Raw genomic sequence first — 57,671 nt, 5'->3', positions numbered from 1 at the left:
CTCGAATTCTGCTTCGGCCTTGCCCCGTTTCTGCTGTTGCTCGACTTCGCGTCACGCTTCATGGCCCAGCAGACACCAGCCCAGATAGTAAAGCCATACTATCTGCTGCCGCTGTCACGCTATGACTGCATCGACACGTTTGTCGCCACATCCATACTGACCCGCTACAATTTCACCTGGTTTGTCATCCTGGTGCCCTTCACGCTCATGTCGCTCGTCTTCAGCTACGGCGTGTGGATGTCGCTGGCGTTTCTGCTGGTGTGGTGGTTGCTCATAGCCGCCAACAGCCAGTGGTATCTCATCGTCAAGACCCTCACCACCGACACGCTGTGGTGGTGGCTCATGCCCGTGGGTGTCTATGGCACCATGGCGCTGCCCATCCTGCTCAAGTGGGGCAAGCTCAAGGGATGGGAAAACTTCTTTGACCTCTACGCCACCATCGGCACGCTGATGGAGCGTGGCAACATACTTATATATATAGGTGTGATCATCCTGCTGGTGATGCTCACGCTCATCAACCGCCATCTGCAGTACACCCATGTACGCAGCGAACTGTTGAGGAAGGAAACGGTGAAGACCCACAACGTGTCGCAGATGAAGTATCTCGACAGGTATGGAGAAATAGGCATGTACGCCAAGATGGAACTGCGGCTGCTGATGCGCAACAAGAACCCACGCAAGGGTCTGATAACGGCGTTCTTCATGGTGGCGGTATTCAGCATGGTCATCGTCTTTACCGACATCTACGACGGCGACTACTACTCATCGTTCTGGTGCATCTACTGCTATCTGCTCTTTGGCACCATGACGGTGATGCAGGTCATGAGCTACGAGGGCAACTACATCGACTGTCTGCTCACCCACAAGGAGAACATACTGATGCTCCTTCGCACCAAATACTACATCTACAGCACCCTGTTGCTATGGCCTTTCCTGCTGATGCTGCCACAGGTGATAGCTGGCAAATGGAGTCTGCTGATGCTGATAGCCTACGGCGTGTTCACCGCAGGCTTCCAGTACTTCACCATCTTCCAGCTGACGATATACAACAAGCAGACCATGCCTCTCAACACCAAGTTTACGGGCAAGGCGGGCATCAACGGCAACTATGTGCAGATGCTGGTAAGTTTTGGAGTCTATCTGGGACCGATGCTCATCATCTGCCTGCTCAGACTGGTATGCAGCAACACGGTGTCGTATATCATCATGATGCTTATAGGACTGGTCTTCATCGCTCTGCACAAGATATGGCTGCGCAATATCTACAACCGGTGGATGAAGCGACGCTATGCCAACATGGCGGCACTGAGGGCGTCGCGATAGTCATCGACGAGGCAACTCGGCCATGAGTGTCTGGATGTAAGGGCGCTGCCAGTCGTCGGCGTGATAGCGGCAGCCGCCACAGCAGAGGATGTCGACATCGGCGACCACACGCCCTTCGCGCCGGTCTTCACGGGTGCTGCCCAGCTGCTGCTCTATCTCCTTGGTAGCGGCATGCAGCGTGGCGTAGTCCTGGTCTGTCTCCATCCACGCCAGGCAGTTGGCAAACGGCGCCGCCTCTATGCCTATAGCTGGAGTGACGAGCTGCCGCGTGAAGCGGATGGACGGAAAGCGGGCGGCAAGCGCAGCCTGGAGTCGGGGCATATTGACGGGCGCATCTACGTTGCACCCGAGCGCCAATATCACGATGGGTGAAGGGTCGGTGGTCATACTTATAGGGTTTGTTGCTGCAAAAGTAACTAAAATAATCGAAGATATCGGGGGCGTGAGCCCCTTTTTTTGTTGCACAGCCATCGGCATCGGCAGCGTGAGCGCCAACAAGCTCATGGAAGGGCTCGATAAGTACCTTGCAAAGCACGAAACGGAGAAATCGAAGCACGAAACAATAAAATCGAAGCCTGAAACCGTGATTTCACGCTTTGCAATATTGTTATGGATGCTCTTCGTGGGTTTGAGAGCGGCTGAAAAGATGGTTGGAACGACTGCATCGGTGGTGAAAACACCCTCATCGGCGGTTGGAACGACTGCTTCGGTGGTGAAAACATCCCCATCAGTGGTAAAAATACCCCCATCGGTGGTGAAAACGCTCCCGACGGTGGTGAAAACGCTCCCATCGGTGGCGACGAGAGCAGAAGCGGTGCGCTACTTTTTTGCGAATTATTTGGCACTGACTGCCGATAATCCATCTTTTATCGTTAATTTTGCAGAAACATATATCAGTAGCATGAGAAAAATCTGTATTTTCCTATATGCCCTCCTGCTCTGTCTGTCGTCATACGGACAGGCCCACAGGAACACGCTATACCAACAATATATCAACCAGTATAAGGACCTGGCGATACAGCAGATGCTGCGCTACCGCATCCCGGCGAGCATCACGCTGGCTCAGGGACTGCTGGAGAGCGGCGCTGGACGAAGCGACCTGGCCATCAAGGGCAACAACCACTTCGGTATCAAGTGTCACGACTGGACCGGTGCCACCACCTATCATGACGACGACTTGAGACAGGAGTGCTTCCGCGCTTACAACACGGTGCTGGAGAGCTACGAGGACCACAGCCGTTTTCTCTCTACCAAGCCCCGCTACCGCAAGCTCTTCTCGCTGAGTCAGACCGACTACCGCGGATGGGCACACGGACTCAAGGCTGCCGGATATGCCACCAACCCGCAGTATGCCTACAAGCTCATCAACATCATCGAACTCTACGGGCTCGACCAGTATGACCGTGCCAAGACCTACGACCGCTACATAGCCCGACACTCGGGTACGGAGCGCATCACTCCCGACAATCCTACGCTGCACCCCATCTACTATTTCAACAAGAACTACTACATCTACGCCCGTGAGGGAGAGACGTTCAAGATGCTGAGCAAGGAGATTGGCATCAGTGCGCGCAAGCTGGCCAAGTACAACGAGCGCGACAAACGCGAAACGCTGCACAAGGGCGACATCATCTATCTGAAGAAGAAGCAGAAGCGCGCGCCCAAGGAGTTCAAGCACCGTCCCCATGTGGTCAAGGCCGGCGACAGCATGTATCTCATAGCTCAGAAATACGGCATGCGCCTGGAGAGCCTGTACAAGAAGAACGGCCTCGGCCCCGACTACCAGATACGCGTGGGCGACACGCTGAGGGTAAGATAGCAGAAACGAATAAAGCGTGGCTCGGGCCACGCTTTATTCGTATATATCGTCGGGGGTTGTCATCGCGGTGCGCGGTCAGAGGGTCAGCCTCAACCCGTCGTAGGCAAAGGCGAAGCCCTCGGGCAACCGGGCGTTGGCCTCGTCATGGAACCCTAACTGGTGGGTCATGTGGGTGAAGTAGGTATGGCTGGCGCCGACGCTGCGGGCAAAGGCTATGGCATCGTCGACCAGCATGTGGCTGTGGTGGGGTTTCTCCCAGCGCAGGGCGTTGACCACGAGGGTCTCGACGCCGCTGAGCAGCTGTCGGTCTTCGTCGGAGATGGTCTTCATGTCGGTGATATAGGCCAGGGAGCCAAACCGGTAGGCCATGATGGGCATCTTGCCGTGCATCACCCGCAGGGGCAGCACGTCGATGTCGCCCACGCGGAAGGGCTTGTGAGGCTCGAGCGTATGTACGTTGAGCCGGGGCACTCCGGGGTAAAGATGCTCGGTGAAGCAGTAAGGCATGGCGCGATGGATGCCACCGACGGTGGTCTCGTCGGCATAGATATTGATGTCGCCAAAGGTGGAAAAAGGACGCAAGTCGTCGAGTCCGCCCACATGGTCGTAATGGACATGGGTGAGGAGCACCGCCGTGAGCGGGCGGAAGTCGAAGGGCATAAGCTGCTGGCGTATGTCGGGGCCACAGTCTATCAGTATGCGCGTATCGCCATGCTCGAGCAGCGCCGCACTGCGCAGCCGATGGTCGTGAGGGTCATGGCTGCGGCACACAGCACAGCTACAACCCAGCGAGGGCACACCACCCGAGGTGCCTGTGCCCAAGAAAGTGAACGTAAGAGGCTCGTTCATGGATGTATACGGGGTTATTTCACATTGACTTCGGGGTGGATGTCAATGCCAAAGCGGTCTTTGACATCGCGCTGGATGGTCTGGTAGAGCGCCACGACCTCGGCGCCGGTGGCACCGCCATGGTTGACGAGCACCAGAGCCTGGCGTGCGTGCACACCCACATGACCTACGGTGCGTCCACGCCATCCGCACTGGTCTATCATCCATCCCGCAGGTATCTTGACATGGTCAGCATCGATGCGATAATGAGGCATATCAGGATAGAGTGCAAGAAGTTGCTCGAAATGGTGCTGGGAAACGATGGGGTTCATAAAGAAACTGCCGGCATTGCCCTCAACTTTGGGGTCGGGCAGCTTGGCATGGCGTATATCGATTATGGCCTGGCGCAGCTCGTGGGCTGTGGGCACGTCTATGCCCCGCTCGGTAAGCGTAGCCCTGATGTTGCCATAGTCGAGACGCGGTGAGAAGCGGCGCGAGAGGCGATAGACGACAGAGGTGATGAGGTAGCGGTCGCGCCACTCGTGCTTGAAGCGGCTCTGGCGATACCCATACTCGCAGTCGGCGGCAAGGATTTCGACCACGTTGCCCGTGGCTATCTCTACAGCCTTGACGCGCACGATGATGTCTTGGGCCTCGGCTCCGTAGGCTCCGATGTTCTGCACGGCAGAGGCTCCCACCTCGCCGGGGATAAGCGACAGGTTTTCGGCGCCGTGCCATCCGTGGTCTACGGCATAGGCCACCACATCGTCGAAGGTGGTTCCTGCCCAGCACTCTATGTCTACGGTCTCTCCATCGGGGTCTTCGGCAACCACCTGCACATCAAACCTCGCCTCGGGGGTAATGACCGTGGCGGGATAGTCGGCAGTGAGCAGCAGATTGCTACCCTCGCCGATAATCAGCAGTGGATAGTCGGTGGTGGAGAGTTGGCGGCAGATGGTCTGGGCCTCATCTACGCTGGCATATTCGAGGTAGCGACGACAGCGCGCATCGATACCAAAGGTATTGTGCGCCAAGAGTGAATGGTCTCTGATATCCTTCATCGGTATAGGGGGTATAAGAAGATTAATAACTGAAACTTGACAGACGCCAACGGCCCTGACGGCGGTTGAAGGTCATCTCCATCTCTAGCCCATTGGAAATGCCACGCACGACAAATATCTTGTGTCTGCTCTCGGTGTAATGCTGGCCGTAGAGAATGTTATAGATAGTGCCGTGGGGGAAGAATGTAGGCTTGAAGGCGTCCCACTGCTCGGGGAGCATGGTGCCGGTAATGGTGGCAAAGTCGTCATCAGGGTCGGGGGCGGTAAAGGTAACCTCGTCTTCAAGGCTGCGAGTCTGGAAGAGGGAGTCTGTGGCAAAATGGTTGTAGAAGGCCAGGAAGCTGGCGTTGTATCCGCGGCGCGCCGAGTGGTGGACTATCTTCGTAAGTTTCCACAGGCCGTTGATGCGGTCAAAGACATACTGCTTGACCTGCTCGTCGGCGAGATGAATCTTCTCGACCACAACATGGTGGATGGTGGTATCCTTGACCAAGTTCATCTGGCTGCGCGAATCGAAAATCAGGGTGTAATACTCCTGGTGCATAAAGAAGTGGTCGATCTTCCACTGGCGCGCAGAGATATTGTGGAGAAACTCTTCCTCGGCATACACGGGCAGGGGGAAGACAATACGCTTGCGCTGGAGCTTCTTGTTTCCGGCAAAGTTGAAGAAGAAATCGTCGAAGAGTTCGTCGGCGGCCTTGGGCATAGGCTGCTCCTCTATCATGGTCACCAACGTGTCTTCGGGCACAGTGTCTATGGTATCAGACACAGCCACACTGTCAACAGCTTCAGGCTTCTTGTCTGTACATGCCGTAGTGGAAAAAGCGATTGCCAGAACGACAATCACCAACATCATCAGTAAGGAACACTTTCTCATGTTCAAAATCTCTTTTATAATAATCGTAAAACCATACGGGACAATAAGTACACTATCTCTGGTCCCGGGCTCTCAAATCGCTGCAAAAGTACAACTTTATTTCGATATATTTTTTATTTTCCACCAAAAATATTACCTTTGCAACGAATTTATAATATATTAATGTAATTATGATAACCGACAAGATAGAAGAACTGCTGAAGGAGGTGGAAAACCTGAGCGCAAAGAGCGCCGAGGAGGTTGAGCAGCTAAGGTTGAAATACCTGAGCAAGAAAGGCGCCATCACCGCCCTTATGGCAGAATTCAGAGATGTCCCCGCCGACCAGAAAAAGACGGTGGGTATGAAAATCAACGAACTGAAGCAGACCGTACAAGGCAAGATAAACGAACTGAAAGAGCAGATTGAGAACACCGAGGACAGCTGTTGCCATGTAGACCTCACCTGTACTCCCTACCCCATCGCCCTTGGCGCGCGCCACCCGCTGACTATCGTCAAGAACGAAATCATCGACATCTTCTCGCGTATGGGCTTCACCCTCGCCGACGGTCCCGAGATGGACGACGACAAGCACGTGTTTACCATGCTCAACTTTGCCGCCGACCACCCCGCCCGCGACATGCAGGACACTTTCTTCCTGGAGCAGCATCCTGACGACGTGACCAAGAACATCCTGCTGCGTAGCCACACCTCTGGCGACCAGTCGCACTATATGGAGTGTCACGAACCTCCAATCCGCATCATCTGCCCCGGTAGAGTGTATCGCAACGAGGCTATCTCTGCCCGCGCCCACTGCTTCTTCCATCAGGTCGAAGGTCTGTATGTCGACAAGAATGTCAGCTTCACCGACCTCAAGCAGGTGTTGCTCACCTTCGCCCGCGAAATGTTCGGCGCCGACACCAAGATTCGTCTCCGTCCCAGCTACTTCCCCTTCACTGAGCCCAGTGCAGAGATGGACATCAGTTGTCACATCTGCGGCGGCAAGGGATGTAGCTTCTGCAAGCACACAGGATGGGTCGAGATTTTGGGATGTGGCATGGTCGACCCCAATGTCCTCGAGGCGTGCGGCATAGACAGCAAGGTCTACACCGGCTACGCATTCGGCATGGGCGTAGAGCGCATCACCAACCTCAAATACCGTGTGAGCGACCTGCGCATGTTCTCCGAAAACGACAGCCGTTTCCTCGAAGAGTTCACATCGGCACACTCATAACGCCGAGAGAAACAATAGATTCAACAAACCGCCAGACTGAAGAGCAGAGATACGCTACAGTCTGGCGGTTTTGGTTTTGGGCTACTTCGCATGCACCTCGGCTCACGCCTGCGAAGCCATGAAGAATAGATAGTCTGAAAGGCGGTTGATGTAGATTATCACGGTGGGGTGCAGAGGTATGACGGCATTGACGGCACATAGCCTGCGCTCCACTGTGCGTACCTTCGCGCGAACAAACTGCATCAATGCTTCTATGGGCGAGTGTCCCGGAAGCACAAAACGGAAACAACCCTCTGTGGGAGTCTCGTTCATGTAACGCTCCATATCGTCGATGTCGGCCTGGAGGATGCCTACCTGCGTAGCACCCGAACTCGCCACATGCTTCATCACTGCCATCAGCATCATCTGGATATGCTCTATCTTGATACGCATACTCTCGGGCAACTCAGGCTTAGCTTTGAGCATTCCCAGGAGAGCCATGAGTTCGTCTATCTCGCCGTTGGCCTCGATGCGGCAGTCGGTCTTGTTCACACGCTGGTGGTCTAACAGGTCGGTCTGACCCTTGTCACCACGTCGAGTGGTTATCTTGTTCATAGTCTAAAGGTTTATCGTTTACGGATGATGACATATATGATTACCGGAGCTCCGATGAGCGGTGTCACGGCATTGAGGGGCAACATGCCTGCCTCTCCGGGCACAAAGCAGAGCAGATGACAAGCCATGGTGATCACCGCCCCAGTGAGCATGGTTATGGGCAGCAGCCTACGCATATCGTCGGTAACCGTCAGGAGCCTCGCGATATGCGGCACAGCCAGTCCTATAAACGCGATAGGACCACAATAGGCAGTCACCACAGCCGTGAGCAGACCGGTGAGCAGCAGGGCATAGTTGCGGGCACGCCGCGTGTTGAGCCCGAGATTGCGGGCATAGTTGTCGCCAAGCGAGAGGAGGTTGAGGGGCTTCACCATGAGCAGACTGAGCACGAGTGCCGCCAGCGTGATGGTGACATAGAGCGGCAGAAGCAACGGGGTGACGCCATCCAGACTGCCCATGCCCCACAACATGAACGAGCGTATGCCCTGTTCGGTGGCGCTGTAGTTGAGCAGAGTGACGACCGACGAGGACAGATAGCCCACCATGATACCGATGACGAGCAACATCACGCCGTCGCGCACCAAGGTAGAGCTGAACAGGATAATCGCCATCACAGCCATGGATCCGGCAAAGGCGGCAGCGAGTATCGCCACATTGCCCGTGACTCCGAGCGTACCCAGAGTCACACTGCCTCCAGCCAGAAGCATCACCAGCGCCACGCCCAGTCCGGCACCACCATTGATACCGAACACGTCGGGGCCAGCCAATGGGTTGCGGAAGACGGTCTGCATCATCAGTCCGGCAGTGGCCAGACAGGCACCGCTCAGCATGGCAGTGACCATCTGGGGCAGACGCGACTCAAGGATAATGAACCTCCAGCTCTCGCTCACGGCTGCCTTGTCGCCCACGAGTACATGCCACACCGCCGAGCAGGGTATAGACACGCTGCCCGTCATCAGTCCGGCCATGAAGAGACATGCCATAGCCGCTGCCAGTCCTATGTAGATAGTCTTAGTCAATGCGCTTATAGTATCTTAGCCCGCCCTTTCCCGCTCCGGGATGGACTATCTGTATATAGTCGCGCAGCAGGTAATCGGGACGGAAGGGAATTTCCTCAAAATAATTGACGCTGTCGGTATTACAGCCATAGACCTCGCCGTGGCGGAAGGCGTCGAGGATTTTGTAACCCGCATACTCGCCCGCCAAATCACGCAGCGTGATGGGCTTGCCCGAATAGACAAACATCCAGGCATCGGCATGGGCGCCGCGCTCTACCACCTGCTCGGGAGCGAGCGTGAGCGAACCGCTGTGGTCATCGCCCATCCAGGGATAGCGTCCGTGGGCGTCGGCGATGAGCGTGCCCACCGTACTCCGACCACCAGGACAATACCACACGCTGCCCGTCTTGCGCTCTATAAGTAGAGAACGGCCCTCGGGGAGTTTTATTGCCTCACGACGCAAACTATTATACGTGCTGTCAACGACATGGAAGAGCGAGTCGGCCTGCTCTTCGCAACCGAAGAGGATGCCATAGAGCCTCATCCATTCAGCACGGGCCAGCGGCGAAGGCTCCATATAGTCGGCGGCTTCGATGATGGTCACGCCGGTCTTCTCCAACCGGCCGTAGCCACCGCTATGCTCAAAGGGAGATACGATGATGGCGTCGGCGCCTATCTCTGCGATACGCTCCACATCGGGGTTCATCGAGTTGCCACAGTCGACAGTCTTGCCAGCGGCCAGTCTCTTCCTCACTTCATCCACTCCGATATAGCGGCTGTCGCACACGCCGGCGATGGCCGCGGTCTTGCCCAACCATGCCAGCAACTGGCAATGTGCCGTGGTGGTCACCACCGCCTTACCCAGCGGGCGGGATATGTCATAGCTCCGCAGCACGCTTCCCTTGACCCACGGGTTGGCTATCTCCACATGGGTGTGGTCGCTATAGCGTACCACGGTGAGCAGAGTGGCGTAGTCAAACCTCACCGTGTCGCCCTTCTCGAGAGTCACAACACGATTGTTGCCGCCTTGACACGACGTCAGGACGGCAACAATACCTATTATATATATTATAGAGCGCAAAGGGTTCATCGCGACAGTTTTAGTTGTCGAATATGGTCTTCACACCTACATTGAAGAACACAGCACAAGGACCTACGCCAGTGTCATAACTGTACATATAGCTTCCGTTCTTGCTGTATCGCTTCACATAACCATTGCTGTAATAATCGGCATAACCATTCTCACCCTGGTTGTAAGAGAGAACAAAGATTTCGCCTGTAGCAGGGTCTACATCGATGCCGGCAGGAGAGAAGACGCCCTCAGAGAGGTTGAGCGGAGTGGTAGTGCCCTGATAGGGATTACTGTTGAGGTCGCAGACACTATATTTGGCCACGGCGTAGGGATTGCTGATGATATACAGCTTGCCGTTGAGCATGCTGGCATAGTAGGCATCGGTCACCTTGGTAGCCTTGTTTCCGGCGAGATACTTTATGGCGCTTTCGCCCTTCTCTACTGAGTTGGGATACTCACCCTCATAGTACACCCAGTCGAGGATATAGACATTGCCGTTGTTGATGAATACCTTCTGGGGATTGTTGATGCCCTCTACATTGCGGGTCTCCACTTCGCCGGTACCGAGGTTGATGATAGAGATATTGCCGTGACCCTTGGCATAGTCAGAGTTGGCCACGACGATGCTGCTGGCATAACCAGCCAGACCCTCGGGAAAAGAGCCAACCTTGTACTTGGCTGTGAGCTTGAAATTGACAGTATCGACAGCAGCCACATAACCGCCATAGGTGGTGAAGAAGATGTGGCCGTTGCCAGCGATGATGTGGCGGGGCGACTTGCCTTCAGCTGCACCCAGCAGTTCGGTAGTCTTGATCTGCTTGATACGCTGCATGGTCTTCTTGTTGATTACCTCTACAGTATTCGAGCCATCGACTACTACATACATTTTGTCGCCATACACCAGTCCGTCATTGGGGGTTGAGCCGAGGCTCTGTCCTCCGTTGTTGGCAGCAAACACCTTCTGCATCGCAACATTAGAGGCATAGTTGATGCCTGTGAGCGAACCGTCAATAGATGAGTACATATTGCCGGAGTTGACGATAAAGGCACCGTCAGATACTACCTCGTAGTGAAAGGATGGGCCGTTGTCGTCGTTACATGATGTGAAGAACAGCGGAGCGCTTACGAGGAGCGCCACCATAGCTAAGAAACTTTTTTTCATTGTCATTGTTGTTTATAATTGTTGTTATAATTCCATTTTGACACTCATGCGCCAGTGGGTACGGGGCATGGGGTAATGCGCCACTATCTCATACTGATGGCCCAGGATGTTTTCGACATCGGCGCGCAGCTGCAGGCGTGTCTTGCCGACCATCATATTGCGATAGGCGGTAAGTCCCACGTCGGCATAACCACCGATATGTGTACCCTCATAGTGGTTGGGCGTAGCCCATCGGCCGCTGGCGGCCTGACCGTGCAGGGAGAGCGAGATCCAGGGGTTCTCCCATCCCACCGAGGCGCTGCCCTGATTGAGGGGCTGGTAGGGAACCTGCTTGCCATAGTGTGGCGACGACGCATCGGTGCGGTTGGCCACACGCTGATAGGTGTACGACGCCGACAGGTCTATGCGGTGACCGGCAGAGGGAGTCCACTCTACTCTCGCTTCGCCATCGACGCCCATACCACGGGCTTTGGCCATATTGATGGTGCGCCAGATAAACATATTGTAGGGCACCGCCACTATCTTGTCGCTGATGCGGTTGAGATAGGCGTCGGCTGCCACCTGGGCGACGAGCCTGGGACTCCAGGCGTGGCGCCATGTAAGTCCTATGTTGTACTGCCGCGTGTTTTCCGGCCTGATGTCGGGGCTGCCGTAATGGTGGAAATAGCACTCATTGAACGTGGGCACGCGGAAGATATCTTTCATCGACGCGCGCAGATAGAGTTCCTCGTCTTCCATCAGCCGATACGAGAGCGAGAGCGAAGGCGACCACCGCCGCATGTCGCTCTGGGCATCGCCGCGATGAGCTCCGTTGAGACAAAGTGTCCACAACACGCGAGCCAGAGCCGTAAAGCGCTGGCGCTGAAACTTCACCGCCGCCGTCTGCCATAGTGTATGGCGATAGGGTCTGCGGTCGGTGGCCAGACTGCTGCTCAGGTTGTTGTAGCAGTAGTCAGCCGCATAGTTTATCTCCACATCTCTGCAGGGAGCATAGAGCATGGATGCCGAGCCATAATACTCATGCTGCTGGTAGGTAGCATCATCACGGCGGTCGGGCAAGAGTGTATCGCGATACGCCGATGAAGCCCAGTTGGCCTTGGCTGTCAGCCGGAGCGACAGCCGCTGTGATGCCTGGTACAGCCAGCGTGTCTGGGCAAACCAGTTGCGGTCGTGCAACTGCTGTCCGCACACATTGGTGTAATATTGCACGATGCCGGGCAGCTGGCGGTCGTTGTCATAGTAGTATATCTTGGCCCAGAGACTGCTGCGGTCGTTGGGCGTCCAGAGTCCGCTTACCTCGGCATGACCGCTGCACATGCGGCTGTTGGAGCGCCGCTCTATGGTGGTCACATTGCCGTTGCGCAGACGGAAGGGATAGTCGTTGTCGGCATAGACATAGTCGCCCACAGCACTGAGTGCCACGCTGCGCCCCATGCGTTGGGTATAGCGTACAAAGGGGTTGGCATAGCCCCACGAGCCCAGCCTCATCTGTGCCGTGAGATGGGGCTTGAGGTCGGCGGGCAGCCGCGTGAGACTCTGGATGGCAAGCACGGCAGGCGTGGTGGCTTGGCGCGCGGTGACAAAGATATCATCGCCATCGCCTATGGTGAGACTCAGGCTCTGCACATTGTCTATCGAGTAGCGCGACACGTCTATCTCGCCGCTCTGTATCTCGCTGAGCATCACGCCGTCATAGCTTACACCGGTATGCTGAGCTCCATATCCACGCACCGACACGGTCTTCATGCCGCCTGCACCGCCATAGTCGCGCAGCGTGACACCAGCCAGACGGTTCAGGGCGTCGGCGACATCGGTGACACCAAGGCGCAGATAGTCGGCACTGCCAATGACGCGCACGGGAGCCGAGTTGTCTATGCGACGCTGCTGGCCGTCGACCACCACGTCGGGAAGCCGATGCACACGCGCCGTATCCTTCGGCTGGGCATACACCGAGGTGGCTCCTGTCATCAGAAGCACCGTCAGGATTAAAGCCAAGTTGCGTTTCACTGTCATTGTCATTACTGTCGGCATGTCGCCTGTCCTCGCAGACCATACACCTTATTATATATATAGCAACGGCAGGTATTCTGACTCACACCTCTGTCATCGCAGTGATGACCACTGGCAAACCGTCTTCCCGAAAAAATGTCAGTGACGTGATGGTTTGCCCGCCTCGCCTGTCGAGGCCGCAGGTGTTCACAGCAGCGGGACTGTTCGGGAGTTGCACCCGATTCCCTTTTTAATCAATCTATGAACCAATTGCTTGTGCAAAGTTACTGCAAGTCATAGACAATACAAAGGAAAACCGTAGTTTTTTTTCATTTTCCATTGTCCACACCCCGACAGCCTCTGCCCAAGCCATTGTTGTCCAGCCTTTCACAGCATACGCCGCCAGTGCGTCAATTGCCGTCACCGCCCGCATGGTCACAGTCGCAGAGACGCATATTGGCCATATTCTCCACATAGGAAACGGCTTTATTGATGTCTATCATTATCGCCTCGAGCTCTATATGGATTTCCACAACGCTGATGAAGAACAGCTGCAGGTCGGCATCGTCGGTCTGCGACTCGCAGCATGTCAGGAAGTCTTCGTCCGATAGGGTTAGGCTAAAGCCTTGGTCTGTATAGGGCAGCAGGGTGAGCATTGCCTTGCAGGTCTCGCGGCGTATGGCGGCAATGGCACCAAGCGGACTCATGGCACTCGTGGCCTCACCGGCAGCGCCAGCCAACGGGCTGCCAGGACACAGCGCCTGCATTGCTTTGCTGGCATCCATAGGACTAAGCTCGCTATCTGCAAGACTTGCCACATACTTGTTGTACGACATACACAGATTGGCATAGGCATTGACGAGGTTTTTCACTTCATCTTCATCAACCTGGCCCGACGCAAGGGACTCTTGCTGGTGCTGGCGGGCCAGACTGTAGAGGCGCCCAAATGCCGGGGATGCACCAGAGAATACATCCACCCACACCAGCGGGCAGTAATACTGGAGATAACGCTGGACAGCCGACGGCTGCCTCCACGAATACTCGACTCCTTCGACCTCTCTCACCTCATCGGGAGGCCAGGCTCCGGCAGACTTTATCTATGCTGGGCAGATGGGCAAAGGTGAGTCTGTCCTTGATGTCATCAAACTGCCGTTGATCCTGCTCGCGCCACCAGTGAGATTGCGGGGCGCCATCCAGCACTTGATGTCATGTTGTTCGAGCAGATGGCAGACGGCTTGGGCTGCGTCAGACTGAGCCGACGAATAGCTGATGAATATATCGTGGGTCATAGCGGCAAAAATTATGGTTGATAGTTATGGTTCTACAAAAGTAAAACATTTTCAGTAGAAACAGGCTTGAACGGAGAGAAATATTACAACGCGGGTGAAAATAATTGGAATGACGGCAACCGCTGTTACAGCAAGAGGGGTGGCAATGACGGTGGCTGCCAGTCTTTTTTTCAGCAAATCACTTGGTGCATACGCGCATAATCACTACCTTTGCATAGACAATAGACAACGGCAAGAATGATGAAAAGTAGAATTGCGATAATCGGCATAGCCCTGGCAACGATGGCCATCATGGCCTGCTCGGGCAACAGTGACAACGGCACCAAGGGAGCCAAGTTGGGCGCCTCTACCGACGAGCTCAAACTCAGCGGCGACAAGACCGTATATGGTCTGGCGTGCGACGGATGCACCGACTCGGTGGTGCTGCTTCTGCCCAACGACGGCAGCGACCCCATACGTTTCAACGTGATAGAGGCCACACGCCGCGGCAAGATTATGGGACAGCTCAAGGTGGGCGACTGGATAGGCGTGGTCACCAATAAGGAAGACTCTACCGTGGCAGACATGGTGATAGACCTGGACCAGCTCAAGGGAATATGGTGCTACATCGTCATGCCCAAGCTGAAGGACTATGAGCAGATGAGCCCTCGCCTGCAGAAGCGTATCATGAGAGATATGCCCGATTCCATCAAGAAGACTTACCTTATACCACGTGAATACGGGTTCTGGATGAAGCGCCAGTGGTCGTGCATGAGCGTGGGATATGTGCGCGAACAGACTTCGCTCGAAGAGGAGAGCCCCGTGGTCTATCCGCCATTGGGTTACTTCACCGCATGGCACATCTGGAACGGCTATCTGGTCATCACCGCCGGCACGCCGAAGATGGGCAAGGACAACAAACTGGAGGTGACAGACCTGGTCAATGACACCTGCACCATAGACTACTTCAAGGGCGACTCGCTGGTGCTGACCAGCGGCGGAGTGACGCGCAGCTACTATCGCAAGAACAACATTGAGGACATCAACAAGAAGGCCAAGGCGATAGCCAGCATGCAGGCCAAGAAGGCGCTGAAGGAGGCGACCACAGCACAATAGACTGGGCACAGGGAGGCCATCTCCCCTACCCCCGCAGCCTCATCGCAATCAGAGCACTACCCACCGGGTGGTGCTCTGATTGTTTATGGCGCGGCAGAGACCGTCACGACGCATAAGGAGCACGCAGACTGCGGCGTAGAGGGCGCGGTTGCCGGCTCGTAACGGAAGGTACGTGGGCTCGTGACTTACGATACGTAAGCACGTGCCGTAAATCACGAGCCCACGTAACATAAGATACGAGCCAGCCGATGCCACTGCCACGCCGCCAGCGCGGGTAGCGAGAAGAGGCAGAGACGCTCCAGCCACAAATGACAATCGCCGCAAGCAATATGAAGAATGCTTGCGGCGATTGGGATAGTGTGGCTGGCGCGCTGTTATTTATCACCCATGTCGTGATGGATGAAGCGCTGCTCGGCCAGCTGCTCATACTTGGTGCCGGGCTTGCCATAGTTGGCATAGGGATAGATGCTTATGCCGCCACGGGGAGTGAAGAGACCTGTCACCTCGATATACTTGGGCTCCATCAGGCGGATGAGGTCTTTCATGATGACATTGACACAGTCCTCATGGAAGTCGCCGTGATTGCGGAAGCTGAAGAGATAGAGCTTAAGGCTCTTGCTCTCTACCATCTTGATATCCGGGATATACGAGATGCGTATCTCTGCAAAGTCGGGCTGCCCTGTAATGGGGCAGAGTGATGTGAACTCGGGGCAGTTGAACCTTACCCAATAATCATTGCCCGGATGCTTGTTGACAAAGGTCTCCAACACCTCTGGGGCATAGTCATCGGCATACTTGGTAGCCGATCCCAGCTGTTTCAGTCCGTCTTTAGTTCTGTCCATTAGAAATTGAAAATTTTTAATACGTTATAGTCTACACCCTCGTCATAGACATCCTCGCCCTCATAGGCCTTGACCCAGCGCACTACACGGATGGTAAGAGGCAGCACCACAACCTCGTAGGCAGTCTTGAGCACCACCTGCATAAGCATCAGCACGGGTATCTCGCTCAAGGGTATCACGCCCCAGAACGCCAGCGGGAAAAAGATGAGGGAGTCGGCACTCTCGCCAGCCACCGTGCTCAGGATGGCGCGCAGCGAGAACCGATGGCCGTTGGAACTAATCTTCATGCGGCTCATCACATAGGCGTTGGCAAAAGAGCCCACGATGAAGGCGGCAAACGAGGCCGCTGCCACGCGCGGAGCCAAGCCGAAGATGGCATGGAAGCCCTGGTCATTGGTCCAGTAGGGTGCGCCGGGTATCCAGTCGCACAGGGCACCCACCAGGGTGAAGAAGAAGTTCATGGCGAAGCCTATCCAGATGAGGAGGCGAACCTTGCGGTAGCCCCACACCTCGCATACGCAGTCGTTGATGATATAACTGATTGGGAACACAAGCAGTCCACCGGTAACGCTGAACTCTCCCATCGCTATCTGCTTTGTCGCAAACACGTTTGACGCAATCAGGCAAACGCAGAAGAGTATGCCGAAAAGCATAAAGAGCATACTCACACTCTGTCTTTTATTATTCATATTCTTGTTTTGATAAAGGGGGTTGAGCAAGTACCCCTGTCTGTTACGGAGTGCAAAGTTACGAATAAAAGATTGGACTGTCAAGATTTCGGCCTACTTTTTTCATTCGCTATAGCAAACTCTGATAGAAGTCTTCGTACTGGCGCGCCACCTTAATATAATCATGGTGGCGGTGGATATAGTCTACGCTCTGCTCTCTGAGCCGGACAACCTCGTGGGGATGGGTGACGAGATATTCGAGCTGTTCGACCACACTCTCGTAAGTGGGCTGGACATTGACGATGGGTCGCAGCTGGGTCTCGCCCAGTATCTCGTAGTGTTCGGGTTCGCCTCCGCCCACGCACACCACGCCGTGGGCCATCGCCTCAAGGGGATTCATCGACGGCGTGTAGCTGTAGAGCTGGTCGAGCAGCACATCCTGGTCGTGCAGAAGGCGCACATACTCGTCGAAAGGCAGGCTCTCGGCCACGGTCAGCGTCATCTCCTCGGGGTGACGGGCAGCCACGTCCTGCGCAGCACGCAGCATGATGTCGGTGCCCTTATAGACCGAGCGACTGCGGTTGATGCCGATAAAGACCTTGAGCCTGTCGTGGGGTTGCAGAGCGGGCTGAGCGTCGCAGCGTATGGGGTAAGGGATGAAGGAGAGTTTATGGGGGAAGTGGGGATGATAGCATACCCAGTCTTCGTAGAGACCGGCGACGATGCCGTCGCAGTCTGCGGCTATCATCTGGTTGAGCCGTCCCTTGGCGGTGTCTATCCAGTCGTCGATATGCACCTGTGCCTCGGGGTCTGTACGCACCTGGTCGCCGAAGTTGAAGTCACTATAACGCAGCGGCTTGCGGGTAATGCACTCGTGGACCCAATAGTAATCCATGCCAAAGGCACCGAGGACCACCCTACGGTTATGGCGGCGCAGATAGCGATAGACGGGCAGGATGCGCTCGGCCTTGAGCTCAAGGAACATGGGGTTGATAAGCTGCACCACATCATAGCCCCGCAGCCGTGGCAACAAGGTGCAGAGTCGCATAAGGTAACAGAGGCCTCCCCACCAGCCCGGACGACGCACGAGGGAGAGGTCGCGGGGATAGTCTTTCCAGAAGTCGCCGTTGGACAAGACGGTGACCTGATGGCCCAACTGGCGCAGGCCGCAAGCCAGGGTCCAGTGTACATTGCTGTATTCGCCGATGAGGAGTATGCGCATAATCGTTATCTTACTATATGTAACAGCAGGCTGCGTCCCATCTTGGACTGGACGAGCCGGCGGAACATCCAATACTTGCGGGTGTAACGCTTGTCGGGCAGCGGATAGAGTCCCTGCTGCTCGAGCGTGGCAATGGCGTCGTCGAGGCGCTGGCGGCTGTGGGTAAGCTGGATGGTATTGTAGAGGTAGTCCATCGTGAGCTGGGCGACGCGACGGGCGAGAGCCTGGCGGTCGGTCTCGGGCATGGTGGCAGCCATCTGCTGCAGGCGCAGGATGACAGCCAGCGAGTCGGAGAGCCGCTTGTCGATGTGGTTGGCGGCATCGGCGTGCATGATGGAACCTCGGCGCTGACGGTAGTAGTATGCCTTGGCGTCGGTATAAAACAGGCGCTCGGCACGGAGGATGAGCTGGGGCGTAAATTCCTCGTCTTCGTGCAGGATGCCGGCTGTGAAGCGCAGAGAGCCCAACAGCTCGCGGCTGAAGATATAGCCACAGGCTGTGCCGTGGAGGTTGTGACCCTGCATATACTCGCTGCCCGACATGGGACCTTCATAAGAATAAGGTGTAGCTACCGAGGAGCGGGTGGAGAAGTCGAACAAGACCATGTCGGGGTTATGATAACGCACGAGGTCGAGGCAATGCTCGTAGGGAATACGCAGAAGATAGTCGTCGCCATCGACAAACTGGATGTAGCGGCCGGTAGCCACTCTGATACCCATATTGCGGGCGCAGGCAAGGCCGCTGTTGGGCTGGCGCAGATAGATAATCTGGTCTTTTACGTCATCGATATCGGTGATGGCGGGCAGCTTGGAGCCGTCGTCGATGACGATGACTTCGCGCTCGCCAGGCTGGAAAGCCAAGGAGAAGATGGCGGTGACGCACTCGCGCAACATATCGGCGGGCAGGTCGTAGCAGGTGATGACAAAGGTCATCAGTGGCGTAGCCGGAGCAGTTGGTGTAGTCGGCATAAGAATCTGAATCCTAATAATCTGTTAATCAATAACTTGGGAGTATGCCAGTAAGGCAGCCGGGGCAGCAAAGGCACACGCCCGGTGGCGTGGTAAACATCGAGGGCGACATTGACCACATGGGCATAATAGTCGGCGTTGCTCACCAGGGGCAGCACATAGCAATGGGCAGCAAGCAGCAGGGAGAGGTCGGCACCGGTGGCGGTGCGGGTGATGCCCTGCGGATTGTCGTAGTAACGATAGAGGCCCGTGGTGACGGTGGCTATCGCGCGGCAATGGGGCAGCAGGCGCGGCAGAAGCCAGGCGTCTTCAAACGTAAGTCCTTCGGGGAAGAGGCAATGGTCGAAGAGGCTGCGGCTGAACACCTTGTTCCAGGCGTATGTATGGGTATAGGCACGGGCGTCAAGCCAGTAACGGCGCCAGTCGGTATAGACGGCATCGGACAACGCAAGCTGGTGGCAGCGCGGCGAGCCATAGTGTATCTCTACGGGATATTCGACGAGGTCGTAGTCGGGATGGGCGGCGAGCAGGGCAAGCAGCGGGGGCAGCGTATGGGGCTGGAGCACATCGTCGCTGTCGACAAAGGTGACGTAGGGCGCATGGCTGCGGGCGATGCCGGAGTTGCGGGCGGCACTGAGACCGCGATTGGGTTGGTGGACGACGCTGATGCGGTCGCTACGCTCTGCCCACCGGTCGCACAGGTCACCACAGGAGTCGGGCGAACCATCGTCGACGAGGATGAGTTCGCAACCGTCAGCCTGGCTGAGCACGCTCTCGACACAGCGGTCAAGGGTGGCAGCGGTCTTGTAGACGGGGATGATGACTGTGAGGACAAGGGGTGTCATGGGCGTATGTATGTGAGCTGTATATATCGTCGTGTGTCGGCGGTGATGCGGCAACGGTGGTCGGGGCGTTCGCCCACAAGCCACACCACACGGTCGCGGGCATCGGTAACGACCAGCTGGCGCCGCTTCTCGATGAGATTGCGCTTGCGGTCGGTGAGGTAGTCGCTTACGAGCTTGCTCCCGCGCATGCCAAGGGGCGTGAAGCGGTCGCCCTGGCGCACTCGGCGCAGGGTGAGGGGCAGTTCGACGGCAGTGGCATCGAGCATCACGCTCAGCGGGTCACGGGAAATGGGCATATCGGGGGTATAGGGAGCCAGCTCCACCTTCAGCCGCTCGCCCGAAGAGATGAGGTATGTACCTGCCTCGGGCATTACCACGGGCTGGGGAGCCTGGGGTTCAAGCGGGGCGATGACCAGGGCGTCGCGAGAGGTCACCACAATGTGTGTAGACGACTGCCACTCCATGCCGGGACGGCCGTCGATGGCTGCCGCCATATCCTCGACCTGCACGGGGGTAAAGCCGAGCGGTGCCAGGCGATGCCAGAGCACATACTCGGCAGACGCCTCGCTGCGCAACATGGCAAAGGACAGAGTGTCGCCCTGATAACGGTCGTGGATGACAGGGGAATTGGCCATGCGGACAGCCTCGGTGAGGCGGAGCGAGGTCTGGTAGATGCTGTCGACAACCGAGGGGTTGATGGTCTGCAACAGGGGGATGACATCGAGTCTCACCTTGTTGCGCTTGACGTCGTTGACGAGATTGGTGCTGTCGGTGACATATCCCTCACCCTGCTCGCTGAGCCACTCTTCGATGTCGCGGCGGCTCACGGAAAGCAGCGGACGCACCACATGACCATTGCGGGGAGCGATGCCGGTGAGTCCGTCGATGCCGGTACCCCGGATGAGATTGAGGAGCACGGTCTCGACGCTGTCTTCGCGATGATGGGCCACACACACGGTGGCGGCACCGATGGAGAGGCGCAACTGCTCGAAATAACCATAACGCAAATCGCGTGCAGCCATCTCTATGCTCACCTTATGGAGGTCGGCATAGGCACGGGTGTCAAAGTGGGCAAGATGAAGAGGGATGGCGTGACGGCGACAGAGGTCGATGCAGAACTGCTCATCGCGATTGGACTCGTCGCCACGGAGGTGGAAGTTGCAGTGAGCCGCCTCAACCTGATAACCCAGCCGTCGGAGCACCAGCAGCAGACAAACGCTGTCGGCGCCACCCGAGAGGGCTATCAGATGTGTGTCGCCCGGAGACAGGAGGTCATGGACGGCGATGAATTGGCTTACTTCTTTATTCAACATAGAGTACCAGTCCCTTCAGGTATTCACCCTCGGGGTGATAGATATTGATGGGATGGTCGGCAGGCTGGTGCAACTGATGCAGGATGCGCACCTTGCGGCCGGCTTGGGCGGCTGCCGTGAAGACAGCGTTGCGGAAATTATCTTTGGTAACGACCTGCGAACAGCTGAAGGTGAACAGGATGCCACCTGGCTTGATGCGTTCGAAGCCCTTAACGTTAAGTCGGGTGTAGCCTTTCAATGCATTATGGAGCGCAGCACGATGTTTGGCAAAGGCAGGAGGGTCAAGAATGATGAGATCGTACTTCTTGTCGTTTGCATCGAGATACTTGAAGGCGTCATCGCAGAATGCCTCGTGACGGGCGTCACCAGGGAAGTTGAGGGCGACATTGCGGTTGGTAAGCTCGATGGCCTTGGCGCTGCTGTCGACCGAGTGGACGGCTTGCGCACCGCCTCGCATGGCATAGACAGAGAAGCCTCCAGTGTAGCAGAACATATTGAGAACCGTGCGGCCACGGGCATACTGCTCGAGAAGAGAACGGTTTTCGCGCTGGTCGACAAAGAAACCGGTCTTCTGGCCCTTGAGCCAATCGACATGGAAGCGAAGGCCGTTCTCGACAGCGGTATTGTCGTCGCTGCCACCATACATAAATCCGTTCTCCTGACGCAGGTCGGCCTTGAAGGGCAGCGTGGTCTCGCTCTTGTAATAGACATTCTCGATGCGGTGGCCCATCACACGGACCAAGGCGTCGCACACAGCCAGGCGGCTCACGTGCATACCCACACTGTGGGCCTGCATCACGGCGGTGGCACCATAACAGTCGATGACGAGACCAGGCAGATTGTCGCCCTCACCGTGTACGAGTCGGTAGGTATTGTTGCGCTCGTTGTCGGCTATGCCTATGGCTATACGCATCTGCAGCGCCGAAGCCAAGCGGCTCTCCCAGAACTCGGCGTCAATCTCGACCTGACGGAAGGACAGCACTCTGACGGCGATGGAACCTATCTGATAGTGGCCACAGGCGAGGAAATCGCCCGATGAAGAAAAGACGTTGACGATGTCGCCCTCGCCTATCCCCTCGTCCATGCGCATGATAGCGCCCGAGAATATCCAGGGATGGAAACGGCGCAGGCTTTCTTCCTTGCCTCGCTTGAGTATGACAGATGGGTATTGTGGCATTATGCTTCTGTATTTATGGGTTTGCGTTCTTGTTTCGGAGCGGGATCTTCGACGGTCACCAGCTCATAGTCGCCGGTCTCGGCGAGACGGCAGATTTCCTCGTAGAGGCGGATGCAGGTCCAAGCGTCGGTGGCGGCATAGAGACACTGGCGGTTGGTAAGCGCGTCGGCCTCCCAGTTGGTGAGCCGCTGGCGCTTGCTAATCTTCTCGTGGAAGAGGTTGGCATAGAGCTTCTGCAGCGACTGGTCCTGGATGCCCAGGCGGCCTACCTCGTTCTGCAAATCGACAAACATACCTGGCTTGAAGTCGGCGCGGTGGTGCAGAGACAGCAAGTCGTTGCTCAGCGACAGTCCCACCATGGGCACCGTGGTATTCTCCAACAGACGAATGATAGCTGGCGTCACGCCGATGCGGTTGAGACGAAACAGGAAACAGGTGTCGTGGGTCGAAACCTGAAGCAGCGCCACCTTGTAGGTCTTTCCCTTGCGGAAGGCGGGGCGTGTCTCGGTGTCAATGCCCAATATGGGCTGCGTCAACAGATAATCGACGGCGCGCTCGGCCTCACCCGCTGTGAGGATGGTGATAATGCGCCCTGGAAACTCGACCACGGGAAGAGCCGTAATCAGAGTTTTGTCAAACTTGGTATAAATTGTTTTCTTCATTCTTGGTTTGTCTGTCAGTTATGTAAGACTCTGCCGCCACCCTGACAAGGGAAGACAAGGCGTTCCTCATCTGCGGCACTCTCATGGATAAAGGGATGCCCACGGCAAAAGTCGCCGCAAAGTTACTCATAAATTATGAGAAACAGGGAGGAAGCGACTATTTTTTTATAAATAAAGCCACGGCCGAGGGCGACAGCGAGGGCAAGAAGGGGGATAACCCGCCTGCAACGCGGCACAATGGGGGCGCTGACGAAGAGGAAAACAAGGGGAAAGGAAAGCCAAATGAGTGGGCCAGAAGTCAACAATGGAAGCGAAATGGGACAATTAAATTCCACCAAAGAACAAAAAAAAGCAGCAATCATGAGCTAATTGGTTTTTTTTGTATAATTTTGCACCTTGAAATATAGTGATATTAAAAATATTATCGATAATATGAAGAAGAAAATTCAGTTCAGTCTCGTGTATAGAGATATGTGGCAGAGCTCTGGTAAGTTCCAGCCACGCAAGGACCAGTTGGAGCGCATCGCTCCGGTAATCATTGAGATGGGTTGCTTCAGTCGCGTGGAGACCAACGGTGGTGCCTTTGAGCAGGTGAACCTTCTGGCCGGTGAGAATCCTAACGACGCCGTGCGCGCATTCTGCAAACCTTTCAATGAGGTGGGCATCCAGACCCACATGCTTGACCGCGGTCTCAACGCGCTGCGCATGTATCCCGTGCCCGACGATGTACGAGCTCTGATGTACAAGGTTAAGGCCAAGCAGGGTACCAACATCACCCGTATCTTTGACGGTCTGAACGATGTTCGCAATATCAAGCCCTCTATCAAGTGGGCCAAGGAGGGCGGCATGATTCCCCAGTGCGCTCTGTGTATAACTACATCTCCCGTACATACTCTTGAATATTACAACAATATCGCCGACGAGCTGATAGAGGCTGGCGCCGAGGAAATCTGTTTGAAGGACATGGCCGGTATCGGTCAGCCCGCATTCCTGGGCAAGCTCACCAAGATGATTAAGGACAAGCATCCCGAAATCATCATCCAGTATCACGGCCACTCTGGTCCTGGCCTGTCTATGGCCAGCATCCTTGAGGTCTGCAACAACGGTGCCGACATCATCGACGTAGCCATCGAGCCGCTGTCATGGGGTAAGGTGCATCCAGACGTAATCTCTGTCATCAGCATGCTCAAGAACGAGGGCTTCGAGGTACCCGAAATCAACATGAGTGCCTACATGAAGGCTCGCGCTCTTACCCAGGAGTTTATCGACGAGTGGCTCGGCTACTTCATCAACCCCGGTAACAAGATTATGTCTTCGCTCCTGCTCGGCTGCGGTCTGCCCGGCGGTATGATGGGTTCTATGATGGCCGACCTTGGCGGTATGCGCACTACTATCAACAACGTACGCAAGAAGAAGGGTGAGGACGAGCTGTCTATGGACGATCTGCTCATCAAGCTCTTCGATGAGGTTGAGTATGTATGGCCTCGCGTGGGCTATCCTCCACTGGTTACTCCTTTCAGCCAGTATGTCAAGAACATCGCGCTGATGAACCTGCTGACTATCGAGCAGGGCAAGGGCCGCTTTGTGATGATGGACGAGGCTATGTGGGGTATGATTCTCGGCAAGAGTGGCAAGATTCCTGGCACCATCGCTCCCGAGCTGGTAGAGTTGGCTCAGAAGCAGGGCCGCGAGTTTACCGATGTCGACGCCCACACACTGCTCACCGACGCCCTCGATGACTTCCGCAAGGAGATGGACGAGAACGGTTGGGAGTATGGTCAGGACGATGAGGAGCTGTTCGAGCTGGCTATGCACCCCGAGCAGTATCGCAACTTCAAGAGCGGCCAGGCTAAGAAGAACTTCCTCGCCGACCTGCAGAAAGCCAAAGATGCAAAGATGGGAAGCCAGTTGAGCGCCGAGCAGTTGGCTGCTTTCAAGCACGCAAAGGCCGATGCAATCGTATGTCCGGTCAAAGGACAGCTGTTCTGGGAATTCCAGGGCGACGGCGAGGCTGCTCCTGCTGTTGAGCCATTCATCGGCAAAGAATACAAGGAAGGCGACGCATTCTGCTACATACAGGCTCCTTGGGGCGAGTTTGTTGAGGTCAAGGCAGACCTTGGCGGCAAACTCGTAGAGATTAACGCCAAGCAGGGCGCCAAGGTTCGCAAGGGCGACGTGATAGCTTATATTCAGCGCCCCGAGGCAGATGCATAATCAGATAATAGACAAATACTATCCGGAGGACAACGACCTCCGGAATATACTCATTACGCACAGCACGCTCGTTATGCAGCGTGCTGTGCGCATTTGTGATGCCCATCCCGAACTGCACATCGACCGCCAGTTTGTCATCGAGGCTGCCATGCTCCACGACATCGGCATCTTCCGCTGCCATGCGCCGTCGATACACTGCATGGGCGACGAGCCCTACATCTGTCATGGACGGATAGGAGCCGAACTCATGCGCGCCGAAGGTTATCCGCGACACGCCCGGGTATGCGAGCGCCACACCGGAGCCGGACTTACCAAGCACGACATCATCAGCCAGAAGCTGCCGTTGCCCGAAGAGGACTTTCTGCCCGAAACCATCGAGGAGAAGGTCATCTGCTATGCCGACAAGTTCTACTCCAAGACCCGTCTCAACCACGCAAAGAGTTTCGAAGAGGCCCTTCGCAGTCTCCAGAAGTTCGGAGAAGAGGGCGTTTTGCGCTTCCGCGAATGGAAAAATCTCTTCGAATAGCGTTAAAATTGAGAAAACAGATAGTAATTAGTCATTAATTCTTTAACTTTGCAGTCTTAATGAAGACTAAAACGCTTATAGTAATCTTCCTGTTTGCCATCATCTTTGTGATGGCCAAGACCACCACACCCTCGGGTCAGAAGCGAAACAGGAAGGTGAAAAACGACACCATCGCCCTGAAAGACTCCATTAAGAAAGACATCACCCCCACCCTTCCCGCCATTGATACCACCAAGATGGACTCGCTCCAACTGGCCATATATCACCACAACAAAGCCATCGATGACTCGATACGCCTCGACTCTATCAACCGAGCCAAGAAGAACGGCATCGACGCGCCGGTAAGCTACAAGGGCAACGACTCGCTGGTCTACGACGCCAAAGCCAAACGTGCCTATATCTACGGCGAGGCCAATGTGAAGTACGAGAACATGGACCTGACCAGCGACCGCATCGCCTTGAGCATGGACAGCAGTCTGGTACACGCCGTGGGTACCCCCGACTCGCTCGAGAAGGGCGGCATACGCAACAAGCCGGTATTCAAGATGGGCGACACCGAATACCAGAGCGATACCATGGCCTTCAACTTCAAGACCAAGAAGGGATTCATCAATAATGTGACCACCCACCAGGAGGAAGGCTATCTCAGCAGCCAGTTGTCCAAGCGCAACGACAAGGGAGAAATCTTCCTCAAGCATGGACGTTACACCACCTGCGACGCCGAGCACCCCGACTTCTACATCGCGCTGTCGCGAGCCAAGGTGCGCCCCGGCAAGGATGTGGTGTTCGGTCCCGCCTATCTCGTGGTGGCCGACGTGCCGCTGCCGCTGGCCATCCCCTATGGTTTCTTCCCCTTCAGCAAGAGCTATTCTTCAGGTTTCATCATGCCGAGCTATGGCGACGAGCAAGACCGTGGTTTCTATCTGCGCGATGCCGGTTACTACTTCGCCATGAGCGACAAGTGGGACCTCAAACTCTTGGGTGAGATTTATACCAAGGGCTCATGGGGACTCAGCGCAGCCTCCAACTACCGCAAGCGTTACAAATACAACGGTAGTTTCTTAGGTAGCTTCCAGGACACACGTACCGGTGACAAGGGAATGCCCGACTACTCCCGACAGACCAGCTTCAAGATACAGTGGAGTCACCGTCAGGATGCCAAGGCCAATCCGTTCAACACGCTGTCGGCAAGCGTCAACTTCGCCACAAGCAGCTATGAGCGCAACAACCTGTACAGTATGTACAATCCGCAGACCATGACGCAGAGCACGCGTACATCTTCGGTCAACTGGAGCACCACTTTCTCGAGCATAGGCATGACGCTGAGCTCGACGGTGAACCTCAACCAGAACATGCGCGATACCACCATCGCCCTGACGCTGCCCGACATGAACATCTCCATCAGCCGCTTCTATCCCTTCCGTCGCAAGAACGCAGCCGGAAAGCAGCGCTGGTACGAGAAGATTTCGATGAGCTATACCGGACATATCACCAACTCCATCGACACCAAGGAAGACAAGCTCATGTCGTCCAATCTGGCCAAGGACTGGCGCAACGGTATGCAGCACAATATCCCTATCCAGGGTACTTTCACCTTATTTAATTATATAAACGTCACCCCGGCGTTCAACTTCACCGACCGTACCTACCTGCGTAAGGTCAACAAGTCGTGGGACGAAGCCACCGGCACCGTGGTCAACGATACCATCAACGGACTGCACAACGTCTACAACTGGAACTTCGCCATGAGCGCCAGCACCAAGTTGTATGGTTTCTATGTGCCCAGCCGCAAGATTTTCGGTGACAAGGTACAGGCCATCCGCCACGTCCTCACCCCACAGGTCAGCTTCAGCTACGCCCCAGACTTCGGTGCGGCGCGCTACGGTTATTACCAGACCTACCAGCGTACCAATGCCGACGGTAGCGTAGACCTTGTCGAGTATTCTCCTTACGAGGGCTCGGCCTTCGGTTACCCCACACGCGGCAAGACCGGCAACCTGTCGTTCAGCCTTGCCAACAACGTCGAGATGAAGATGAAGAGCGACAAGGACAGTACCGGCTTCAAGAAGGTGAGTATCATCGACAACTTTGCCCTGCAGATGTCTTACAACATGGCAGCCAAAGAGAAGCCCTGGAGTGACCTGGGCATGGATATCCGTCTGAAATGGTGGAAGAACTATACCTTCAACATGCACGCAGTCTTCGCCACCTACGCCTACGAGCTCGACAAGAACGGCCGGCCTTACGTGGGCAACCACACAGAGTGGGGCTACGGACGCTTCGGACGCTTCCAGGGTATGTCGCAGAACTTCTCATTCACGCTCACACCAGAGAAACTGCGCAAACTCTTCAATGGCGGTGACGACGAAGAAGACAGCAAAGAAGAGAAGGAAGGCATCGACACCGGCATCGAAAGCAATGTCGACGACGACATGATAGAAGGACAGCGCGGAGCCAAGAAGCGCAAGGACACCGGAAAGGCTGCCACCGACGACGATGGCTACATGCTCTTCTCCATGCCCTGGTCGCTCACCGTGGGCTATGGTGTCACCATGAGCGAGAACCGCGACATCAAGAAGTTCAACTACAACAAGATGCGCTATCCCTACAAGTTCACGCAGACCGTCAACATGAGCGGCAACCTTCGCATCAGCGACGGGTGGAATATCAGCTTCTCGTCGGGTTACGACTTTGAGAACCACAAGATAAGCATGACCACCGCCTCGTTGCAGCGCGATTTGCACTGCTTCAACATGAGCTGTCAGGTGGTGCTCGCGCCATACACCAGCTATAACTTCTCGTTCCGTTGCAATGCCGCCACGCTTACCGACGCGCTCAAATACGACAAGCGCAGTGGTTATTCCAACGCCGTGCAGTGGTATTGATGTCACATTGACACCCCATAAGCATACACAATGCCTGTTCAGAAGAAAGGACATTATCCACGCGTTTTTTCTTCGGAACAGGCATTATAAATATCATCAAATACAAAAAAGCAGCTATTATTCAAAATTTTTTACTGATTTGGTATAGAAAGTATATAAATAATCGTATATTTGCAGTTGACTATAACCAAACTAACTCATTATGCAAAAGAAATCTTTACTCATTCTGATGCTTGTGCTCTTTGTGAAGCTGGCGGCTATAGCCGGTCCACGCTCATTCGTACAGGCGCAAAAGATTGCCGAGAACCAGGCTTCCCGACTCGGCATAGTGATAGACAGAAAGGCACGAGCCAAGGCCAGAGCCATCAATGGCGTTGACAGCCACCTCAAGCAGGTAGTCGACTACTACGTATTTCCCAACGGAGCCGACAAGGGCTTCACCATCGTGTCGGGCGATGACCGTATGCCCGAAATCGTGGGCTATGCCGACAGCGGAACCTACGACGAAAACCAGATGACCGAGGGTATGGCCATGTTTCTCGATAGTTACAAAGCTATGGCCGAAGCCGTCAAGGCTGGAGACCCCGCCGCACTGAGTTTGCTCAACGAGCACCGCGCCATGACCGCCTCACCCAAGCGCGCATCGGCAAAGGTAGCACCTCTGTTGGGCCAGATACAGTGGAACCAGGGCTATCCATACAACATGATGTGTCCTAAATACAACGGCAACGACCGTTCAGCGACTGGATGTGTAGCCACAGCCATGGCGCAGATTATGGCGTTCTGGAAATATCCCAAGAAACTCATGGCCGACATTCCCGCCTACACCACCAGAACCAACGAAATCAGCATGCCAGGCATCTCCCAAGGCGCGACTTATGACTGGGACAACATGTTGCCACGATATGTAGAAGGCAACTATAAGATTCAACAGGCAGAGGCAGTAGCCAAGCTGATGCTGCATTGCGGCGCAGCGGTAGAGATGGACTACGGCAGCTCGTCGGGAGCCGTAGTGAACTACTACCATTTGACCAAATACTTCGGTTACGACGTCGACCTGATTGCCAATGTTTTCCGTGCCAACTACAGCATAGCCGAATGGGCCGACCTCATAGACCGTGAGCTCAGCGCCGGACGTCCTATACTCTATGGAGGTTTCTCTTCCACCAGCGGCCATCAGTTTGTATGCGACGGAAGCAACGGTTCTGGACTTTACCACATCAACTGGGGCTGGGGCGGATATCAGAACGGATACTTCGACATTACCATCCTCAATCCCAAAAAGGGCGGCGCCGGCTCGGGCAATGCCCCCGACGGATACAACCGCAACTGCGATATGATTATCGGCATCCAGCCCGACAATGGCATTGTAGACGAGCCATTGGTATTTACGCCCTCGTTGGAGATAAACAAATATACAAGCGATAAACTAAACACATACTTCAACATCACCAAGGACACACGTGCCAATGAGTCAGAGGCATTCAGCCTGTCTTTCGGCGATGCGTTGTTCTCCACCACCACAAATCCATTTAACGGCAAGTTTGCCTACGCCATCAGCGACGGCAAGGGCGGATATACCTTGATTTGCAATCCCAGGAACCTGAGCATTCCAACCGGTGAATTTGTTGAGACCAACTTCAACTTCGCTCCCAAGAACGGCACCTACACCATCTACGGCGTCTATTGCAAAAAGGGCGAGACCACATGGCACAAGTGTTTATATATCAACGGCATGAAGCCCATTACCCTAATTGCTACAACCGATAAGCTGGCCAAGGCCAACTCCTTGCTCAGCGCCACCATAACACCCGCAGGTAAAATAGTCGGTCTGGAAAAGGCCACCTTCAACGTGGAGGTGACCAACAATGGCAACGAAGACTACATCGGACTTATAACGCTACATTCCGGCAGAAACGACCAGGATTACAATAACACCCCCGGAGGCGACTGCTACATCAGTGTGCCTGCCCACTCGACGATTACACGCCAAATCACTATACTTGTAGAAGTACCAGAAGGCGACTTCTACCTCAGGGTCAAGGACGATGCGGGCGAGGATATATCGGTGCCCCAGAAATTCACTGCCGAAATGACCACAAAGCCTATCCTGGTACTTACGAACGTGGAGACCAACGTCACACCGGGCGACTACGAGACCGAGAACGCTTTCCGTTTCGGCAATAGGGTCAAAGCCCCCAAGATAAATGATGACTACGCCCTATTCAGGTATAAATTCAAAAATATAGGTGGTGCCGGTAAGGTGCAATACTTCATCTATTGCGAGGATGCAAGCGACGGCAGCAAAAAGTATTGGAAAGGTGGCTACAAGCAAATTGATGTGCCCAACGATGGTAGCGAACTCTATGTAGAAGAGACATGGAGCCCAGCAGAGGTAGGGTTTAACTTCATGATGGGCGGCATCGAGATGTCATATATCGACAACAACCTCAGCCCATTAATGTACGTAAACATGGAGAACTACTTCTATAATTTGGTGCTTGTAGAGGACGAGAGTCGGGGGTACAGACTGCCAGCCAATCTCCAGATTGTCTATGTGGCAGGCAAGCCCGTAGGCATCGACCATGTTGAGACCACCGGCGGCAAGGCAATCACTGGCGGCGAAGGCGAGATTATCATCCGTGCCGACAAGGCCGAGACCGTGGCCATCTACGGTATCGACGGCCGTCTGGTGCATCGCGTAAGTACCGAGGCTGGTGACACCAAGCGCGTAAGCGTGCCTGCGGGCATCTACATAGTCAAGGGTGCCAAGGTGGTGGTGCGCTGACCACATACGGCAAGACCATAGGCAAGAATCGAGGGCACCAACAGCAGCCCTCTCACAAACATAAGACAACAGCAGGCTCACCCGCCAATCAGGGAGAGCCTGCTGTTTCTGTTTATAGTAAGAGACGCCACCGTCGCCATGACCTCCGCACGAGCCGAGGGTACCTCGGCAACTCTGCTGACCATCTCTGCAGATGCGTATCGGACGATGCGGATATACGTATCGGACGGCACGGATGCGAGTTTCAGCCGATACGGATGTGAGTATCGGCCGGTTACAAGCAGCAAGGATAATGAGCATGAATGTGTAGGCTATAATGGCAAACCAGTAATAACACCTTAGGCTAAACGCAACCCTTTACCTTTACAGCAACGCACATCTCCACGCCATCAGGCTTGGAGCAGACGGTCAATACTGTCTCGCTCGCCCACCACCCAGATGACGTCGCCCTGCTCGAAGGGACGCTTGGGATTAATCATCGTAAGGTTCTGCTGCCCCTCTTCTACTCCCACGACCATGCAGTCATAGTTCTCGCGTATGCCGCTCTCGCTGAGCGTCTTGCCGACAAAGGCGCTACCGGCGTGGATGACGAGACTGTGCAGCCCCATCTCCCGCTTCTCTATATTGGGGTCTTCGGGCACAAGATTGCTGCTGAGTTCTATGCCGAAGGCATGCAGCTGCTCGTCGTTGCCGATGACCTGTATCTTGTCTTTGGGGAAGAGGATGGTGGAGCCACCGGGGATGTTGATGCGACGGTAACCGCGCAGGATGCTGCTCACGAGGACGCCGAAGCGCGCCCCCCACTGCAGACGGGCGAGGCTCTTGCCGGCGAAGGCGGAATTGAGGGGAATCTCAAACTCGGATATATGTAGGTCGCGGTCAAGCAGATGACCCTCAAAGAGCGGCCGCTTGCGCCCGCGCACCTGTGCCTCGATGTCGCGAGAGCGTAGGTTCTGCACAAAGAGTCGCTCCAGATGTATGCTGCTACGCTTCAGATTGCGCGACATCACAAAGATGGCTATCACGATGAGCGCCAGAGTGATTACGATGGCATTGGCAAAGCGTGCCAGATAGTTGCAGATATAGAAGAGGAACGCCGCGGCGATGAAGATACGCGCCACGATGGTAAAGAGCAGCGGCAGACGGTTGATGCGGTTGCCCGTCCAGAGCGCCTTGAACTCGTCGCTGTGGTTGTGCTTCATCACGATGGCGCGCAGGAAGGGCGAGATGAGTACCACCGTGACCAGGCCGCACACGCCGTTGGCCCACCAGTGGGGCAGTATCTGCCGGATGAAGGGCAGGAAGAAGGTAAACATGAGGGTGATGGTGGCGGTGGTGAGGATGCTGTAGATGAGCGCCGTGGTGAGCAGCTTGCGCATCAGCAGTCGCCAGTTGCCGCTTTCCACCGCACTCGAGTGGGTGGCAAGACCCAGATGGCCCAGCCGCCGCAGCCACCGCTTGGGCAGCCGCTTCTCCAACTGGTGGTAGGCGGGGTCGGCAGCCTTGATCATATAAGGTGTAAGGAAGGTGGTGATGACCGATACCGCCACCACGACAGGATAGAGGAAGTTGCCGATGACGTGGAGCGAGAGTCCCAATGATGCTATGATGAACGCGAACTCACCTATCTGAGCCATAGAGAAGCCGCAGCGCATGGAGTTGCGCAGTGTCTGACCGCTCAGGAGAAATCCCATCGAGCCCAGCACACTCTGGCCCACGAGGATGGTCAGCACAAGGATGACGATGGGCACGGCATAAGCGACAAGGATATGGGGGTCGACCAGCATGCCCACCGACACGAAGAAGATGGCACCGAAGAGGTTCTTCACAGGCTCTACCAGCTGGATTATCTTGTCGGCCTCGATGGTCTCGGCAAGGATGCTGCCCATGATGAAGGCTCCGAAGGCGCTGCTGAACCCCACCAGCGTGGAGATGCACGCCATGGCGCAGCAGAGTCCGAGCGCCACGATGGTCATGGTCTCGTCATTCATGAGCAGACGCGTCTTGCGCAGGAACATGGGGATGAAGAAGATGCCTACCACCAGCCATACCGTGAGGAAGAAGCCTATCTTGACGACCGAAGCCACCATCTGCTCGCCGTCGGGGTTGGCCCCGGTGGCAAAGGCCGAGAGCATCACCATCATGACGATGGCCATGATGTCTTCGAGGATGAGCACGCTCATCACCAGCCCTGCAAACTTCTGCTGCCTAAGCCCCAGGTCGTCGAAAGCCTTGTAGATGATGGTGGTGGACGACATGGCAAGCATGCCGCCAAGGAATACGCAGTCCATGCGTGCCCACCCGAAGAGGTGGCCCACCACGGTGCCGGCAAACATCATGCAGAGGATGATGGTGATGGCGGCTATCACGGGCGCCATGCCCATCTTGAGTATCTTCTTGAACGAGAAATCAAGGCCCAGGGAGAACAGCAGGAAGATGACGCCGATGTCGGCCCACATCTGCACGTCGGCCTTGTCTATCACCGACATGGTGTAGGGCATGTGGGGCGACACAAGAAAGCCCGCCACGATGTAGCCCAATACGAGGGGTTGGCGCAAGCGCTTGAAGAGCAGTGTGACGCCGCCAGCCACGATGAGTATGAGTGCAAGGTCCTTGACCAGAGCCGGAAGTTCAGCCATAAGCGTATAGGATAAAAGCGAAAAAGCTGCTCCTCAACAAGGAACAGCTTCTATCGTTATTGGGGATAATCAGTCGTTATATGCGGCGGTGATGGCACAGATGCGGGTGATGACCTGCACAGCCTTCTGCATGACCTGGATGGAGACAAACTCGTGGGGACCATGGAAGTTTACGCCGCCGGCAAAGATATTGGGGCAAGGGAGACCTCGGAAACTCAGCTGGGCACCGTCGGTTCCGCCACGGATAGGTTCAACCTTGGGGGTGACGCCTGTCTCCTGCATGGCTTTGAGCACAATGTCAATCACATGCATGTTGGGGTCTATCTTTTCCTTCATGTTGTAGTACTGGTCGCGCAGCTCAACCTTGACCGTGCCCTCGCCGTACTTCTCGTTCATACGGGCAGCGATAGACTCGATGAAGTCCTTGCGGTCTTCAAACTTCTCGCGGTCGTGGTCGCGGATGATGTAGCTCAGCTTGGCTTCCTCGCAGTGGCTGTCGATGCCCAGCAGATGGTAGAAGCCCTGATAGCCGTCGGTGGTCTCGGGGATGTCGGTCTCGGGAATGAAGGCGTTGAACTCGCAAGCCAGACGACTGGCGTTGACCATCTTGCCCTTGGCATAACCCGTGTGTACGCTCATACCCTTGATGATGACCTTGGCGGCAGCAGCATTGAAGTTCTCATACTCCAGGTTGCCCAGGTCGCTGCCATCCATGGTGTAGGCCCACTCGCATCCGAACTTCTCGACATCGAAGTGATGGGCACCCATGCCTATCTCCTCGTCGGGATTGAAAGCCACACGGATGTCGCCGTGCTTGATTTCGTCGTGGTCACGCAGATAGCACATCGCCTCGACAATCTCGGCTATACCCGCCTTGTCGTCGGCACCGAGCAGCGTGTGGCCGTCGGTCACGATGATGTCCTCGCCCTTGTGGTCGAGCAACTCGGGAAACTTGGAGGGCGACGACACGATGCCCTCGCTCAGCACGATGTCTCCACCGTCATAGTTCTCGACGATGCGGGGCTTGATGTTGGCGCCAGAGCAGTCCATGCTGGTGTCGTAGTGGGCAATGAAGCCGATGGTGGGCACCTCCTTCTTGGTATTGGCCTTGAGGGTGGCGTAGATGTAGCCCATCTCGTCCATCTCGACATCAGAGAGACCTTCGCGTTCCAGCTCTTCCTTCAGGTATTTGGCAAACACGAGCTGCTTGGCCGTGCTTGGCACAGTCTGAGAGTCTTCGGCAGACTGGGTGTCAAACTGTGTATAATTGATAAACCGTTGTACTAAATCCATATTCTACTTCCTATTACATTATTATATATGTGACAAAGTTAGCACAATTCGCCCGCAATTCAAAGCGAATGTCCAATTATTTTGCAGTTAAGCCGAAAAGTTTTCAGCAATCTGCAATGATGTCGGCGATGGCAGAGATGATGGCCGTGATGACAGACAATATCTTTGCGGGGTGCGAAATGGTTATTTCGTGGTTGGAAATAATGGTATAAAGACGGGAAATAGTCGTTTCGTGGTTTGCAACTATATCGTGGATAGCATCGGGAGAGACGGGGCGAGACAGCAGACAAAAAAACAATGGGCCTAATCTGACAGACAGACCAGGCCCACGGCAAAGGGTTATCTCAAATGGCGCTTAGGGATTGACCACATTCTGGGGATGGCCATCCTGGAATGCGCGGATGTTGTCGAAGGTGGCGTTGAGCAGTCGCTGGCGCGCCTCGACCGATGCCCATGCGATGTGGGGCGTGATGAAGGCGTTGGGCTGGGCGAAGAGCGGATTGTCGGCAGCCGGCGGTTCGCTGCACATCACGTCGGCACCATAGCCGCCAAGCTGTCCAGAGGCAAGAGCCTCGGCCACATCAGCCTCATTGACCAGAGGGCCTCGGCCGGTATTGACCAGCAGGGCGCCACGCTTCATGCGGGCGAGGGTGCGGGCGTTGATGAGCTCGTGGGTATCGGGGGTGAGCGGGCAGTGGAGAGTAAGGATGTCACTCACACCGAAGAGTCCCTCAAGGGTGGTCTTCTGGATATAGTCGGGGAGGTCGATGGAGTTCTTGCTGGTGAAGGCAAAGACATCCATACCAAACTCGCGGGCTATGCTTGCCACCTTGGCACCGATATGGCCGAGGCCCACGATGCCGAGGGTCTTGCCGGCGAGCTCGCTCACGGGCAAATCCCAGTAGCAGAAGTCGGGCGCTGCCGACCAACGTCCCTCGCGGGTCTGGCGGGCATAGTGGGCCACGCGGTTGGTCATGTTGAGTATCTGTGCAAAGACCATCTGCGCCACACTGTCGGTGCTGTAGGCAGGCACGTTGCACACGGTGATGCCCAAGTCGCGGGCCGCCAGGGTGTCGATGGTGTTGTATCCCGTGGCCAATACGCATATCAGCCGCAGGTTGGGCAGCTGCTCAAGCGTCTGCCGCGTGAGTGTCACCTTGTTGGTTACTATGATTTCTGCATCATGCGCACGCTCGACTACCTCTGAAGGCTGCGTGCGGTCGTACACCGTTACCTCGCCCATCTCTTTGAGGGGTTCCCAGGTAAGATCGCCCGGATTGGACGCATATCCGTCTAATAATACTATTTGCATATCCAATAATACTATATTCATTGTTGGTTTACTTGTCATCTTTATATCTGTCGCCCCAGTATTGCAGCATGCGCTGATAGAGTTTCTCCTCGGAAGGACTGTGCTGGGCGTGCCAGAAGCGGCGGCTGCCCAACTCGGAGGGGAGATAGGACTGGGCAACAAAGTTGCCGGGATAGTCATGGGGATAGAGATAGCCGTCGTGATAGCCCAGTTCCTTCATGAGTGCCGTGGGGGCGTTGCGTATGGGCAGCGGCACGGGCAGATTGCCAGTGGCGCGCACGGCGGCAAGGGCTTCGTCGATTGCGAGATAGGCAGAATTGCTCTTGGGACTGGTGGCGAGATAGACCACAGCCTCGGCAAGCGCAATGCGGCCCTCGGGCCATCCTATCTTGTTGACCACATCAAAGGCGGTATTGGCCATAAGCAGGGCATTGGGGTTGGCGAGTCCCACATCTTCGGCGGCGCTTATCACCACGCGGCGGGCTATGAACTTGGGGTCTTCGCCTCCCTCTATCATGCGCGCCATCCAGTAGAGGGCGGCATCGGGGTCGCTGCCACGGATGCTCTTGATAAAGGCAGAGATGATGTCGTAGTGCATCTCGCCGTCCTTATCGTAAGCCAAGGGGTTCTGCTGAAGCCGCTCTTCGACCATCTCGTCGGTGATGGTCACCTCGTCGTCGGTAGAAGCACTGATGACGAGCTCGAGGATATTGAGCAGTTTGCGCGCATCGCCACCGCTATAGCGCAGCAGCGCATCGGTCTGCTGCAGATGGATATGGCGCTTGGAGAGTTCGACATCCTGGGTCACGGCACGATGAAGAAGCGAGAGCAGATCGGAAGCCTCGAGCGACTTGAGGACATAGAGCTGGCATCGGGAGAGCAACGGGCGGATAATCTCGAAGGAGGGATTCTCGGTGGTGGCACCGATGAGCGTTACCACGCCACGCTCGACCGCCCCAAGGAGGCTGTCTTGCTGGGATTTGGAAAACCGGTGAATCTCGTCGATGAAGAGTATGGGTGAGGCGGAATTGAAAAAGCGCCCACTCTTGGCACGTTCTATCACATCGCGCACATCCTTGACTCCACTGGTCACGGCACTGAGCGTGTAAAAAGGCACCTGCAACATGTTGGCAACAATCTGGGCAAGAGTGGTCTTGCCCACGCCAGGAGGTCCCCAAAGAATAAACGAAGAGATATGCCCCGTATCAATCATCTTGCGAAGCACCGCTCCCGGACCCACCAAATGCTGCTGTCCTACATAATCATCCAAGGTGCGCGGACGCATCCTTTCAGCTAACGGTTCACTCATAATTATTGCAAAGTTAATGATATTTTTCATATTGATACGATTTTTTTTGCATAAAAATTTGCAACTTAACGATTTGTTGTATACATTTGCAGCCAATACAAACTCCAAACTTTACACAAACAATGAAGCAAGACCATAAAGTTCTGACACTCAAAACTTTGAACAAGAGTAATATCTGGGACGCCCAAGAAAACGACATTTTCCGCCTCTGGGAAAGTGGCGAAAAGGAAGCCGATTTCAAAGACAACCTGCAGCATTACATGGATATTATCAGGAGTGGCTTTGAGCTGGAAGAGATAAAGATTGACAACCCCAAAGTCTTCGAGAAATACGAAGAGCGCGGATTCAAAATCGGACAAATCAAGCTCGATGACAAGCACGTACAGAAGTGGGCTGTCAAGAAGCGTCCTATCAACAGAGTCACCGACCTCACCTATGAAAATATACGCCACATCTCGGCTGCCAAGCTCATGGAGGTGCTCGAGCGCAACTTCGGCGGTGGTTGGGAATCGCTCTCACAGAGCATTCAGGATATCATCCTCAGCGGTTTTGACATCAGCACCACTACCCTACCCGCCAACCGTCTGCACAAGCCCGGCGGCATGTATGAGAAGAAAGTGAACGACGGTTTTGAGGTGCTCGAGATACCCAAAGGCTCATGGGTGGAGGCCATCTTTGCCAAACTGAAACCCGAAGTGGAGAAGCCCCGCTACAAGTCGGAATTTGACGAGGACGACAAGAAAATGCGTGACTTTGACGAGGATGAGGACGACGAGGAATTGGACGATGTCAACGAGGACAGCGGTGAGGACTATGACGAGGACGACGATAGCTATGACGAGGACAAACTCACGGAAGAAAGCTATCGCACCACTTTCGACACCGACCCCGAAGACCTGAACATGGAGGCTGAAGACGTAGCCGAAGAAGAGTATTAATACATCTTTTCATATAAAAGGAGGAAAGCCATTCTGACATCATCACGGTGTCGGAATGGCTTTCTTCGTTAATCGCCAGATAACCAAAGGCATGAATAGCGGAAGCGAGGACAGTGCCGGAGGATAGGCAGGCTTACTCGGCACTGGCAGAGACATGCTCGGCACCGGCAGAGACATGCTCGGCATCGACAGAGACATGCTCGGCATCGGCAGAGACATGCTCGGCACCGGCAGAGACATGCTCGGCACCGACAGAGACATGCTCGGCATCGACAGAGACATGCTCGGCACCGACAGAGACATTCTCGGCATCGACAGAGACATGCTCGGTATCGGCAGAGACATGCTCGGCATCGGCAGAGACATGCTCTGCATCGGCAGAGACATGCTCGGAAGTCGGACATGCAGAAACAATAATCCCCATAGAGGCAGGCAGTACCTACATCTATGGGGATAACGGTATAGGGTGAAACCTAAAGACGGCTATTCGCTCACTTCAAAGTAGCTCTCCAACTCGCTCTCGGCGCTACCGCCCTCATTGGGCAGGTCCTTGATAATCTGGCCATGCTCCAAGAGAGCCACTCGCGTAGAGATGTCGATGGTGTGCTGCAGGTTGTGGCTGCTCACCAGTATGGTGGCATGCTCCTGGGCGGCATAATCGACGAGGAGTTTCTTGAGCAGTATCTGGCTCGACGGGTCGAGGAAGTTGAACGGCTCATCGAGAATGACGGTCTTTGGGCGGCTGAGGAGGGCTGAGACGATGCCCACCTTCTGCTTGTTGCCGGCAGAGAAATCGCGTATGTACTTCTTCTGCCCCATCACCTCGCCAGCCATAAAGCGCTCAAAGCCTGTCAGCCGTTCGGCAACCTGGTCGCGGCTCATGCCGTTGACCTTGCCGACAAACTCGAAATACTCTTCGGGGGTAAGGAAATCGATAAGGAAACCCTCGTCAATATAAGCTCCTACACCCGCTTTCCAGTCTTCGCTCTCGGCAGGGTTGGCTCCGTCGATGGTGACCGAACCCCGGTCGGCATCGAGCAGGTCAAGGATGAGTCGGAAGAATGTGGTCTTTCCGGCACCATTGTTGCCGACGAGTCCGAGGACATCTCCGTCGTTGATAACAAACGACGGGATGTCTACAGCTATCTTTTCGCCGAATTGCTTCAGCAAGTCTTTGGCTTCAATCATATTATCGGAGATTGCGTCCGTGGCAATTCTTGAACTTCTTGCCCGAACCGCAGGGACATGGGTCATTGGGACGTGGCATCTTCTGGGCTACGAAAGGCGTGTGATTGACCTGGTCAGCTCCCTCACGGGTATCGCGCTGAGCAGCGCTGCGCTGGGCCTGCTCGTCGAGGTCCATCTTCTGCTCATTGTAACGCTGAGAACGCTCCTCGGGGGCTGCCTCCTGTACAGGCTGCTGCAACTCGGGCACCTGACCACGCATAAGGACTGAGGCCACACGGTTGTTGAGGTCGTCGATCATGGCATCCCAGAGCTTGGCACTCTCGAGCTTGAACACGAGAAGCGGATCTTTCTGCTCGTAAGTGGCGTTCTGCACACTGTGACGCAACTCGTCGAGCTGGCGAAGGTGCTCCTTCCACTCGTCATCGATGGTATGGAGGACGATATACTTCTCAAACTCCTTGACCACCTCCTTGCACTCAGAGGTATAAGCAGCGTTGAAGTTGCAAGGTATCTGGTAGATATGGCGGCCATCGGTCACTGGAACGGCAATGCGCTCGATGCGGTCGCCATGGGCCTGATAGAGGTCGCTGATTACGGAGTAGGCAATGCTCTGCATACGCTCGTTCTTGCGCTTGAATGCAGCCATAGCCTCCTGGAATGCGCGCTCAGCCAAATCATCGCGCTTGCCGGCGAGAAGTTCTTCCTCGGTGAAGGGGCACTCCATGGCAAGAACCTTAAGGAAGCCTTCCTTGCAACCTTCGTAGTCGTTGTTCTCGATGATAGACACGCAACGGTCCCAGATGATGTTGGCGACATCCATACCGATGCGCTCACCCATCAGTGCATGACGGCGCTTGTCGTAGATAACAGTACGCTGCTTGTTCATCACATCATCGTACTCAAGCAGGTGTTTACGGATACCAAAGTTGTTCTCCTCGACCTTCTTCTGGGCATACTCGATGGCGCGCGACATGATAGGCGACTCGATACGCTCTCCGTCCTCAATCTTCATGCGGTCCATAATCTTGGCGATACGCTCGGAAGCGAAGAGGCGCATGAGTTTGTCTTCGAGAGATACATAGAAAACAGACGAACCGGGGTCGCCCTGACGGCCAGCACGACCACGCAGCTGGCGGTCTACACGACGGCTCTCGTGGCGCTCGGTACCGATGATGGCGAGACCACCTGCAGCCTTGACCTCGGGAGAGAGCTTGATGTCGGTACCACGACCTGCCATATTGGTGGCAATGGTCACGGCGCCCAGTCCATTGACGCTCTGTCCGGCTTGGGCCACGATGTGGGCCTCACGCAAGTGGTTCTTGGCATTGAGCACCTCGTGGGGTATCTTGCGAAGGGTAAGCATACGGCTCAGCAACTCTGAGATTTCTACCGAAGTGGTACCCACCAGACAGGGACGTCCGGCGTTGCGCATCTCCTCGATTTCCTCGATGACGGCACGATACTTCTCGCGGTTGGTCTTGTAGAGACGGTCGTCCATATCGATACGTGCGACAGGACGGTTGGTAGGTATCTCGACAACATCGAGCTTGTAGATATCCCAGAACTCGCCAGCCTCAGTAGAAGCAGTACCGGTCATACCGGAGAGCTTGTGATACATACGGAAGTAGTTCTGCAGGGTGATAGTGGCAAAGGTCTGGGTGGCAGCCTCAACACGGACATGCTCCTTGGCCTCAACAGCCTGGTGGAGACCATCGCTCCAGCGGCGACCCTCCATGATACGGCCTGTCTGCTCATCAACAATCTTGACCTGGCCATCGATAACGACATACTCGTCATCCTTGTTGAACATGGTGTAAGCCTTGAGCAACTGCTGGAGAGTATGCACGCGCTCGCTCTGCAATGCATAGTGGGCAAGCATCTCGTCCTTCTTGTCCAGGCGCTCCTGGTCGGAGATACCGGTCTGGCTCTCAAGCGCAGACATCTGAGAAGTGATGTCGGGCAATACAAAGAGCTTGTCATCATTGACCTGGGCGGCGAGCCATGCAGTTCCCTTATCGGTAAGGTCGGCACTGTTGAGCTTCTCGTCTACCACAAAATAGAGAGGCTTGACGGCCTCGGGCATACGGCGGTTGTTGTTCTCCATATACATCTCCTCGGTACGCTGCAAACCAGACTTGATGCCATCCTCAGAGAGATATTTGATAAGTGCCTTGTTCTTGGGAAGAGCCTTGAACGAACGGAAAAGAGCGAGGAAGCCCTCAGCCTGCAACTCCTGAGCCTTCTTGGCATCGGCCTCTTTCTCTGCGGCGCTGATTTTCTGGCGTGCCTCGGCAAGGAGTTCGGTAGCCTGCTTGCGCTGAACTTCATAGAGACGCTCAACGAGGGGCTGGAACTGCTCAAACATCTGGTCGTCGCCCTTGGGGATAGGGCCAGAGATGATAAGTGGGGTACGGGCATCGTCAATCAACACCGAGTCGACCTCATCGACGATGGCGTAGTTGTGGCGGCGCTGCACAAGGTCGGCAGGCGAAACAGCCATGTTGTCACGCAGATAGTCGAAGCCGAACTCATTGTTGGTACCAAAGGTAATATCAGCCTGATAAGCCTTGCGACGGGCCTCAGAATTGGGCTGGTGCTTATCGATACAATCTACACTAAGTCCATTGAACATATAGAGTGGGCCCATCCACTCGGAGTCACGCTTGGCCAGATAGTCATTGACGGTCACCATGTGTACACCGTTGCCGGTGAGCGCATTGAGGAATACTGGCAGAGTAGCCACGAGAGTCTTACCCTCACCAGTAGCCATCTCGGCAATCTTACCCTGATGGAGGGCGATGCCACCGAAAATCTGCACATCGTAGTGTACCATATCCCACTTCACCTTGTTACCTCCGGCCGTCCACTCGTTGTGGTAAATGGCCTTGTCGCCATCGATGGTGATAAAGTCGTTGGCAGGATTGGCAGCCAGTTCACGGTCGAAGTCGTTGGCAGTAACCACAGTCTCCTCGTTCTCGGCAAAGCGGCGGGCGGTATCCTTGACGATGCTATAGGCAATAGGCATAACATCGTTGAGAGCCTTCTCATACTTCTCGAGCGCGTCCTTCTCAAGACTGTCTATCTTGTTGAAAATCTTCTCACGCTCATCAATAGGAGTTTCCTCGATGGTGGCACGCAACTTGGCTATCTGCTCTTTCTCAGTCAGGGCAGCATCCTGCACATACTTCTGTATCTCCTTGGTCTTGGCACGCAGTTCGTCGTTGCTCAAGGCCTTGATGGCAGGGTATGCTTCCTTTACCTTTTCTACAAGGGGCTGGATGAGTTTCATGTCGCGGGTGGACTTGTCTCCAAACAGCGACTTCAGAATTTTGTTGAAATTCATTGCTTATATTATTTTATTTATTATCTTGATAATCATGTGCAAAGGTACGAATATTTTCGTACAATTATGCACTATTTGCCGTATTTTAATCACACGCAGTGATGTCTGCAATCATTTTTGTGCCATACTGCAAGGGCTCAAGCGCCTACACTTACATATCTATCGATGCAGGCACCCGCAAAGGCACCTTGGGAATGGCTATAATAAACAAGGGAAAAACAAAGCCTGTAACCTCCGTCGACGTCACGGCATTGCCGCCGACAGAGGTTGCAGGAAAAACGTCAGAACAAGGGTTCTGACTTACAGGCATTGGGAGCCCGGATGCGTATGGCCTTGGCAATGGTGGGTGCGATATGCTCCACGCTTACCGGGGTATTGATGTGCTCTGCCGGGGTTCCGGCGCCATAGAATATGATGGGAAACGGCACAAACGAAGCACGACAAGTGTAGCGTTCCTGATTGTCTTCGTTATACAACTGCCAACCTGGAGCCACCTCGACCACAATGTCGCCGCTGATGGCGGGATGATGGCCGTTACGCAGTTTGCGTGTGTCTCCGCCCGCATTGAGAAGGCTGTTGGTGGTATAGACATCGCGCACTCCCGAGTTCTGGATAAGGAACTCCTGACAGCGCACCAGCACCTCGCTCTGGCTGATACGCTTCTGCTCTATCAGCTTGTGATTCAGATAGATTTCGTTGTGATAACAGGCTTCAACATATCTACCCTGGCCATAAACAGCACCGAGATAGATGTTGAGCAGATTGGCGGTACGGTTGATGTAGAACGTGCCGGTGGGCACATTGTATTTGGAATAATCTACATTCTCTTCATCGGTATAGCCCGTGCTGGTCACCACAAACAGCACATGCTCCTTACCTACCTGTTTCTCGATGCCAGCCACAAGGTCGCCCAGCAGTTGGTCGAGCTTGATGTACACGCCCTCCATATCTGTCTGCCAGTTGGCTGCGCCGCGCCCTTTGGCAGAGAGCGTTACGGCGAGATAGTCAGTCACGGCATCGCGCCCCATAGCCTGCTCCACCACGCAAGCCTGAGCTGCATGGGCTACGGCAAGGTTCTTGGTGCGGTCATCCGACGCGCGCTGCGAATAGACGGCATTGTAGGCATTGAGCCACTTATGCGCCTTCTGCGGATAATAGGCCGAGGTGGCAAGCACGCCACGGTTGTCGTCGACCCACACGGCTCCGTCGGCAGCATGACCGGCAGAGAGGACGGCGGCATCACGGCTGAAAGCGAGGGCATAGACGAGCGCAGAGCCGCCAGTAGCCACCTTGAGCTCGTCGCCTATGGTAGAAGTGGAAAGCAGGCGCGGCGAAGTACCCACCTTGCTGTCTGCCACGCAATAGACGGGGCGCAGCGTGGCTCGGTCAAGCCATTGCGAGCTTACTATATTATTATAATAAGGTGTAGTGCCCGAACTGATAGACGCCACAGCCGAGGCACGGTCAATGGGAAGAAAGTCGTAGCTTGCGGCCTCATAGACACGCCCTTCGGACAGAAGTTTCTTGAATCCGTCGGGACCGTAGAGAGGAGCGAAAGCCTGTATATAATCAGTACGCAACTGGTCGATGGTGATATTGACCACGAGGCGGGGCGCCGGCTGCAGCCGCTGGGCCGAGGCGGTAGCTGAGAGTGCGAGCAATATCGCTGTCAGACATTTATTCATGCGGTTGTTTGTTTTGTTCGTTTACACCAGTTATAGAGTACTGCAACTCTAAACAGCAAAGATAATGCCAAAGTCCATATTGCTGCATCATATTTTTGCCAAATGCCCATAAAAAGTGACAATGCCAGTGACCCGGCTATCACCCACAGCCATCTGCCGAACTGGCGGCGTCGCAGTGAACGCACTACGGGCCAGAGGGCTATAAGGCAGAGCGGAGAGAGTATCAGTATCTGGAAATTAAGGCTCACCGTGGGATGCTGCGAGAAAATCATGGCTGTCAGGATGATTCCTCCCACACCCGTAGCGAGAAGCCACAGGATGTCGAGCCCATAGAGGATGCGGCGGGTGCGCCACTCGATGATGGTGACGACAATCATGACCATCAGCACCGCAAGGGCCACAGCCATAGGAGGCATCGCCGCCGCAAAGCCAGACTCTGCATCTTGCTTTTCAGCCAGTTGCGACAACGATGGTTCATAGAGCATACGACTGTCTGAGACCAGCTTGCGACGCTCACCAGAGGGAAGCCGCAGATAAGCATCTTCAAAATCCTCGCGCAGACTGTCGGGCAGGAACTGACGCTCAGCCATAGAGACTTGCCGGTCGGCTTTGACACCGAGGAGCAAATCATTGCCCAATCGGCTCCAGGGATAGTCTTCATTCCACTGGTGAAGCATAGTGCGGAAGGTCACACCGTCAAGGTTGCGCTGAGGATATTCTATGTCGCAACCCAACTGACCCACAATGACATCGCGGGCCTTGGTCGTACAGTTGTTATAGAAGAAATTATAACGATAGGTACGGTTTTCAGGCAGATAATTGCGGGCAAGGGCTTCACCGATGGCACGCTTCTGCTCAGCGGTGAGGTTAAGGGTCTGCTGGTAGACCCAACGGCCTTCATACTGATACTCGCGCATGAAATAATCGAAAGGCGTGATGCCCATCTGATAATCAGTAAGTCCAAAGACGAACCTCAGGACAAAATAGTCCTGATTGAAAGAGAACATACCGTAATTGATGACCATATCCTCGCCCGTGCGATGGTCGGTATAACGGATGGCTGTATGGCCGTAGAGCGAATAGACCTCGTCGCCCGGCCCACAGGTAAGCAGCGCGATGTCCACCGAATCGGCAGACTCTACAGCCCTACTGGTAACGCATGTCAAAGACACCAAAAATGTCAACAACACGGTCTTCAAAAATGTATTAAAATGTTTCACAGTGCAAAAATAGCTTGTTTTTTGGACTTTTCGTATCATATTTCAATTTTTTTCGATAATTTTGCACGCTATACAACACATACGTTAATGAAAAGAATAATTCTTAGCATAGCCCTTATGGGTTTAGCGGTACTGAATATAACGGCACAGAGTGGCACCAACTCTCCTTATAGTCAGTTTGGATTGGGCTTGTTGGCCGACCAGTCGAGCGGATTCAACCGCGGTATGAACGGATTGGGCCTGGGATTTCGCGAGCACAATCAGGTCAATTATCTCAACCCCGCCTCTTACTCTGTTATCGACTCACTTTCTTTTATCTTCGATGTGGGAATAACAGGCCAGATAACCAACTTCAATGAGAATGGCAAGAAGCAAAACGCCAACAACGCCGACCTTGAGTACATCGTGGCCGGTTTCCGCGCGTTCAAGAACCTCGGCGTCAGCTTCGGTATCATTCCCTTCACCACCGTGGGTTACAACTACGGCACTTCCTCCTATGTAGGCAACCAGATGACCGTGATGTCTTCCAATACCTATTCGGGTAGCGGCGGTGTACATCAGGCATATTTTGGTGCAGGTTGGCGCCCCATCAAGTACTTATCCATCGGTGCCAACATCTCTTATCTGTGGGGCAACTACGACCGCTCGCTCGTAAACCGCTACAGCGACTCGTATGCCAACACCTTGGCACGTTATTTCTCTGCCGACATACGCAGCTACAAGCTCGACCTGGGCGTGCAGGGCATACTGCCGCTGAGCAAGAAGAATACCCTCACCGTAGGTGCCACCTATAGCCCCGGACACAAGCTCAACGCTGACCCCGAGTGCATGGTCATCTCGACCAACACCCAGCAGGCCGTAGCCGACACCACCCGCTATAGCATCACCAATGGTTTGTCTATCCCCGACATGTTCGGTGTAGGTATCGCCTTCAACCACGACAACCAGTGGAAGGTGGGTGTCGATTATACCTGCCAACTCTGGGGCGACATCCAGTTCCCCGAGTTCTCTGTAGAGAACGGCGTGTCTCAGTTCACGCTCAAGAACTCGCTCAAAGACCGCCAGAAGATTACCGTTGGTGGCGAATACTGCAAGGCTGAGTATGGCCGCAGCTTCTTCCAGCGCATCAAGTATCGCGTCGGTGCATCCTACGCCACACCCTATGTCACCGTCAACGGCCAGGACGGCCCCAAGGAGGTCAGCGTCAGTGCTGGTTTCGGCCTTCCCATCGTCAACGCCTACAACAACCGTTCTTACCTGAACATCAGCGGCCAGTGGGTTCGCTCCACAGCACCAGGTTACATCAAGGAAAACATCTTCCGCATCAATATCGGCCTCACTTTCAACGAGCGTTGGTTCGCCAAGTGGAAGGTTGATTAATATAGAGGTATAAAAAGACTTACAGTGTCAAGACGCTTAACCATCATCTCGCTGCTTGCAGCCCTTTTCTGCATCTCCTGTCAGGAACAGCAAGAGCACACAGCTCCCGCCATCAATCCCCGCGATTCGGTGGCGATGATGATATCCTATGGCGTCAACACGCTCATTTCCGACTCGGGTGTCATCAAGTACCGCATTGTCACCGAGAGATGGGAGGTCAACCAGAACCGCAAGCCCTCGCGATGGATATTCGACAAGGGACTGTTTCTGGAGCAGTTTGACCAGCGTTTCCATGTAGAGTCCTACATCCAATGCGACACTGCCTATTATTATGATGAAAGCCGACTGTGGGAACTGCGCGGTAGAGTACATATACTTACCAACGACGGACTGCGTTTCTCCAGCGAGCAGCTCTATTGGGATGAGCTCAGACACGAGCTCTACTCCCATGTCTACTCCAAGCTGGTTACCCCCGAGCGCGAGATTGAGGGCAGCTACTTCCGCAGCGACGAAAAGATGACGAAATACTACATATCCAACAGCAAGGGTTCGTTCGTGAAAGGCGACTTTGACAGCAGCGAGAGCGACACAGTGACGACAGCCAAAGACTCGGTGGCTCCACAACTGCGCCCAGCTCCGATGCCACAGCGCCGCAACACGTCAATACCAATTATGCACTAAATCATGTTAGACAACATAGACATACCGCTACTTATAGGCATCCTGATTTCCATGGTTCTTTCAGCATTCTTCTCAGGCATGGAAATCGCTTTCGTCTCCAGCAACAGAATGCGCGCAGAGATGGACAAGGAGAAGAGTGTATTCACCCAGAAGCTACTTTCGGTATTCTACAGCCACCCCAACGGCTTTGTGAGCACCATGCTCGTAGGCAACAACATCGTGCTGGTGGTCTACGGCATCTTGTTTGCCAAGTTCTTCGACAAGACGCTCTTTGAGCCGCTCGACGTCGGTATGCGCGTAGCTGCCGACACCGTGCTCTCGACCATCGTGGTATTGTTCACCGGCGAATTTCTGCCCAAGACGCTGTTCAAGAACAATGCCAACAAGCTGCTTACGCTCTTTTCGCCCATAGCCTATTTCTTCTATATTGTCCTATGGCCCATCAGCAAATTCTCTACCCTGTCTGCCAAATTTCTGCTCAGACTGGTAGGCAAGCGCATGGAAAAGGAAGACGACGACGAAGGGTTCTCCAAGGTCGACTTGGACTACCTTGTCCACTCGTCGCTCGACAACGCCAAGGCCGACAGCCCCATCAATGACGAAGTCAAGATATTCCAGAACGCCCTTGAATTTTCAGACATCAGGGTGCGCGACTGCATGGTGCCACGTACCGAAATCAATGCCGTAAGCATAGACTGCAGCATCGAGGAACTCCAGCAGAAATTCATCGAGAGCGGCAACTCCAAGATTATCGTTTACCGCGATGATATCGACAACATTATAGGCTACATCCACTCGCTCGAGCTGTTCCGCAACGCTGCCGAGTGGAAAGAGCATGTATGCCAGATGCCGTTCGTGCCCGAGAGCATGGCAGCGCAGAAACTGATGAAGACATTCCTGCAGGAGAAGAAATCACTGGGCGTGGTGGTCGACGAGTTTGGCGGTACCAGCGGCATCGTGGCGCTCGAGGACATCGTCGAGGAAATCTTCGGCGACATCGAAGACGAGCACGACAGCACCAAGTATATCGCCAAGCAACTCGACAACGGAGAATATCTGCTCTCTGCCCGACTGGAGATAGACAAAGTCAACGAGATGTTTGACCTGGGACTCCCCGAAAGCGACGAATATATGACCATCAGCGGACTCATACTCCACTACTACGAAAGTTTACCCAAACTCAACGAGATAGTGACCATCGGCAAGTTTGAGTTCAAGATTATCAAGAATACAATGACCAAAATCGTCCTTGTACAACTAAAAGTTAACGCCTGAGAGCAAATTTTCGGCGAAAAGTGCCGTGGTTTGCTTTCTTTTTACTATTTTTGTAGGCATTTAGAAAAAACGAGAAAACAATAATAATAAAAACTATAAACAATAATGGCAGCATTAGGAAAAATTAGAAGCAAAGGCGGCCTGCTGATAGGTATTATCGCACTGGGCCTTTTTGCATTCATCGCCGAAGAAATGGTTCGTTCGTGCGAAACTACTAAAAACGACCAGCGTCAGCAGGTCGGTGAAGTATTGGGAGAGAAAATCAATTTTCAGGAATTCCAGAAGCTCGTTGACGAGAACACCGAAATCATCAAGATGCAGCAAGGTACTGAAAACCTGAATGAAGACCAGCTCAACCAGGTTAAGGATATGGTTTGGAGCACTTACGTTCAGACCAAAATCATCGAGAAGGAAGCCAAGGAACTGGGCCTCACCGTTACCGACGGCGAGTTGCAGAACATCCTGAAGCAGGGTACCAACCCTCTGCTCATGAACACTCCGTTTATCAACCAGCAGACTGGACGCTTCGACGTCAACCAGCTGCAGAAGTTCCTCGCCGAGTACAAGGCCCAGCAGGGTGTAAATCCCCAGATGGCACAGCAGTACAACAGCCTGTACAAATACTGGAACTTCATCGAGAAGACTCTGCGCCAGCAGACTCTTGCACAGAAGTACCAGGCACTGCTCGGCAGCTGCTTCATCTCCAACGCCATCGAGGCCAAGGCTTCATTCAAGGAGGAGAACGAAGAGGCTCAGGTTGAGCTCGCCGCTCTGCCCTACTCTTCTATCGATGACAGCAAGGTGACCATCGAGAAATCAGACCTCAAGGCCAAGTACAACGAGCTGAAGCCCCGCTTCGAGCAGTTTGTTGAAGCCCGCGACATCAAGTATATCGACATCGAGGTAGTACCTTCGGCAGCCGACCGCGCCGCTATCAAGAAGGACTTCGAGGCTTATCACAACGACATGGTTGCTGCCGCCGACCCCGCAGAGGTGGTTCGCAAGAGCGCATCGCTCATCCCCTATCTGGGTCTGCCCGTGACCAAGGCTGCATATCCTATGGACATCGCTGCCCAGCTCGACTCTATGGCTGTAGGTCAGACATCACGCGTCTTCAACAATGCTCAGGACAACACCATGAACATCGTGAAGCTCGTGTCTAAGACCCAGATGCCCGACTCTATCCAGTATCGCCAGATACAGGTGGCAGCCGAGACTCCCGAAGCATCCAAGGCTACTGCCGACTCTATCTACCGCGCACTCGCAGCAGGTGCCGACTTCGAGGCACTCGCCAAGAAGTACAACCAGACTGGCGAAAAGCTGTGGATTACCACTGCCCAGTATCAGGCAGCTCCCTCTATGGACAAGGACACCAAGAACTTTATCAACAGCCTCAACACTCTCTCTGCCAACGAGACCAAGGTCATCAACTTCACTCAGGGCAGCGTAGTGCTTCAGGTCGTAGACCGCAAGGCTATGGTCAACAAGTATGTTGCAGCCGTTGTCAAGAAGACCATCGAGTTCTCTAAGGATACTTACAGTGCCGCTTACAACAAGTTCAGCTCGTTTGTAAGTGCCAACGACACCGAGGAGAAGATTGTCAAGAATGCAGCCAAGGCCGGCTACACTGTAAGAGAGGCCAACGACATCACTACTGCTCAGCACAACCTCGCCGGCATCCACAGCACCCGCGACGCTATGAAGTGGTTGTTCGAGGCCAAGGAGAAGGAAGTATCTCCTATGTATGAGTGTGGTGACAACAACCACCTGCTCGTAGCCGTTCTCGACAAGATTCACGCCAAGGGCTACCGCGATCTCGACGATGCTCAGGTAATGGACATGGTCAAGGCAGAGGTAATGAAGGACAAGAAGGCAGAGATGCTGATGGAGAAGGTTAAGGGCGTGAAGTCTGTCAACGAGGCTAAGGCCAAGGGCGCTACCGTAACCGCTATCAGCCAGGTTACCTTCGCTGCTCCTGTATTCGTTACAGCTACCGGTTCTACCGAGCCCGCTCTGAGTGGAGCCATCGCTGCTACAGCCAAGGGCAAGTTCTGCAAGGCTCCCGTGAAGGGCAATGCAGGTGTATACCTCTTCAGCGTTACCGGCAAGACCATGCGTCCCGGCAAGCTGGATATCAAGACCCAGGAGGCCAAGCTCAACCAGAGAGCCATGCAGATGGCTGCAGGTTATATGAGCGAGCTCTACGCCAACGCCAAGATTGTTGACAACCGCTACCTCTTCTTCTAAGCGATTACACCTTATTAATATATATTATCCCGATGTCCTCAACCAGGGCATCGGGATTTTTCATGCGCGAGGATTACGCCCCCGCTCCTTAGCAAACCGAGGGGAGAGTGTGCGGTTTTACCCAGAAAAGAAATATATCCATTCATACAATTGTATAGAGCATGTTCTTCACCCCGCAAACAGCTTAGCCAGCTCGTACCGTTTGAAACGAGCCCACGTACCTTACGATACGTAGTCACGTGACATTTGATACGGACTCACGTTTCAATCGTTACGCACCAGCAACCACAACCTCAAGACAACCAAATGGCTCGATAATGAGCTGAAAGGCCATCAGGAAACTCGCAAAAACTGTAAAATAAGGCGTTCGGAAGACGAGAAATTTGTAAAATAAGGCGTTCTGGAGACGCAAAAACTGTAAAATAAGGCGTTCTGTCATGCCGTCATCCTATTTATAACAGTCTATAAATGTGACAGGGGGCCTTGCCACAAGCAAACAGAGGCAAGAGCTGGACGCCGAAACCATCTGCACAGCGTCGTCGGGACTGAGAAGTAGGGGAATGAGAGCATTTGAGCCTGTTTAGAGGCACGACAAGCCTGCCATTCTTCCCCATTCCTCTCCCCCAGTCATCCCCCCGCATCGGGAGGAGAGCCTGCACCTTGCTGAGATTACGTTGGGATGGCTTAGTTTTTTGACTGGCACAAATAAAAACAAGGGCAGATTCTTTGTGTTACACACTACTTTGAGTAACTTTGCATCAGATTAAACCAATAGTAGAATGAAACTTTCAGAACTTAAAACCGGTGAGAAAGGCGTTATCGTCAAAGTGCTTGGACACGGCGGCTTTCGCAAACGCATCGTAGAAATGGGATTTATCAAGGGCAAGAAAGTGGAGGTGCTGCTCAATGCGCCGCTCCACGACCCAGTGAAATACCGTATTATGGGATATGAGGTTTCTCTGCGCCATAGCGAGGCCGACCAGATTGAGGTGGTTACCGCCGGAGAGGTCGCCAAGACACAGACCAATATCAAGCCCGAAATAGAAACCAACGCAGGCACAGACACCCATACCGCCGAGGCGCCCACCGACCAGCAGCTGGAAGACGCTGCCATCCGCAAGAGCCACGACATCAATGTGGCGCTCGTGGGAAACCCCAACTGCGGCAAGACATCGCTCTTCAATTTCATCTCGGGTGCCCATGAGCATGTGGGCAACTACAGTGGCGTGACGGTAGACGCCAAGGAGGGCGTGGCAGAGATGGACGGCTACACCTTCCATATCGTCGACCTGCCCGGCACCTATTCGCTGTCGGCCTATTCGCCCGAAGAAATCTACGTGCGCAGACAGATAATCGACAAGACGCCCGATATCATCATCAACGTGATAGACAGCAGCAACCTGGAGCGCAACCTCTATCTCACCACCCAACTCATAGACATGCACGTGCGCATGGTGTGCGCTCTCAACATGTTTGACGAGTCCGAGAAGCGAGGCGACCATGTCGACGCCGACCGTCTGGGACGCCTCTTCGGTGTGCCCATGGTACCCACCGTCTTCACCAACGGCCGTGGTGTGAAGGAACTCTTCGAGACCATCATCCGCATGTATGAGGGCAACGAGGACGACGACCCTCACTACCGCCATGTGCACATCAACCACGGCCACGAGATAGAACATGGCATCGAGGAAATCCAGGAGCACCTGAAGAAGGCAGCCAATCTGCGCCACCGCTACTCTACCCGCTATCTTGCCATCAAGTTGCTTGAAAATGACAAGGAGGCCGAACGCTATATCCGCACGCTGCCCGATGCCGAGGAGATACTGCGCCATCGCGACGAGGCGGCACGGCGTGTGAAGGAGGAAACGGGCGACGACAGCGAGACAGCCATCATGGACGCCAAATACGGATTTATCAACGGCGCGCTGCAAGAGGCCGAATACTCTACCGGACACAAGAAGGACACCTATCAGGTGACCCACCTCATAGACCGCATCATTACCAACCGCTTTGTGGGCTTCCCCATCTTCATCCTGCTCTTGCTGGTGATGTTCTCTGCCACCTTCCTTTTGGGACAGATACCCATGGGATGGATAGAGGACGGCATCGCCTGGCTCGGCACGATGGTGGGACAGTATATGCCCGACGGCCCGCTCAAGGACATGATAGCCGACGGCATCATCGGTGGCGTGGGAGCAGTGATAGTCTTCCTGCCGCAGATACTCATCCTCTACTTCTTCATCTCCTATATGGAGGACAGCGGCTACATGTCGCGCGCAGCGTTTATCATGGACCGTCTGATGCACAAGATGGGACTCCACGGCAAATCGTTCATCCCCCTCATCATGGGCTTCGGTTGCAATGTGCCGGCAGTGATGGCCACGCGTACCATCGAGAGCCGCCGCAGCCGTCTGGTCACCATGCTCATTCTGCCGATGATGAGCTGCTCGGCGCGACTGCCCATCTATGTCATGATTACCGGCACCTTCTTTGCGCTGAACTACCAGCCGCTCATCATGTTGTCGCTCTATCTCGTGGGCATCGTGATGGCGGTGATACTGAGCCGCGTCTTCTGCCGCCATGTCATCAAGGGCGAAGATACGCCCTTTGTGATGGAGCTGCCACCTTACCGCTTCCCCACCTGGAAGGCCATTGGCCGCCATACGTGGGAGAAGGGCAAGCAGTATCTGCGCAAGATGGGCGGCATCATCATGGTGGCGTCGATAGTGGTCTGGGCTTTGGGTTATTTCCCTCATCATGAAGGACTTACTCCCCAGCAACAGCAGGAGCAGAGCTACATAGGACACATCGGCAAGGCCATCGAGCCCGTTTTCCGTCCACTGGGTTTCAACTGGAAACTCGATGTGGGACTCGTCTCGGGCATCGGCGCCAAGGAGATAGTGGCATCTACCATAGGCGTGCTCTACGCCAACAGCGACGAGATGGGCTCCGACGACGGCAACACCCGCAAGTACGAACTGCTGCACCAGATGATGGCCGCCGACGGCATCACCCCGCTCACGGCCTATTGCTTCCTGCTCTTCGTGCTGCTCTATTTCCCCTGTCTTGCCACCATTGCCGCCATCAAGTCCGAGACGGGCTCATGGCGATGGGCGCTCTTTGCCGCCGGCTACACCACGGTGCTGGCCTGGGTGGTATCTGCACTGGTTTACCAGATAGGTTCACTCTTTGTCTAATTACCACATTACTATATCTATAATGAAGTCACTTACAGAGTTATACAAGATTGGAAAGGGCCCTTCATCGAGCCATACCATGGGACCACAGAAGGCCGCCAAGATTTACGCCAAGCGCCACCCCGACGCCCACCTGTTCGACGTGACCCTCTATGGCAGTCTGGCAGCTACGGGCAAGGGCCACATGACCGACACCGCCATCATAGAGGTGCTCTCGCCCATCGCCACAGTCAACATACATTGGGAGCCCAACATCTTCCTGCCCTACCACCCCAACGGCATGAAGTTCACAGCCGACGGCGCCGACGAGTGGATAGTCTACAGCGTAGGCGGAGGTGCCCTCTCTGAGGGTAAGGCCGAAGATATGTTTGATACACCTGAAGTCTACGAGATGAACTCGCTCAGCGAGATTCTTACCTGGTGCGACCAGAACGGCCGCTCATACTGGGAGTACGTCGATTTGTGCGAAGGCGATGTGGTATGGCCCTATCTGCAGGAGGTATGGGAGACTATGCAGGAGTGCGTGGAGCGTGGTATCAACCACGAAGGCGTACTGCCCGGCCCGCTCAATCTGCCCCGCAAAGCCCCGACCTATTATGTCAAGGCCACAGGCTACAAGCAGTCGCTGCAGACACGAGGTCTGGTCTATGCCTATGCCCTTGCCGCCAGCGAAGAGAACGCCTCGGGTGGCACCATCGTCACCGCCCCCACCTGTGGTGCCTGCGGCGTAGTGCCAGCCGTACTATACCATCTTTCCAAAGGCCACAAGTTCAGCGACACCCGCATTCTGCACGCCCTTGCCACGGCTGGAATTATCGGCAACGTGGTCAAGCAGAACGCCTCCATCTCCGGCGCCGACGTGGGTTGCCAGGGCGAGGTAGGCGTAGCCTGCGCTATGGCCAGTGCCGCAGCCTGCCAGCTCTTCGGTGGTAGCCCGGCACAGATAGAGTATGCGGCAGAGATGGGATTGGAACACCACCTGGGTATGACCTGCGACCCGGTATGCGGATTGGTTCAGATACCCTGTATCGAGCGCAACGCCTTTGCCGCAACCCGCTCGCTCGACGCCAACCTCTACTCGGCGTTCTCCGACGGCAAGCACCGCGTGAGCTTCGACCGCGTGGTACAGGTTATGAAGCAGACGGGCCACGACCTGCCTTCACTTTACAAGGAAACGAGTACAGGTGGACTCGCCAAGACTTTCAAGAATATTAAGTAGACCATGCAGTATATCGCGACATACATCATCCTCGCCCTATGCGCCATATTTGTGGCGTATAGGGTGTACAGGGTGTTGAAATGTCACAAGACTGGCTGTGAGAACTGCGCTTTTTACGACAAATGCAGCAGCAAACACAAAAAACATGGCTGAAAATTTGGACAGCTCGATTATTTGCACTATCTTTGCACTCACAATTTAGCACAGGGTACCTTGGCCGATCGGTTAGGTAACGGTCTGCAAAACCGTGTAGAGCAGTTCGACTCTGCTAGGTACCTCAAAGACAAAGGACATAAATCTTATGATTTATGTCCTTTTTGTATATACCCTCGAAAATCTACCTCGCTCTTCCAGTGCCGTTACATCTGCCACAAGTTCTGGTACACGAACCATAACAGATGCCACATCTGATAGTACCCTTGCCATTACAGTTAGTACAACGAGGTTTTTTTGATGAATATGGATTGTAACCTTTTCCACTACGTCCGCCACAAACCTGTCGACCTGAGCCATTTGACCACAACGGTGGGCAGCAGGCTGCATCATACGTTTTTCTCCCCCAGCCATCACTTTCCTGCCGATTTTCTTTGCGCGCGTGTACATTATTATTATATTTGCAATGTAAACATCTTAACCCCTGACCATGCGCCACCAGATTGTCATAATGCTGTTGGGGCTCATGACCATACTGAGCCTCCCTGCTTTCGCCATTGCCGGAAGCAGAGAGAGTAATCACGCTATCCAACCCTACAAATACATAGGCAAGGAACTCGACCGCACCCACGGCCTCGACTGGTACGACCACGGAGCCCGCCACTACGCCCCCGTGACGGGACGATGGAACGTAATGGATGCCTTGGCGGAGAAATACTACGTATGGTCGCACGATGAGCGTGCATCGATCGCAGATGGTTTTTTCTCAAAAGAAATGGGAGGACTACCTGCTCTTGTAATAGGAAAGGACAAGGTTACTCGTGGCTTCTATTATGACTTCAACGATGGAAAAAGTTTTGGATTCGGCAACGACCTTAAATTCCATGAATTAAATATATTATCATTATGGTTAAATCAACATCGAAGGTTTTTTTTGCAAGTAAAGTGACATGCCTATTAGTAATTGGCTGCTTGTCCACACTCTCAGTAATTAGCTGCTTGTCCACACACTCTTTAGGCATGTCTGCAGCCCCCATAGCATGTACGCCAGGAGAAGGTTTGGAAATAAAAGAGATTTTCTGTGATAGCTCTCTACGTGAAATTATCAAAACGTATACGGAAAGCCATTCCCGCTATGACACTTTTGTTGTTACCCGCCCCATC

General features: G+C 54.5%; 48 protein-coding genes, 1 tRNA gene and 1 riboswitch (1 of these 50 running past the window's edge). Of the genes, 19 read left to right on the top strand and 30 right to left on the bottom strand.

The window, feature by feature from the left end:
* Positions 1-1,323, top strand: partial view of a DUF5687 family protein gene (locus CIK95_RS07500; protein WP_094466681.1) — the 3' portion only. 192 nt of this gene lie to the left of the window's left edge; 1,323 of the gene's 1,515 nt are visible here — the last part of the coding sequence; the start codon falls outside the window, past its left edge; its stop codon occupies positions 1,321-1,323.
* Here the strand turns inward: CIK95_RS07500 and CIK95_RS07495 are convergent, their stop codons facing one another.
* The gene (locus CIK95_RS07495) at positions 1,324-1,710 is read right to left on the bottom strand and encodes a 2-amino-4-hydroxy-6-hydroxymethyldihydropteridine diphosphokinase (RefSeq protein WP_158214718.1); all 387 of its coding nucleotides are present in this window, start codon (positions 1,708-1,710) and stop codon (positions 1,324-1,326) included.
* Between the two features lie 514 nt (positions 1,711-2,224).
* Between CIK95_RS07495 and CIK95_RS07490 the strand changes: the two genes are divergently transcribed.
* Positions 2,225-3,142 (top strand): glucosaminidase domain-containing protein, encoded by a 918-nt coding sequence (locus CIK95_RS07490; protein ID WP_094466680.1) that lies wholly within the window; start codon positions 2,225-2,227, stop codon positions 3,140-3,142.
* A gap of 75 nt (positions 3,143-3,217) precedes the next feature.
* Here CIK95_RS07490 and CIK95_RS07485 read toward each other — a convergent pair whose 3' ends face one another.
* Genes CIK95_RS07485 through CIK95_RS07475 form a run of 3 tightly spaced genes read right to left on the bottom strand, consistent with a single transcriptional unit; the run spans position 3,218 to position 5,908 of the window.
* On the bottom strand, positions 3,218-3,991 hold the full coding sequence (locus CIK95_RS07485) for an MBL fold metallo-hydrolase (protein WP_094385052.1): 774 nt from the start codon (positions 3,989-3,991) through the stop codon (positions 3,218-3,220).
* A 14-nt stretch (positions 3,992-4,005) separates the two neighbouring features.
* Positions 4,006-5,031 (bottom strand): UDP-N-acetylmuramate dehydrogenase, encoded by a 1,026-nt coding sequence (gene murB, locus CIK95_RS07480; protein ID WP_094466679.1) that lies wholly within the window; start codon positions 5,029-5,031, stop codon positions 4,006-4,008.
* Between the two features lie 22 nt (positions 5,032-5,053).
* The gene (locus CIK95_RS07475) at positions 5,054-5,908 is read right to left on the bottom strand and encodes a DUF4348 domain-containing protein (protein WP_094466678.1); all 855 of its coding nucleotides are present in this window, start codon (positions 5,906-5,908) and stop codon (positions 5,054-5,056) included.
* Between the two features lie 170 nt (positions 5,909-6,078).
* Between CIK95_RS07475 and pheS the strand changes: the two genes are divergently transcribed.
* Positions 6,079-7,119, top strand: coding sequence for a phenylalanine--tRNA ligase subunit alpha (gene pheS / locus CIK95_RS07470; RefSeq protein ID WP_094466677.1), 1,041 nt, complete (start codon positions 6,079-6,081; stop codon positions 7,117-7,119).
* Positions 7,120-7,221: 102 nt separating this feature from the next.
* Here the strand turns inward: pheS and CIK95_RS07465 are convergent, their stop codons facing one another.
* The 7 genes from CIK95_RS07465 to CIK95_RS12865 all read right to left on the bottom strand — a co-directional run bounded on the left by CIK95_RS07465 (position 7,222) and on the right by CIK95_RS12865 (position 14,223).
* Positions 7,222-7,713, bottom strand: a complete 492-nt coding sequence (locus CIK95_RS07465; RefSeq protein WP_094466676.1) for a cob(I)yrinic acid a,c-diamide adenosyltransferase — start codon at positions 7,711-7,713, stop codon at positions 7,222-7,224.
* A gap of 11 nt (positions 7,714-7,724) precedes the next feature.
* Entirely contained in the window at positions 7,725-8,696 is a 972-nt protein-coding gene (locus CIK95_RS07460) for an iron ABC transporter permease (protein WP_094466675.1), read from the bottom strand.
* A 28-nt stretch (positions 8,697-8,724) separates the two neighbouring features.
* Positions 8,725-9,720: an ABC transporter substrate-binding protein gene (locus CIK95_RS07455; RefSeq protein ID WP_254046440.1), complete on the bottom strand. Its 996-nt coding sequence runs from the start codon at positions 9,718-9,720 to the stop codon at positions 8,725-8,727.
* Between the two features lie 91 nt (positions 9,721-9,811).
* Entirely contained in the window at positions 9,812-10,945 is a 1,134-nt protein-coding gene (locus CIK95_RS07450) for a YncE family protein (protein WP_094466673.1), read from the bottom strand.
* Between the two features lie 24 nt (positions 10,946-10,969).
* Positions 10,970-12,958 carry a TonB-dependent receptor gene (locus CIK95_RS07445; RefSeq protein WP_094466672.1) on the bottom strand — a complete coding sequence of 663 codons (1,989 nt, stop codon included), beginning with the start codon at positions 12,956-12,958 and terminating at the stop codon, positions 10,970-10,972.
* A 46-nt stretch (positions 12,959-13,004) separates the two neighbouring features.
* Positions 13,005-13,220, bottom strand: a riboswitch (cobalamin riboswitch).
* Positions 13,221-13,344: 124 nt separating this feature from the next.
* A complete protein-coding gene (locus CIK95_RS07440) occupies positions 13,345-13,998 on the bottom strand; it encodes a hypothetical protein (protein ID WP_094466671.1) in 654 nt (217 codons plus the stop codon).
* 33 nt (positions 13,999-14,031) lie between these two features.
* The gene (locus CIK95_RS12865; RefSeq protein ID WP_094388052.1) at positions 14,032-14,223 is read right to left on the bottom strand and encodes a TIR domain-containing protein; all 192 of its coding nucleotides are present in this window, start codon (positions 14,221-14,223) and stop codon (positions 14,032-14,034) included.
* Between the two features lie 237 nt (positions 14,224-14,460).
* Between CIK95_RS12865 and CIK95_RS07435 the strand changes: the two genes are divergently transcribed.
* The gene (locus CIK95_RS07435) at positions 14,461-15,318 is read left to right on the top strand and encodes a hypothetical protein (protein WP_336385641.1); all 858 of its coding nucleotides are present in this window, start codon (positions 14,461-14,463) and stop codon (positions 15,316-15,318) included.
* 48 nt (positions 15,319-15,366) lie between these two features.
* Here the strand turns inward: CIK95_RS07435 and CIK95_RS12860 are convergent, their stop codons facing one another.
* From CIK95_RS12860 to CIK95_RS07395, 9 genes are all read right to left on the bottom strand, one after another.
* Positions 15,367-15,624 (bottom strand): hypothetical protein, encoded by a 258-nt coding sequence (locus tag CIK95_RS12860; protein WP_144007774.1) that lies wholly within the window; start codon positions 15,622-15,624, stop codon positions 15,367-15,369.
* 68 nt (positions 15,625-15,692) lie between these two features.
* Positions 15,693-16,160 carry a preQ(1) synthase gene (queF, locus tag CIK95_RS07430; protein ID WP_022311619.1) on the bottom strand — a complete coding sequence of 156 codons (468 nt, stop codon included), beginning with the start codon at positions 16,158-16,160 and terminating at the stop codon, positions 15,693-15,695.
* Positions 16,160-16,849 (bottom strand): queuosine precursor transporter, encoded by a 690-nt coding sequence (locus CIK95_RS07425; protein ID WP_094466727.1) that lies wholly within the window; start codon positions 16,847-16,849, stop codon positions 16,160-16,162. Before CIK95_RS07425 ends, queF begins: the two co-directional genes overlap by 1 nt.
* Positions 16,850-16,958: 109 nt before the next feature.
* The gene (locus CIK95_RS07420; protein WP_094466670.1) at positions 16,959-18,050 is read right to left on the bottom strand and encodes a glycosyltransferase; all 1,092 of its coding nucleotides are present in this window, start codon (positions 18,048-18,050) and stop codon (positions 16,959-16,961) included.
* A gap of 5 nt (positions 18,051-18,055) precedes the next feature.
* A complete protein-coding gene (locus CIK95_RS07415; protein ID WP_094385039.1) occupies positions 18,056-19,018 on the bottom strand; it encodes a glycosyltransferase in 963 nt (320 codons plus the stop codon).
* Positions 18,982-19,863 (bottom strand): glycosyltransferase family 2 protein, encoded by an 882-nt coding sequence (locus CIK95_RS07410; RefSeq protein WP_094466669.1) that lies wholly within the window; start codon positions 19,861-19,863, stop codon positions 18,982-18,984. The genes CIK95_RS07415 and CIK95_RS07410 overlap by 37 nt, the downstream gene beginning before the upstream one ends.
* Entirely contained in the window at positions 19,860-21,176 is a 1,317-nt protein-coding gene (gene tilS, locus CIK95_RS07405; RefSeq protein ID WP_094466668.1) for a tRNA lysidine(34) synthetase TilS, read from the bottom strand. Before tilS ends, CIK95_RS07410 begins: the two co-directional genes overlap by 4 nt.
* A complete protein-coding gene (locus tag CIK95_RS07400; RefSeq protein WP_094388056.1) occupies positions 21,166-22,353 on the bottom strand; it encodes a class I SAM-dependent rRNA methyltransferase in 1,188 nt (395 codons plus the stop codon). The genes tilS and CIK95_RS07400 overlap by 11 nt, the downstream gene beginning before the upstream one ends.
* The gene (locus tag CIK95_RS07395; RefSeq protein ID WP_094388057.1) at positions 22,353-23,015 is read right to left on the bottom strand and encodes a 3'-5' exonuclease; all 663 of its coding nucleotides are present in this window, start codon (positions 23,013-23,015) and stop codon (positions 22,353-22,355) included. Before CIK95_RS07395 ends, CIK95_RS07400 begins: the two co-directional genes overlap by 1 nt.
* 83 nt (positions 23,016-23,098) lie before the next feature.
* Here CIK95_RS07395 and CIK95_RS07390 point away from each other — a divergent pair, with 83 nt between their 5' ends.
* The 5 genes from CIK95_RS07390 to CIK95_RS07370 all read left to right on the top strand — a co-directional run bounded on the left by CIK95_RS07390 (position 23,099) and on the right by CIK95_RS07370 (position 31,428).
* Positions 23,099-23,422: a hypothetical protein gene (locus CIK95_RS07390; protein WP_094466667.1), complete on the top strand. Its 324-nt coding sequence runs from the start codon at positions 23,099-23,101 to the stop codon at positions 23,420-23,422.
* Between the two features lie 25 nt (positions 23,423-23,447).
* Positions 23,448-25,229 carry a biotin/lipoyl-binding protein gene (locus tag CIK95_RS07385; protein WP_094385028.1) on the top strand — a complete coding sequence of 594 codons (1,782 nt, stop codon included), beginning with the start codon at positions 23,448-23,450 and terminating at the stop codon, positions 25,227-25,229.
* Positions 25,222-25,755, top strand: a complete 534-nt coding sequence (locus tag CIK95_RS07380) for an HD domain-containing protein (RefSeq protein WP_094466666.1) — start codon at positions 25,222-25,224, stop codon at positions 25,753-25,755. The genes CIK95_RS07385 and CIK95_RS07380 overlap by 8 nt, the downstream gene beginning before the upstream one ends.
* A 59-nt stretch (positions 25,756-25,814) precedes the next feature.
* Positions 25,815-28,640: a putative LPS assembly protein LptD gene (locus tag CIK95_RS07375; protein WP_022311630.1), complete on the top strand. Its 2,826-nt coding sequence runs from the start codon at positions 25,815-25,817 to the stop codon at positions 28,638-28,640.
* A 202-nt stretch (positions 28,641-28,842) separates the two neighbouring features.
* Positions 28,843-31,428: a C10 family peptidase gene (locus tag CIK95_RS07370; protein ID WP_094466665.1), complete on the top strand. Its 2,586-nt coding sequence runs from the start codon at positions 28,843-28,845 to the stop codon at positions 31,426-31,428.
* A 389-nt stretch (positions 31,429-31,817) separates the two neighbouring features.
* On the opposite strand, the gene CIK95_RS07365 is transcribed toward CIK95_RS07370, so the two are convergent.
* Entirely contained in the window at positions 31,818-34,067 is a 2,250-nt protein-coding gene (locus CIK95_RS07365) for a cation:proton antiporter (RefSeq protein WP_094466664.1), read from the bottom strand.
* Between the two features lie 69 nt (positions 34,068-34,136).
* Complete coding sequence (gene pepT, locus CIK95_RS07360) at positions 34,137-35,360, bottom strand: peptidase T (protein ID WP_022311634.1); 1,224 nt, start codon at positions 35,358-35,360, stop codon at positions 34,137-34,139.
* Between the two features lie 29 nt (positions 35,361-35,389).
* Between pepT and CIK95_RS12855 the strand changes: the two genes are divergently transcribed.
* The gene (locus CIK95_RS12855) at positions 35,390-35,572 is read left to right on the top strand and encodes a hypothetical protein (protein ID WP_144007773.1); all 183 of its coding nucleotides are present in this window, start codon (positions 35,390-35,392) and stop codon (positions 35,570-35,572) included.
* Between the two features lie 143 nt (positions 35,573-35,715).
* Here CIK95_RS12855 and CIK95_RS07355 read toward each other — a convergent pair whose 3' ends face one another.
* Positions 35,716-36,672: a D-2-hydroxyacid dehydrogenase gene (locus CIK95_RS07355; RefSeq protein WP_094385016.1), complete on the bottom strand. Its 957-nt coding sequence runs from the start codon at positions 36,670-36,672 to the stop codon at positions 35,716-35,718.
* A 28-nt stretch (positions 36,673-36,700) separates the two neighbouring features.
* Positions 36,701-37,981, bottom strand: coding sequence for a replication-associated recombination protein A (locus tag CIK95_RS07350; protein WP_094385014.1), 1,281 nt, complete (start codon positions 37,979-37,981; stop codon positions 36,701-36,703).
* A gap of 122 nt (positions 37,982-38,103) precedes the next feature.
* Between CIK95_RS07350 and CIK95_RS07345 the strand changes: the two genes are divergently transcribed.
* Positions 38,104-38,919, top strand: coding sequence for a hypothetical protein (locus CIK95_RS07345; RefSeq protein WP_094466663.1), 816 nt, complete (start codon positions 38,104-38,106; stop codon positions 38,917-38,919).
* A gap of 133 nt (positions 38,920-39,052) precedes the next feature.
* Here the strand turns inward: CIK95_RS07345 and CIK95_RS07340 are convergent, their stop codons facing one another.
* The 5 genes from CIK95_RS07340 to CIK95_RS07320 form a co-directional block, all read right to left on the bottom strand.
* Positions 39,053-39,343: a hypothetical protein gene (locus CIK95_RS07340; protein WP_094466662.1), complete on the bottom strand. Its 291-nt coding sequence runs from the start codon at positions 39,341-39,343 to the stop codon at positions 39,053-39,055.
* A 59-nt stretch (positions 39,344-39,402) separates the two neighbouring features.
* The gene (locus tag CIK95_RS07335) at positions 39,403-40,107 is read right to left on the bottom strand and encodes an ABC transporter ATP-binding protein (RefSeq protein WP_094389083.1); all 705 of its coding nucleotides are present in this window, start codon (positions 40,105-40,107) and stop codon (positions 39,403-39,405) included.
* 1 nt (position 40,108) lies between these two features.
* Complete coding sequence (secA, locus tag CIK95_RS07330; RefSeq protein WP_094466661.1) at positions 40,109-43,450, bottom strand: preprotein translocase subunit SecA; 3,342 nt, start codon at positions 43,448-43,450, stop codon at positions 40,109-40,111.
* 281 nt (positions 43,451-43,731) lie between these two features.
* On the bottom strand, positions 43,732-45,135 hold the full coding sequence (locus tag CIK95_RS07325) for an alkaline phosphatase family protein (RefSeq protein ID WP_094385003.1): 1,404 nt from the start codon (positions 45,133-45,135) through the stop codon (positions 43,732-43,734).
* Positions 45,132-46,307, bottom strand: coding sequence for a DUF4105 domain-containing protein (locus CIK95_RS07320; RefSeq protein WP_371591396.1), 1,176 nt, complete (start codon positions 46,305-46,307; stop codon positions 45,132-45,134). The genes CIK95_RS07325 and CIK95_RS07320 overlap by 4 nt, the downstream gene beginning before the upstream one ends.
* 135 nt (positions 46,308-46,442) lie before the next feature.
* Between CIK95_RS07320 and CIK95_RS07315 the strand changes: the two genes are divergently transcribed.
* From CIK95_RS07315 to CIK95_RS13185, 7 genes are all read left to right on the top strand, one after another.
* Positions 46,443-47,735, top strand: a complete 1,293-nt coding sequence (locus CIK95_RS07315; RefSeq protein ID WP_094389079.1) for a hypothetical protein — start codon at positions 46,443-46,445, stop codon at positions 47,733-47,735.
* 24 nt (positions 47,736-47,759) lie between these two features.
* Complete coding sequence (gene lptC / locus CIK95_RS07310; protein WP_022311643.1) at positions 47,760-48,416, top strand: LPS export ABC transporter periplasmic protein LptC; 657 nt, start codon at positions 47,760-47,762, stop codon at positions 48,414-48,416.
* A gap of 3 nt (positions 48,417-48,419) precedes the next feature.
* Positions 48,420-49,691, top strand: coding sequence for a hemolysin family protein (locus CIK95_RS07305; protein WP_254046065.1), 1,272 nt, complete (start codon positions 48,420-48,422; stop codon positions 49,689-49,691).
* Between the two features lie 105 nt (positions 49,692-49,796).
* The gene (locus CIK95_RS07300) at positions 49,797-51,938 is read left to right on the top strand and encodes a peptidylprolyl isomerase (protein ID WP_094389078.1); all 2,142 of its coding nucleotides are present in this window, start codon (positions 49,797-49,799) and stop codon (positions 51,936-51,938) included.
* Between the two features lie 779 nt (positions 51,939-52,717).
* On the top strand, positions 52,718-55,135 hold the full coding sequence (gene feoB / locus CIK95_RS07295; RefSeq protein WP_094466660.1) for a ferrous iron transport protein B: 2,418 nt from the start codon (positions 52,718-52,720) through the stop codon (positions 55,133-55,135).
* 22 nt (positions 55,136-55,157) lie between these two features.
* Positions 55,158-56,354 carry an L-serine ammonia-lyase gene (locus tag CIK95_RS07290; RefSeq protein ID WP_022311649.1) on the top strand — a complete coding sequence of 399 codons (1,197 nt, stop codon included), beginning with the start codon at positions 55,158-55,160 and terminating at the stop codon, positions 56,352-56,354.
* A gap of 207 nt (positions 56,355-56,561) precedes the next feature.
* Positions 56,562-56,632: transfer RNA gene (locus CIK95_RS13185), tRNA-Cys, on the top strand.
* A gap of 28 nt (positions 56,633-56,660) precedes the next feature.
* On the opposite strand, the gene CIK95_RS07285 is transcribed toward CIK95_RS13185, so the two are convergent.
* Positions 56,661-56,957, bottom strand: a complete 297-nt coding sequence (locus tag CIK95_RS07285) for a hypothetical protein (protein WP_094389076.1) — start codon at positions 56,955-56,957, stop codon at positions 56,661-56,663.
* Positions 56,958-57,033: 76 nt separating this feature from the next.
* Here CIK95_RS07285 and CIK95_RS07280 point away from each other — a divergent pair, with 76 nt between their 5' ends.
* Positions 57,034-57,456, top strand: a complete 423-nt coding sequence (locus CIK95_RS07280; protein ID WP_144007772.1) for a hypothetical protein — start codon at positions 57,034-57,036, stop codon at positions 57,454-57,456.
* Positions 57,457-57,671 lie beyond the last annotated feature (215 nt).

It is taken from the genome of Prevotella sp. P5-108, from assembly GCF_002251385.1.
Taxonomy (GTDB): Bacteria; Bacteroidota; Bacteroidia; order Bacteroidales; family Bacteroidaceae; genus Prevotella.
Note: the sequence above shows the minus strand (reverse complement) of the source record. Positions and strands in the feature narration are given on the sequence as shown.

Excerpts from the sequence above, each read along its gene's own strand:
- CIK95_RS07495 (WP_158214718.1), bottom strand. The coding sequence starts at position 1,710 with ATGACCACCGACCCTTCACCCATCGTGATATTGGCGCTCGGGTGCAAC.
- CIK95_RS07490 (WP_094466680.1), top strand. The coding sequence starts at position 2,225 with ATGAGAAAAATCTGTATTTTCCTATATGCCCTCCTGCTCTGTCTGTCG.
- CIK95_RS07485 (WP_094385052.1), bottom strand. The coding sequence starts at position 3,991 with ATGAACGAGCCTCTTACGTTCACTTTCTTGGGCACAGGCACCTCGGGT.
- murB (WP_094466679.1), bottom strand. The coding sequence starts at position 5,031 with ATGAAGGATATCAGAGACCATTCACTCTTGGCGCACAATACCTTTGGT.
- CIK95_RS07475 (WP_094466678.1), bottom strand. The coding sequence starts at position 5,908 with ATGAGAAAGTGTTCCTTACTGATGATGTTGGTGATTGTCGTTCTGGCA.
- pheS (WP_094466677.1), top strand. The coding sequence starts at position 6,079 with ATGATAACCGACAAGATAGAAGAACTGCTGAAGGAGGTGGAAAACCTG.
- CIK95_RS07465 (WP_094466676.1), bottom strand. The coding sequence starts at position 7,713 with ATGAACAAGATAACCACTCGACGTGGTGACAAGGGTCAGACCGACCTG.
- CIK95_RS07460 (WP_094466675.1), bottom strand. The coding sequence starts at position 8,696 with ATGGCATGTCTCTTCATGGCCGGACTGATGACGGGCAGCGTGTCTATA.
- CIK95_RS07450 (WP_094466673.1), bottom strand. The coding sequence starts at position 10,945 with ATGAAAAAAAGTTTCTTAGCTATGGTGGCGCTCCTCGTAAGCGCTCCG.
- CIK95_RS07445 (WP_094466672.1), bottom strand. The coding sequence starts at position 12,958 with ATGACAGTGAAACGCAACTTGGCTTTAATCCTGACGGTGCTTCTGATG.
- CIK95_RS12865 (WP_094388052.1), bottom strand. The coding sequence starts at position 14,223 with ATGACCCACGATATATTCATCAGCTATTCGTCGGCTCAGTCTGACGCA.
- CIK95_RS07435 (WP_336385641.1), top strand. The coding sequence starts at position 14,461 with ATGATGAAAAGTAGAATTGCGATAATCGGCATAGCCCTGGCAACGATG.
- queF (WP_022311619.1), bottom strand. The coding sequence starts at position 16,160 with ATGGACAGAACTAAAGACGGACTGAAACAGCTGGGATCGGCTACCAAG.
- CIK95_RS07425 (WP_094466727.1), bottom strand. The coding sequence starts at position 16,849 with ATGAATAATAAAAGACAGAGTGTGAGTATGCTCTTTATGCTTTTCGGC.
- CIK95_RS07420 (WP_094466670.1), bottom strand. The coding sequence starts at position 18,050 with ATGCGCATACTCCTCATCGGCGAATACAGCAATGTACACTGGACCCTG.
- CIK95_RS07415 (WP_094385039.1), bottom strand. The coding sequence starts at position 19,018 with ATGCCGACTACACCAACTGCTCCGGCTACGCCACTGATGACCTTTGTC.
- CIK95_RS07410 (WP_094466669.1), bottom strand. The coding sequence starts at position 19,863 with ATGACACCCCTTGTCCTCACAGTCATCATCCCCGTCTACAAGACCGCT.
- tilS (WP_094466668.1), bottom strand. The coding sequence starts at position 21,176 with ATGTTGAATAAAGAAGTAAGCCAATTCATCGCCGTCCATGACCTCCTG.
- CIK95_RS07400 (WP_094388056.1), bottom strand. The coding sequence starts at position 22,353 with ATGCCACAATACCCATCTGTCATACTCAAGCGAGGCAAGGAAGAAAGC.
- CIK95_RS07395 (WP_094388057.1), bottom strand. The coding sequence starts at position 23,015 with ATGAAGAAAACAATTTATACCAAGTTTGACAAAACTCTGATTACGGCT.
- CIK95_RS07390 (WP_094466667.1), top strand. The coding sequence starts at position 23,099 with ATGGATAAAGGGATGCCCACGGCAAAAGTCGCCGCAAAGTTACTCATA.
- CIK95_RS07385 (WP_094385028.1), top strand. The coding sequence starts at position 23,448 with ATGAAGAAGAAAATTCAGTTCAGTCTCGTGTATAGAGATATGTGGCAG.
- CIK95_RS07380 (WP_094466666.1), top strand. The coding sequence starts at position 25,222 with ATGCATAATCAGATAATAGACAAATACTATCCGGAGGACAACGACCTC.
- CIK95_RS07375 (WP_022311630.1), top strand. The coding sequence starts at position 25,815 with ATGAAGACTAAAACGCTTATAGTAATCTTCCTGTTTGCCATCATCTTT.
- CIK95_RS07370 (WP_094466665.1), top strand. The coding sequence starts at position 28,843 with ATGCAAAAGAAATCTTTACTCATTCTGATGCTTGTGCTCTTTGTGAAG.
- CIK95_RS07365 (WP_094466664.1), bottom strand. The coding sequence starts at position 34,067 with ATGGCTGAACTTCCGGCTCTGGTCAAGGACCTTGCACTCATACTCATC.
- pepT (WP_022311634.1), bottom strand. The coding sequence starts at position 35,360 with ATGGATTTAGTACAACGGTTTATCAATTATACACAGTTTGACACCCAG.
- CIK95_RS07355 (WP_094385016.1), bottom strand. The coding sequence starts at position 36,672 with ATGCAAATAGTATTATTAGACGGATATGCGTCCAATCCGGGCGATCTT.
- CIK95_RS07350 (WP_094385014.1), bottom strand. The coding sequence starts at position 37,981 with ATGAGTGAACCGTTAGCTGAAAGGATGCGTCCGCGCACCTTGGATGAT.
- CIK95_RS07345 (WP_094466663.1), top strand. The coding sequence starts at position 38,104 with ATGAAGCAAGACCATAAAGTTCTGACACTCAAAACTTTGAACAAGAGT.
- CIK95_RS07340 (WP_094466662.1), bottom strand. The coding sequence starts at position 39,343 with ATGGGGATTATTGTTTCTGCATGTCCGACTTCCGAGCATGTCTCTGCC.
- CIK95_RS07335 (WP_094389083.1), bottom strand. The coding sequence starts at position 40,107 with ATGATTGAAGCCAAAGACTTGCTGAAGCAATTCGGCGAAAAGATAGCT.
- secA (WP_094466661.1), bottom strand. The coding sequence starts at position 43,450 with ATGAATTTCAACAAAATTCTGAAGTCGCTGTTTGGAGACAAGTCCACC.
- CIK95_RS07325 (WP_094385003.1), bottom strand. The coding sequence starts at position 45,135 with ATGAATAAATGTCTGACAGCGATATTGCTCGCACTCTCAGCTACCGCC.
- CIK95_RS07315 (WP_094389079.1), top strand. The coding sequence starts at position 46,443 with ATGAAAAGAATAATTCTTAGCATAGCCCTTATGGGTTTAGCGGTACTG.
- CIK95_RS07305 (WP_254046065.1), top strand. The coding sequence starts at position 48,420 with ATGTTAGACAACATAGACATACCGCTACTTATAGGCATCCTGATTTCC.
- CIK95_RS07300 (WP_094389078.1), top strand. The coding sequence starts at position 49,797 with ATGGCAGCATTAGGAAAAATTAGAAGCAAAGGCGGCCTGCTGATAGGT.
- feoB (WP_094466660.1), top strand. The coding sequence starts at position 52,718 with ATGAAACTTTCAGAACTTAAAACCGGTGAGAAAGGCGTTATCGTCAAA.
- CIK95_RS07290 (WP_022311649.1), top strand. The coding sequence starts at position 55,158 with ATGAAGTCACTTACAGAGTTATACAAGATTGGAAAGGGCCCTTCATCG.
- CIK95_RS07285 (WP_094389076.1), bottom strand. The coding sequence starts at position 56,957 with ATGTACACGCGCGCAAAGAAAATCGGCAGGAAAGTGATGGCTGGGGGA.
- CIK95_RS07280 (WP_144007772.1), top strand. The coding sequence starts at position 57,034 with ATGACCATACTGAGCCTCCCTGCTTTCGCCATTGCCGGAAGCAGAGAG.